The sequence below is a fragment of the Cohnella fermenti genome (assembly GCF_004801405.1).
In the GTDB taxonomy this organism is placed as follows: Bacteria; Bacillota; Bacilli; order Paenibacillales; family Paenibacillaceae; genus Cohnella; species Cohnella fermenti.
In genome coordinates, this window is the sequence record NZ_SSOB01000010.1 from 115344 (window position 1) to 173014 (window position 57671).

56 protein-coding genes and 1 pseudogene (2 of these 57 cut by a window edge) are annotated in these 57671 nt (G+C 50.8%); all 57 read right to left on the minus strand.

From position 1 onward, the window contains the following. Positions 1-240, minus strand: partial view of a CDP-glycerol glycerophosphotransferase family protein gene (locus E6C55_RS09930; protein WP_136369632.1) — the 5' portion only. 1269 nt of this gene lie to the left of the window's left edge; the window shows 240 of its 1509 coding nt (coding positions 1-240); it begins with the start codon at positions 238-240; its stop codon lies off the left edge, out of view. A 31-nt stretch (positions 241-271) separates the two neighbouring features. Beyond that, complete coding sequence (locus E6C55_RS09935) at positions 272-1414, minus strand: glycosyltransferase family 2 protein (RefSeq protein WP_136369633.1); 1143 nt, start codon at positions 1412-1414, stop codon at positions 272-274. Between the two features lie 14 nt (positions 1415-1428). Then, positions 1429-2844 (minus strand): CDP-glycerol glycerophosphotransferase family protein, encoded by a 1416-nt coding sequence (locus tag E6C55_RS09940; RefSeq protein ID WP_136369634.1) that lies wholly within the window; start codon positions 2842-2844, stop codon positions 1429-1431. Continuing rightward, positions 2816-3850, minus strand: a complete 1035-nt coding sequence (locus E6C55_RS09945) for a glycosyltransferase family 2 protein (RefSeq protein ID WP_168735559.1) — start codon at positions 3848-3850, stop codon at positions 2816-2818. The genes E6C55_RS09940 and E6C55_RS09945 overlap by 29 nt, the downstream gene beginning before the upstream one ends. A 15-nt stretch (positions 3851-3865) precedes the next feature. Next, the gene (locus E6C55_RS09950; protein ID WP_136369636.1) at positions 3866-4663 is read right to left on the minus strand and encodes a nucleoside-diphosphate sugar epimerase/dehydratase; all 798 of its coding nucleotides are present in this window, start codon (positions 4661-4663) and stop codon (positions 3866-3868) included. 29 nt (positions 4664-4692) lie between these two features. Further along, a complete protein-coding gene (locus tag E6C55_RS09955; protein WP_136369637.1) occupies positions 4693-5706 on the minus strand; it encodes an SDR family NAD(P)-dependent oxidoreductase in 1014 nt (337 codons plus the stop codon). 30 nt (positions 5707-5736) lie between these two features. Next, on the minus strand, positions 5737-7620 hold the full coding sequence (locus E6C55_RS09960; protein WP_136369638.1) for a motility associated factor glycosyltransferase family protein: 1884 nt from the start codon (positions 7618-7620) through the stop codon (positions 5737-5739). After that, the gene (locus E6C55_RS09965) at positions 7617-8216 is read right to left on the minus strand and encodes a hypothetical protein (RefSeq protein ID WP_136369639.1); all 600 of its coding nucleotides are present in this window, start codon (positions 8214-8216) and stop codon (positions 7617-7619) included. The genes E6C55_RS09960 and E6C55_RS09965 overlap by 4 nt, the downstream gene beginning before the upstream one ends. A gap of 128 nt (positions 8217-8344) precedes the next feature. Next, positions 8345-9166: a flagellin N-terminal helical domain-containing protein gene (locus E6C55_RS09970; protein ID WP_136369640.1), complete on the minus strand. Its 822-nt coding sequence runs from the start codon at positions 9164-9166 to the stop codon at positions 8345-8347. A 104-nt stretch (positions 9167-9270) separates the two neighbouring features. Next, positions 9271-9687, minus strand: coding sequence for a hypothetical protein (locus E6C55_RS09975; RefSeq protein ID WP_136369641.1), 417 nt, complete (start codon positions 9685-9687; stop codon positions 9271-9273). Beyond that, positions 9674-10063 carry a flagellar export chaperone FliS gene (fliS, locus tag E6C55_RS09980; RefSeq protein WP_136369642.1) on the minus strand — a complete coding sequence of 130 codons (390 nt, stop codon included), beginning with the start codon at positions 10061-10063 and terminating at the stop codon, positions 9674-9676. The genes E6C55_RS09975 and fliS overlap by 14 nt, the downstream gene beginning before the upstream one ends. Before the next feature lie 40 nt (positions 10064-10103). Further along, positions 10104-11591 carry a flagellar filament capping protein FliD gene (gene fliD / locus E6C55_RS09985; protein ID WP_136369643.1) on the minus strand — a complete coding sequence of 496 codons (1488 nt, stop codon included), beginning with the start codon at positions 11589-11591 and terminating at the stop codon, positions 10104-10106. Between the two features lie 20 nt (positions 11592-11611). Further along, positions 11612-12001 (minus strand): flagellar protein FlaG, encoded by a 390-nt coding sequence (locus E6C55_RS09990; protein WP_136369644.1) that lies wholly within the window; start codon positions 11999-12001, stop codon positions 11612-11614. A gap of 12 nt (positions 12002-12013) precedes the next feature. Continuing rightward, positions 12014-12262, minus strand: a complete 249-nt coding sequence (gene csrA / locus E6C55_RS09995) for a carbon storage regulator CsrA (protein ID WP_136369645.1) — start codon at positions 12260-12262, stop codon at positions 12014-12016. A gap of 3 nt (positions 12263-12265) precedes the next feature. Next, positions 12266-12712, minus strand: coding sequence for a flagellar assembly protein FliW (gene fliW / locus E6C55_RS10000; RefSeq protein ID WP_230986624.1), 447 nt, complete (start codon positions 12710-12712; stop codon positions 12266-12268). 26 nt (positions 12713-12738) lie between these two features. Beyond that, a complete protein-coding gene (locus E6C55_RS10005) occupies positions 12739-13215 on the minus strand; it encodes a DUF6470 family protein (protein WP_136369646.1) in 477 nt (158 codons plus the stop codon). A gap of 37 nt (positions 13216-13252) precedes the next feature. Next, positions 13253-14143, minus strand: coding sequence for a flagellar hook-associated protein FlgL (gene flgL / locus E6C55_RS10010; protein ID WP_136369647.1), 891 nt, complete (start codon positions 14141-14143; stop codon positions 13253-13255). Between the two features lie 14 nt (positions 14144-14157). Further along, a complete protein-coding gene (flgK, locus tag E6C55_RS10015; RefSeq protein WP_136369648.1) occupies positions 14158-15732 on the minus strand; it encodes a flagellar hook-associated protein FlgK in 1575 nt (524 codons plus the stop codon). A 43-nt stretch (positions 15733-15775) separates the two neighbouring features. Then, positions 15776-16276 carry a flagellar protein FlgN gene (locus E6C55_RS10020; protein WP_168735560.1) on the minus strand — a complete coding sequence of 167 codons (501 nt, stop codon included), beginning with the start codon at positions 16274-16276 and terminating at the stop codon, positions 15776-15778. A gap of 24 nt (positions 16277-16300) precedes the next feature. Beyond that, entirely contained in the window at positions 16301-16573 is a 273-nt protein-coding gene (flgM, locus tag E6C55_RS10025) for a flagellar biosynthesis anti-sigma factor FlgM (protein WP_136369650.1), read from the minus strand. Between the two features lie 116 nt (positions 16574-16689). Further along, positions 16690-17100, minus strand: a complete 411-nt coding sequence (locus E6C55_RS10030; protein WP_136369651.1) for a TIGR03826 family flagellar region protein — start codon at positions 17098-17100, stop codon at positions 16690-16692. A 105-nt stretch (positions 17101-17205) separates the two neighbouring features. Further along, entirely contained in the window at positions 17206-17994 is a 789-nt protein-coding gene (locus E6C55_RS10035) for a ComF family protein (protein WP_136369652.1), read from the minus strand. Next, entirely contained in the window at positions 17991-20012 is a 2022-nt protein-coding gene (locus E6C55_RS10040; protein ID WP_230986625.1) for a helicase-related protein, read from the minus strand. Before E6C55_RS10040 ends, E6C55_RS10035 begins: the two co-directional genes overlap by 4 nt. A gap of 119 nt (positions 20013-20131) precedes the next feature. Further along, positions 20132-20818 carry a hypothetical protein gene (locus tag E6C55_RS10045; protein WP_136369653.1) on the minus strand — a complete coding sequence of 229 codons (687 nt, stop codon included), beginning with the start codon at positions 20816-20818 and terminating at the stop codon, positions 20132-20134. A gap of 67 nt (positions 20819-20885) precedes the next feature. After that, positions 20886-21317, minus strand: coding sequence for a protein-export chaperone SecB (locus E6C55_RS10050; protein WP_136369654.1), 432 nt, complete (start codon positions 21315-21317; stop codon positions 20886-20888). Positions 21318-21355: 38 nt separating this feature from the next. Beyond that, the gene (locus E6C55_RS10055) at positions 21356-21868 is read right to left on the minus strand and encodes a hypothetical protein (protein ID WP_136369655.1); all 513 of its coding nucleotides are present in this window, start codon (positions 21866-21868) and stop codon (positions 21356-21358) included. A gap of 199 nt (positions 21869-22067) precedes the next feature. Further along, the gene (locus E6C55_RS10060) at positions 22068-22601 is read right to left on the minus strand and encodes a glycosyltransferase family A protein (RefSeq protein WP_136369656.1); all 534 of its coding nucleotides are present in this window, start codon (positions 22599-22601) and stop codon (positions 22068-22070) included. Positions 22602-23060: 459 nt separating this feature from the next. After that, entirely contained in the window at positions 23061-24395 is a 1335-nt protein-coding gene (locus tag E6C55_RS10065) for an AAA family ATPase (RefSeq protein ID WP_168735561.1), read from the minus strand. 224 nt (positions 24396-24619) lie between these two features. Next, complete coding sequence (locus E6C55_RS10070) at positions 24620-25342, minus strand: response regulator (protein WP_136369658.1); 723 nt, start codon at positions 25340-25342, stop codon at positions 24620-24622. Next, positions 25317-26510, minus strand: coding sequence for a sensor histidine kinase (locus E6C55_RS10075; RefSeq protein WP_136369659.1), 1194 nt, complete (start codon positions 26508-26510; stop codon positions 25317-25319). Before E6C55_RS10075 ends, E6C55_RS10070 begins: the two co-directional genes overlap by 26 nt. 173 nt (positions 26511-26683) lie before the next feature. Then, positions 26684-29371 (minus strand): stalk domain-containing protein, encoded by a 2688-nt coding sequence (locus E6C55_RS10080; RefSeq protein ID WP_136369660.1) that lies wholly within the window; start codon positions 29369-29371, stop codon positions 26684-26686. Between the two features lie 515 nt (positions 29372-29886). Next, complete coding sequence (locus E6C55_RS10085) at positions 29887-31239, minus strand: sugar phosphate nucleotidyltransferase (protein WP_136369661.1); 1353 nt, start codon at positions 31237-31239, stop codon at positions 29887-29889. Between the two features lie 365 nt (positions 31240-31604). Continuing rightward, entirely contained in the window at positions 31605-31985 is a 381-nt protein-coding gene (locus E6C55_RS10090) for a PIN domain-containing protein (protein WP_230986626.1), read from the minus strand. Next, on the minus strand, positions 31982-32215 hold the full coding sequence (locus E6C55_RS10095) for a hypothetical protein (RefSeq protein WP_136369663.1): 234 nt from the start codon (positions 32213-32215) through the stop codon (positions 31982-31984). Before E6C55_RS10095 ends, E6C55_RS10090 begins: the two co-directional genes overlap by 4 nt. A 364-nt stretch (positions 32216-32579) precedes the next feature. Then, positions 32580-32828, minus strand: coding sequence for a hypothetical protein (locus E6C55_RS10105; RefSeq protein WP_136369665.1), 249 nt, complete (start codon positions 32826-32828; stop codon positions 32580-32582). Positions 32829-32889: 61 nt separating this feature from the next. Then, the gene (locus E6C55_RS10110) at positions 32890-33417 is read right to left on the minus strand and encodes a hypothetical protein (protein WP_168735562.1); all 528 of its coding nucleotides are present in this window, start codon (positions 33415-33417) and stop codon (positions 32890-32892) included. A 428-nt stretch (positions 33418-33845) separates the two neighbouring features. Beyond that, on the minus strand, positions 33846-34844 hold the full coding sequence (locus tag E6C55_RS10120; protein WP_136369667.1) for a copper amine oxidase N-terminal domain-containing protein: 999 nt from the start codon (positions 34842-34844) through the stop codon (positions 33846-33848). Further along, positions 34841-35368, minus strand: coding sequence for a VanZ family protein (locus E6C55_RS10125; RefSeq protein WP_136369668.1), 528 nt, complete (start codon positions 35366-35368; stop codon positions 34841-34843). Before E6C55_RS10125 ends, E6C55_RS10120 begins: the two co-directional genes overlap by 4 nt. Further along, a complete protein-coding gene (locus E6C55_RS10130; RefSeq protein WP_136369669.1) occupies positions 35365-36069 on the minus strand; it encodes a hypothetical protein in 705 nt (234 codons plus the stop codon). The genes E6C55_RS10125 and E6C55_RS10130 overlap by 4 nt, the downstream gene beginning before the upstream one ends. A 13-nt stretch (positions 36070-36082) precedes the next feature. Beyond that, positions 36083-36793 carry a hypothetical protein gene (locus E6C55_RS10135; RefSeq protein WP_136369670.1) on the minus strand — a complete coding sequence of 237 codons (711 nt, stop codon included), beginning with the start codon at positions 36791-36793 and terminating at the stop codon, positions 36083-36085. Positions 36794-36814: 21 nt separating this feature from the next. Further along, positions 36815-37762, minus strand: a pseudogene (locus tag E6C55_RS10140) (nucleotide sugar dehydrogenase); the annotation flags it as partial. 54 nt (positions 37763-37816) lie between these two features. Beyond that, positions 37817-38971: an acyltransferase family protein gene (locus tag E6C55_RS10145; protein WP_136369671.1), complete on the minus strand. Its 1155-nt coding sequence runs from the start codon at positions 38969-38971 to the stop codon at positions 37817-37819. 780 nt (positions 38972-39751) lie between these two features. Next, on the minus strand, positions 39752-40915 hold the full coding sequence (locus tag E6C55_RS10150) for a nucleotide sugar dehydrogenase (protein WP_136369672.1): 1164 nt from the start codon (positions 40913-40915) through the stop codon (positions 39752-39754). Between the two features lie 389 nt (positions 40916-41304). Further along, positions 41305-42543, minus strand: a complete 1239-nt coding sequence (locus tag E6C55_RS10155) for a lipopolysaccharide biosynthesis protein (RefSeq protein WP_230986627.1) — start codon at positions 42541-42543, stop codon at positions 41305-41307. A gap of 23 nt (positions 42544-42566) precedes the next feature. Then, entirely contained in the window at positions 42567-43814 is a 1248-nt protein-coding gene (locus E6C55_RS10160; protein WP_136369673.1) for a hypothetical protein, read from the minus strand. A 24-nt stretch (positions 43815-43838) separates the two neighbouring features. Then, positions 43839-44888, minus strand: a complete 1050-nt coding sequence (locus E6C55_RS10165) for a glycosyltransferase family 4 protein (RefSeq protein ID WP_136369674.1) — start codon at positions 44886-44888, stop codon at positions 43839-43841. 84 nt (positions 44889-44972) lie between these two features. Beyond that, positions 44973-46115: a glycosyltransferase family 4 protein gene (locus tag E6C55_RS10170; RefSeq protein ID WP_136369675.1), complete on the minus strand. Its 1143-nt coding sequence runs from the start codon at positions 46113-46115 to the stop codon at positions 44973-44975. Positions 46116-46144: 29 nt separating this feature from the next. Continuing rightward, positions 46145-46882, minus strand: coding sequence for a glycosyltransferase family 2 protein (locus E6C55_RS10175; protein ID WP_136369710.1), 738 nt, complete (start codon positions 46880-46882; stop codon positions 46145-46147). Positions 46883-47156: 274 nt separating this feature from the next. Beyond that, positions 47157-47747 carry a sugar transferase gene (locus E6C55_RS10180; RefSeq protein WP_136369676.1) on the minus strand — a complete coding sequence of 197 codons (591 nt, stop codon included), beginning with the start codon at positions 47745-47747 and terminating at the stop codon, positions 47157-47159. A gap of 24 nt (positions 47748-47771) precedes the next feature. Beyond that, entirely contained in the window at positions 47772-49592 is a 1821-nt protein-coding gene (locus E6C55_RS10185) for a polysaccharide biosynthesis protein (protein WP_136369677.1), read from the minus strand. Between the two features lie 23 nt (positions 49593-49615). Beyond that, positions 49616-50308, minus strand: a complete 693-nt coding sequence (locus E6C55_RS10190; RefSeq protein WP_136369678.1) for a CpsD/CapB family tyrosine-protein kinase — start codon at positions 50306-50308, stop codon at positions 49616-49618. Then, positions 50289-51062, minus strand: a complete 774-nt coding sequence (locus E6C55_RS10195; RefSeq protein ID WP_136369679.1) for a YveK family protein — start codon at positions 51060-51062, stop codon at positions 50289-50291. Before E6C55_RS10195 ends, E6C55_RS10190 begins: the two co-directional genes overlap by 20 nt. Positions 51063-51235: 173 nt before the next feature. After that, a complete protein-coding gene (locus tag E6C55_RS10200) occupies positions 51236-53413 on the minus strand; it encodes an S-layer homology domain-containing protein (protein ID WP_168735563.1) in 2178 nt (725 codons plus the stop codon). 101 nt (positions 53414-53514) lie between these two features. Next, positions 53515-54291 (minus strand): tyrosine-protein phosphatase, encoded by a 777-nt coding sequence (locus E6C55_RS10205; protein ID WP_136369681.1) that lies wholly within the window; start codon positions 54289-54291, stop codon positions 53515-53517. A gap of 184 nt (positions 54292-54475) precedes the next feature. Further along, a complete protein-coding gene (metK, locus tag E6C55_RS10210) occupies positions 54476-55678 on the minus strand; it encodes a methionine adenosyltransferase (protein ID WP_136369682.1) in 1203 nt (400 codons plus the stop codon). A gap of 139 nt (positions 55679-55817) precedes the next feature. Further along, entirely contained in the window at positions 55818-56084 is a 267-nt protein-coding gene (locus tag E6C55_RS10215; protein ID WP_136369683.1) for an alpha/beta-type small acid-soluble spore protein, read from the minus strand. 109 nt (positions 56085-56193) lie between these two features. Next, positions 56194-57671 carry the 3' portion of a beta strand repeat-containing protein gene (locus tag E6C55_RS10220; RefSeq protein WP_136369684.1) on the minus strand. It continues 2539 nt past the right edge of the window, so 1478 of the gene's 4017 nt are visible here — the last part of the coding sequence; the start codon falls outside the window, past its right edge; it ends in the stop codon at positions 56194-56196.

The following is a 57671-nucleotide window of genomic DNA, read 5'->3' on the forward strand; positions in this document are numbered from 1 at the left end:
CCCCTTCAGGTTGTCTATCGTTGGTTGTTTAATCGGAGTACCTTCGATTTGCTTCCCCCACTTCTTTGTGTCATTATCAACGAAAAAACTTACCTTATATCTTTTTGCGAGAATATGCAGAGCCTCAGTCCCTACCTGTCCTGTTCCAAACAAAATAATTGGTCTTTTAAAGACTTCATTTTTAGCTGGTATTTGACGCAAGTAATAGGCGATCATTCGTCTGATCGTTTGTACCTTCAACGCTATCTCACTCCTTGCCCATCCACTTTGCTTAAGGAGCAACAATCATTGGTTGTCTCATCGATAGCTCCTGACAACGGCGCTTAATTGCTACGATGATTTCTTCCGCATAACTGTAAGAACCAATAATAATCGGATCCATATCCTCAGTCAGATAATGATCTAGTGATTGAATAGGATAGTTATTGAATGTCTTGCCCCACTTCGAAGAATTGCTATCTATTATCCCTTCGATATGAACTCCATTTAAGGCAAGCTCCAACATCAACTTCAGCGAATAATTTCCAGTTCCATAAATGACTACGCGCTTTATTTGATTATAGATTAGTTGCTTAACCATAAATTGAACAGAATAGTTAATTACCAAATCATTAATATCACTCTGTTGCGAATTAAGCACCCACCCGAGACCAAACTTTCCTTGCTCGATGTCGCTCCTGAGATATTTATTTTTTATTCTCGTTCTCACAGTATGAAACAACGTTGCCGCTGCTGCACTATTGCTGTACTCCCCCGTCTTTATGCTCAGTCTGTGATGATAATTGGCCAGCGCATCGTGCAACAAGAATACATCATACTTTAATAGAAAACGGATATTAAACTCCCAATCCCCTAGGACTGGAAGAGATTCGTCGTAATAACCAATTGCATCGTGTACCCTTTTTCGGTACAAGAACGAAATAGGCACCATCTGATTTCGATTTGCCATCTCGGCAAGAATAATCGTGCTAATCTCCGGTCTCCAGAATTCTTTGTGCTTAATCTCCACATTCTCACCTTTGATTTCTTCAACAACTTTAATAACCTTAGTTGCAACACCTTCATAACCCTGGCTTTGTTCAGATTCTAGAAACCCCACTGTCCTCTCTAAAAAAAGAGGGTCCCAACTGTCATCATCATCATGGATAACCACATAGTCAGACTCGACACTTCGAATTCCGATATTTGAGGCCGCTTCCATACCGACGGAAGCAGGATTATGGATGACCTTGATGCGCTCCTTGAGCTGGTCTTTATTTGCATTAATGAGACGATTTACTTCTTCCGGTCCGCCGCCATCGTTCACCACGATCAGTATCCAATTGGAATAGGTTTGTGCAATTACACTCTGCAGAGCACGTTTAAGTAATATCGCTCTGTTTTTCGTACGCATGATTACGGCAACTTTCCCCATGATAGTATACTCCTTTATTTTCTTACAATGTCACTGAGATAAGTATCTATCGCCTGCCAAGCCCTCGAAGAAGCGTTACTGTCCGCATAACGATGGGTGAGTTCCTTCACTTGTTGTCGATTCTTTTTGTATTCATCTTTTCCGTTCAAGTACTTCTGGCACTCTAACTCCAGTTCCCCTATCGATTTCACTGTCGGCCCTGGTGTCAGCACTTGGTAGGGTTCGAGCAAGAACCCTCTCCCCCCCTTATACTCCTCTTCGTCAACAGGGGCAAAGATCACTGGCAAATCTATTAGTAGAGTATCTATATAAATGGAAGAGTAGTCGGTTACTAATACTTTTGCGCTAGGGATCACCTCGTACAGGTGAACCTTCGCTAACTGTAACTGATCATCAGCCAGTAAGCAGATTTGGGGATGTGTAAAAACATCCAATTTCTTAAATTCGTTATATTCAAAAGGGTGTAGCTTAACGACCAAAAAAATGTTGTTTTTCTCAATAAAATTTATAATTTCCTTATCATTTTCCCCTTCGAATCCAAATATCCCCTTCCACTCTCTAGTGGTATCCACGTGGTTGTTTTTCCCTTTTCTCCAGGTCGGCAAATAAAAAATGATATTAAATTCACTTAAGTCTTTGTTGATCAGAGCCCCAAGCTTTTCAATAGAATTCCCCTCAAATAACAGATCATTTCTCGGCATCCCCGTGATTTTATATTTATTTGAATCATTGGGGTAGCAAGAGTTCATAAACGTTGTATATAGATGCGAATACGAAAGTATTAGATTGACATTGTTCGATCTATTTTGTTGATACTTTAAAAACTTCTCCGTTGCTAGCTCTTCATGCATGACTCCCATTCTTTTAATCGGGAATCCATGCCACATTTCAATATTTATATGCTTACCGTTGTAAATACCTGAATGATTAGAAGATATAATAACATTATATTGACTTAATTTTTCGATATCGCTTGTTCCCAACAAACTGATACTATGCCTGTCTCTAATATACTGGGGCATATTTTTATAAAGCGAACATCCATTTGAACTTGAATAATTTTCATTAACAATAGCTATTTTACAATCTTCCCGCATAATCGGGCTGTGCTCTTCTTTGAATATACTCGAAAATATTTCCTCAATTCTTTTTCCATAAATTTTATACTCGAAAGGAATTATTTTATCGTAATTAACCCCATAAGTTATAAGCTGTTGAGTTATCTCGACTATATATTGACTTGCAATAAAAATATATTGGTAATCTAATTCACAAATCCGTTCTGGCGAATAAACAGTTACCCCCAATATCTTAGTATTGTGAGTGTTTTTATTATTATCAATAAACCCCGCAATATTGACCTTGCCCAAGTCAAGTTTATCTAAAAATTTTGTAGAACTACTACCTGTTCCAAATATAACTATGTTCATTTATGTCACCTTTAATCGCAGATTCTAAAATGTTGATTTGACTTAAATATTGATTTTCAATTTCGATTCGTTTGTTGACGTAACCCTGAATACTTCTGAATTTTATATCTAAAATATCTTGCAAGCTACTTTCAATTCTCTCTTGATCGTTGCACTTCATCCATGAACCCAAAGCCAACGTGTTCAAATACTTTAAAAATATTCTTTTCACCAGTATTCCTTGATATTTATGCATCTCTGTTGTCCGAATGGTATCGATACACAGGAGAATACTTTCTAAAATCTTGTTATAATTATTTGATGTCATTAATGAGCTTCCTGTAAATCTTCTGTAATAAAAGGGGGCTGGAATATATTTTATTTTCGAAATTTGGCGAGATAGTTCATACAAAAAAATCAGATCTTCGTAGTAATTTATATTGGCTCTAAACCTAATACTATTTGTGGTTACTTGCTCACGCTTGAACATATATAAATAGCTATTGCATCTTAGCTTACTAATAGCAAAACAAGCCCTAAACCATTCATATGGTGTCACAATACTATTCGTGTCAACATCACTTCTATTATAGAAGTCATTCATATCCTCTAAATAGTTTTTATTAACTTCTTCTTTACTCAAAAATCTTTCTTCAAATATCGTTTGTGCATCGAACATAATCATATCTAGTTCTCGGTTATTTCGAAATTCAATCATACATTTTTCAAATGTCCCAACATCTATGTAATCATCACTGTCTAAGAAATATATATATTCACCTCCGGCAACATCCAACCCATAATTACGAGCAACTGAAGGCCCACTGTTTTTTTGGCTGTATAAATATATCCGATTATCATTCGAAGCGTATTGTTTAACGATATTCGCACACTCGTCAGTTGAACCATCATCTATTACTATAATCTCAAAATTCGTATATGTTTGTGATAATACCGAATCAATGCATTTTGCAACATATTCTTCTGTATTGTACATAGGAATAATTACAGATATTTTTCCTTCCACTGAACGATTCATCTCCTACGATACTAGATCTGATAATGATATAGTTTCAATTGAATTCCGTTCTGCAATTGCACTTGAAATTTTGTCAAAGTCATAAATGGGTGTAACGATAATAAAATCTACATTTCCAACCGGAAAGTCATCTAACGTATAGATCGGAGTTGATTCGATTGCTTTGCTTTTCGCAAAGTTATCAATAAAGTTCACTACATTAATCCCCTGTTTTTTCAATAAATGATATGTAATAACCCCCAATTTTCCTGCACCATAAATTGCGATTCTAGAAAATTCATTTAATTTAGAAGGAAATTTCTTTTTATTTTCAATAAACTCCAACAAAGCACTACTTAATTCCAAGTTAACTTTATTCCGATTTATCCGCTCGAACCTTGTTGTATATTGAGTAAACTCAATAATGTGATCTTCAAAATATTGAATAAGTTTGTCTTTTATCTTTACACTAAATTCATTCCACAACAGAAATAATTCTTGAATTTTTTTTGAGTAGGATTCTTCAAATAATTCATCTTCAATAGTAGATCCATAAAATAGTTCATATAAACTTTCAACAAGTAGAACATTGAGCACAAAGTAACACTCTTTGTCTTTTTTTTCAATTAATACATCTTCATTATTTAATCTCAAACTGAATTTGATGGAATCGCATTGCAAGAAAGATATTGCACTGCTCAAAGAAACGGAACTTACTCGTTCCAATTCACCTTCATAATTTATCCATCCATCTTGCATAATAACTGTATCCAGAGAAAAACGACTTACAAAGTCTGTATTATTTATTTTAAATAGCACCATTGTGTTCCTCCGCATAATTATAAATGAATTCACATTTCTCCAAGTATCTCTTCGTCTACAATCCAACGTCTAAGCTTCTCTTTATCGATAATCTCATCAGCATGGAATGGCATCTGGGAATGGGAGAATTGCGAAATCGTATATTTGGCTTTACTCGTCCCATAATTGGGCAAGAGTATATACATAAACTTTGTATCTATCATTTTCTCAAATTCATCTTCAGTCATTAGTTCTTCTTTCATTTTTTCGCCTGGACGCAAACCGATTTCGTCAATTTCCACAAACTTGTTATTTAAATATTTTTTTGAGACTTCTTCTATAATGACTTCTGCTAAGCTTTGCAATTTTACAATCGGCATCTTTAATACAAAAACCTCTCCGCCAAGAGAAAGTTCATTCGCCTCTAACATCAACTGGATAGCCTGCGAAGGGGTCATCATGTACCGAACCATATTCTTATCCGTTATGGTGATTCTGCCTTGTTCCATAATTTGCCGCTTAAACAGTGGAATCACGGACCCCCTCGAACCCATCACATTGCCGAAACGAACAGATGCAAAGGTCGTTGCCTTTGGTCCCTTCTGATACTCCGCTGCTGAGATAAGGCGCTCTCCCATTAGCTTCGTTGCACCATATGTATTCGTAGGCGATATAGCTTTGTCAGAGCTTGTAAAAAGCACCTTCTGAACGTTATTCGCAATTGCGGCCTGAATGACGTTCTGAGTGCCCACTACGTTCGTCTGAACCGCTTCGAACGGGTTATACTCGCAAGCGGGCACATGCTTCATTGCGGCCAGGTGGAAGACATAGTCGATGTCCTCCATCGCCCGGGTCAGGCGATTCACGTCACGTACATCGCCGATTAGGTAACGAATGTTGTGATAATCCCTAAGCGTCTGTTGCATCTCGAACTGCTTATATTCATCCCGGCTAAAGACGCGAATCACCGCAGGCTGGTCCTCCAGCAAGCGGCGAATCAAATGTTGCCCGATCGTTCCGGTTCCGCCGGTGACGAGTATTTTCTTGTTCTTGTAGAAGCTCATCGCATGGTCCCTCTCGGTTTAAATAATCACTTACGAAGATACGGGAGCTCCAACGGCGAACTCAGGAGTGTTCAAGACTTCTTCGAAATTCCCGATAAGGATCGGAGACAGTTCATTCCACTTGGCAATCACGGGCAGAAGTATCTCAAGCAACAAGAAAGTCTTGCGACTTAGATCATTCTCTTCTCTCATCTCCTGCCAATTGCGGTCCATATGATTAAGCTCAATCTGCAGGAAAAATCCGTAGAAGTTCTTAAACACTTCATCGTCAATAACGGGAGCCCAGATCGACTCGAATCGCAGCAGCCATTCCTGGAATTGTGCAGCACCCCACTCTTGCATTTTCCGTTGAGCAAGCTCAACATGCCCTTCAAGTTCTCGGAACGCCACTCTAAAGCTAATGGATTTCTCGTAAGATCGGCGTACTCGGTTGCGAATCGCCGCTTGTCTATCTTCCGGATAAGGCTTCAGCCTAGTCCGCAATTTGTCGATAAACCAGCTCTCGCCCATCGGCTTGAATAGGCCAAGCTCCGTCAACTCCTCGAACGTCTTATTCTCCGTATACTTAATCTGCGCTCCTACGCGAGAGGCATTGTAATAACGGAAGCCGGAGAACTTCTCAAGCATCTGTTCTATCCCTTCACGGGAGACCCCCATCTGCCGATTGCTTCGATTCTGTCCGCCTTGCACATTGGGAACCCATTCGGCAAGCTGATCCATCCTCTTACGGTTTACTGCATCCGACGCATGCTCGACACCGGCCGCATAGAACTGATCATTCGGGAAGGAATAATCCTGCCCGATCAGAATGATGTCGGTACACCCCATGTACAGAGCAGCCTGGATCGCCGTTCCGCTGACCGTCCCTGTGTTCATGAAGATCGGGTCGGAGTTGTTTAAACCCATTAGGTAAGCCGAAGGTGTATCCAATTGATAGAAGGCATGCATGAGATGATCGAACTCTCGCTTAAGTATCGCTGAATGAATGGTAGGAATATAAAGGAATGGAATGCGCTTAAGAACGACGGCCTGGAATGCCTTCCGGTTATATTCACCAGGGTCCATGGATACAACCAGATCTGGCTCAATTCCAAACTTCTGCAGAGCCATCATGCTTGTTCCAGCCGAGATCAACAGTGCCTGTCCCTTCAATCGGCGCAAGTGCTCTATTTCCATTCCAAGGGACGGACCAGAACCAATAATAATCGCTGGAATCCCAATGCATTCCCCTCTTAAACCTTGGAACGAGGGAGACTTAAGATTGGGCGATAGGTTCGACACCATGTTACGCGCCCAAGACTTAAGGAACATTTTAAGGGTGTTGGAGGACGCGATGACAGCATAGCTAGTCTGCGTGACAATCTCCTGATAGCTATCAATAACTCCTTTGAATGCCGTTCGATATGCAGGTACGGTAACGTTAGCGACCGTCTTCCCCGACTTCGCCATTGCTTCCTCAAGAAGATCAATCTGAGTTTGAAGCTCCGAGCCGATCCCGAACATCGCGATATTCTTATGTGAGAGGACGCTGCGAAGATCCACAGCCTCAATCGCGCACAATAGCATATCGACCTGTGGCTCGTACACATAAACCCTCTTATCCGGATTGGCCTCCAGGAAGGCCTTCAGGTGGTAGCCAAACCCCAACCCGCAGAAAAGAACGTCTTTGGCGCCTTGAACGTCCATCTCGATGGATTCCGTCCAACGTTGTGCTTCATGAGAAGGATTGTACTTGCTATACAGCGAATATTCGGTGCTTGCCCCAACGGCCCGATAAGAAACGATAGGCTCGCCGTTCCTGGCCTTATCGAAGGCGTATTGCGTCTGATCATAAGTCAAGCCTCTAACCAGTTTATAAATCTCAGGGTATTCCTCGCGAAGGAACATCAGGTTGTCGGCAGCGAACTTCTTCATGCCGTCACCTTCGATAAAATAGCTTGCTCCACCCCGCCGAATACATCGCCGAGCTCGTACTTGATCAGGTCGCCGACTGCCACCCTTTCTTCGCGTTCCATGCAAACCTCCATCTCCTGGATAACTTCCGGAATCCGGGCCGCAGCAACCCGCAGCACTTCCGCAAGCGGCTCAGACGATTGGGCTCGCTCATACTGCTCAACAAGGATGTGAATCCCCTGTTCCACCCAGTTAATTCCGACAAGCAATTGTGAGAAGGAATGCCAATCCTCCGGCGTCATCTCCCCGTAGAAGAGCTCCGAGATAGAACCGATCGCTTTGGTAAGACGCGGCATATAATCCTTCAGTTCTTGCAGAAGTTCATACGCTACGATCTCTCCGGAGACAGCCGTAATTCTGACTTCGGCGATATCGGACACTCGATCCAGAAGCTCATTCTCATATCCAGTCCGATAGGAATGGCCGTCTATCACAACTTCCTGAACAATTAAATTATCGGCGAACAGAGTTGCGAAGATTTGATTCAGTTCATCTATCCGCTTATTGGAATCCGCTTCAGCTAAATCAAGCACCTGGTCCTTATAGCATACCCTCATGTTATCCGCACCTTATTCTATTCCGACATTTTACCCATTATATCAATAAATATCGGCATTAGACGACAAGAATTGAATAGAGAAAACTCCCCGATCCAAGGATCGGGGAGTTCCATTTAATTCCGATATTAGCCGAGCAGCGACAGAACGTTCTGCGGCAGGGAGTTCGCTTGAGCCAGCATGGACGTACCAGCTTGCGTCAAGATTTGGTACTTCGTGAACTCCGTCATTTCCTTAGCGATGTCAGCGTCACGAATACGGGATTCGGAAGCGGACAGGTTCTCGGCGCTTACGCCAACGTTGTTGATCGTGTGCTCGAGACGGTTTTGCACGGCACCGAACGTTGCGCGTTGGCTGGATACCGTCGTAATAGCCGTTTGCAAGGAAGTCAGTGCAGCTTGAGCGCCCTGGCTCGAGGACAGGCTCAAGTCGTTCAGACCAAGCGCCGTCAGGTTAAGACCGCTACCCAGGCTAGCGTTGATCGTCGTACCATTCTCCCAGCCCACTTGGAACGTTACGGAAGCTACGGAACCGCTCAGCAGCGAGATGCCGTTAAACTTCGTCTTCGCAACGATGTTGCTGATTTCGGACTTCAGTTGGTCAACTTCGAGTTGAATTTGATCGCGGTCCTCATCCTTCAGCGTTCCGTTGGAAGCTTGCGTTGCCAGCGTGTTCAGACGTTGCAGCATCGAGTGAACTTCCGTCAGGGCGCCTTCAGCCGTTTGAATCAGCGAGATGCCGTCTTGAGCATTAGCGGAAGCTTGGTTGTAGCCATTGATTTGGTAACGAAGCTTCTCGGAGATTGCCAGACCTGCAGCATCGTCAGCAGCGCGGTTGATGCGATAGCCGGAAGACAGCTTCTCAGCGGTCTTGCTCAGTTGGTTCGTGTTGTAGCTCAGGTTACGGTGCGTGTTCATTGCACTTACATTAGTATTAATGTAACTTGCCATGATTGTCATCCTCCATGATAAGAAATAGTGCCACATCCTTGCGGCCTATACCATATATCGGCAACACTCAGATAATTATTTATAGTGATTCCGACCTATTGCCATTATTTTTTTCTGTCGAAATAATAGGAAGTGTCGTTCTGTCGATCCATTCCATAATAAGCATTCATAACCTTGCGATGATCTCTTGTATTCTTCAGATCGCCGCCTACGGCCGCCATTTCGTTCCTCATTCTTACTATCGACTGATCCGTGAGTTCGTTTATTTTTACCACAAGAGGAAGAGCCTCGATACGGAATAGCTCCTCATAGCGTTCATCTCCGAGTTCCGCACGAAGCTCCTCATCCATCCGTTTGGTCTCCGCCGTCCCTTCCGCCCACTTGGACGTAAGTGCCGGGAAGCCCGCCCAGTCTTCGTCTAACTGTTCCAAATAAGCGGCGTGCTCTGCGGCCACATTCAGGAGATTCTCATAGCATCCTCTCCAAGCGCGGATACGTGAAGGCAGATTATCCTTGGCCAATCGAGACCTCCTTGCCAATCTGGTCCCAAGCGGACTTGATCTCCCGGAGCAAACCGTCGCACTCCATAAGAATAGTCTTGTCTTTCTTAACATTGGCCTGCACAAGGCGATCCAGGATGTACAGATAGATATTCTTAAGGTTGGCGGCAAGCTCCCCTCCCTTCTCTTCGTTAAGGGAGAACAACAGCTCGGAGACGATCTTATGTGTCTTCTGAATAAACATATTCGAATCCGATATCTGCTTCTTGTCCAGCGCCTGCGAAGCTCTTCCAATGTTCGTCAGAGCCGCTTCGAAGAGCATTTGAACAAGCCGATGAGGAGATGCGGTCGTGTATTTGCTCTTGACATAGTTCTGATATCCGGCTTGGTTAAACAATGGGCATGTCTCCTATTACTAAGAATTAGATGAGTCCTGTCTAGCTGTTCGTCATAGAAGCAACCACGCTGGTTAACCAAGATTGCGTGCTCTGAAGCTCTGATAGAGAGGTCTCCATGTTGGCGTACTTCTGCTTCAGAGCCGCCTCCTTGATATCCAATCTAAGCTTCATCTGTTCCATCTGATCCGAGATGAAGGAAATCTCGGAATCGAAGCCGTCCAACTTGGTCTTAATGGTCCCGTTGATGGTACTTGTCCAGGAATTCAAATCGGAGTTCATCGTCTTGAAGATACCGCTTGTCTTCGTCGTTCCTCCGTTATAGGCGAACAGTTGATAAACTCCATCCGGATCGGATTCTAGCGCGGATTGGAACTTCTCGGTATCGAAGCTCAGCTTGCCTGTCATATCGGATGCCGACGTGGCACCTTTATCGACTTCAAGACCAACATCCAGCAAATATTTGAGGCTTAACGAAGACGATCCTGCTTTGCCTCCTGCTGTTTGGCCAACCTGAGCGTTAACCCAATCGTATAGTTGGTCCTTCAGACTGATGAGAGTCGAATCCGACTTCAGAACGGTTCGTCCGTCCGAGTTGGTGTACGCTTGTGCCGCCGCGATCGAGTCGATGACCGCGTTGTACGCGTCGACGAAGGATTGCACATTAGCCGTTACCGCTTCGGTATCCGTGCCGACGGTGACGGAAGCGGAGCCTTTCGAAGCGAGAGTCAACGTGACGCCTTCGATCGGATTCTTGATCGTATTCGTACTGGAAGTGATCGCAATGCCGTTCACGGTCAGGCTTGCATCCTGCCCCTTCTGGACAACATAATCGTAGTTGCCATCGGAGTCCGGCGCGCTATCCCAGCCCAATTTGTTAATTGCCGTAGCGCTATCTACATCGTCATCTACTGCCTTTACCGTAAAAGAGCCATTTTCTCCAGAAGTGTTGGAGGTGAGAACCAAGGCTGAGGAACTATCGCCCGTCTGAACGATCGATGCCGTAACCCCAATACCGCTTGTATTATTGATCGTCTTCTTGATAAAGGAGAGATAATCGGAGTCCCCCCAATCTGTCGTGCTCGTTCCGCTGGGAATCGTGAAGTCAACCGTCTGGTCGTTGATCTCGACTTTCTTGCCGATAATGTCAGCGATAGCATCGCTATCCAGATTAGCGCTCTTGATTGTATGACTCTGCGCCAGCTCATTGACGACGACGCTGTACGTCCCCGTCTTCGCCCCTGAGCTGCTTGCCACGCTGAACTTCGTCGTATCCGAGCTCGTAGCTGTCGTCTGATTCAAGCTGGTGCTGAGCGTCAAGTTAAACGCCGCGGATTTGAGAGAGCTCATGTTGGTATTGATCGTACGGAACAACTCTTGCTGGGCTTCATAATCCGTCTGTCTGGTCTGGAGACGGGTATAGCCTTGCGTCTCGTACGCCATCAAGGCGGATACGATCGAATCCGTATCCAGGTCGGAGAACAGCCCCGTCATCGCGATGCTGCTGCTGCTCACACTGCTTACTGCCATAGCATTGGCCTCCTTCGATGTTAGACTTTCTCGTCGATAAACATGCCAATCATATCGTTCATCTTCTCGGACAATTCGACAAGGAATTCCGGCGGAAGATTAGCCACAACCTCGTTGGTACGCCTATCGATGACGCTCACTTGCATCATTTCAGCCTCTTCGTTATACTCGAACTTCAATTCCTTGTTATACGGCTTCAACGCCTCGTTGGCCTCTTCCATATCTTCGGCGAGCTTGTCTTTCTGCTCTTCCGTAAGACTCTCGTACGAAGGAGGTGCGCCCTCCTCCGTCCCGGCAGGAAGCACCGGCTTTGTTATGCTTTCGAACTCTTTGAGTGTGTCCGACGTTACGTATCTTGGTGTTTGTTGTTCGATAGCAGAAGCAGCTCGAGTGGACTGAATTCCGCTCATTGTACATCCCGCCTATTCTTTATCGGATTTGATCTTCACTTCTCTAAGAAGATTGACCAGCGTCTGGCCGACCGTCTCCGGCTTGCCCGCGTGGATGTTCTCCTGCCGGATCATCTCGAAGAGTTCTTTACGGAGAATTTGAACGGAGGACGGGGCGTTAAACCCAAGCTTGACCGTTTCCCCTTCGACCGACAGCACTTGAACCTCGATTCCATCGCCGATCATAATTGTCTCTCCGACCTTGCGCTTCAGCACCAGCATCGTTCAGCCCTCCCTATCGTCGCTTAGGAGAGGGTGACGGATCGGATAATCGCGATCATGAATGACATATTGGATTCCGGATCGTTGCTTCTGCGACAGCAGAACCGGCGCTTTAAGGTTGACGTACAGCTTGTCCTCGATCACATTCACGATCAACATCGTCGTCAATTGCTCCTGTTCGTTCGTCCCCAGCAGAGCGAACGATTCCGAATCGATGTCGAACTCGTACGCACTGACGGCCACTTGCGCAGGCAGCAGGATGAAGCTGATCGAATTATCCAACGCATGCAATATATAAAAAGGAGCCTCCTCCAATCCGAACAAGGCGTATTGCCGAATGTCCTGCACACCGACAATTCCTTTCTCGAAGCGGTACACCTGCTCTGCCGACACTTCAACTTCCCCGTATGTCTCACTGACTATCCGATGCACCGGCTGCTCCTTCGACACTCTGCTTACTTCCTTTCTAGAACCGCTTATTTGCCTTCGGGAAGACCAACGGACTGAGTATTGGCCTTAATGTGAATCTCCGGCGGATAGACCCGGATATCGATGTTCGCCGTATGCCTCGGCAACGCCTTGACGGTGACATCCGTCGCTCCCTCTCGCATATATGTCTGGAAGTTGATCTGGCCGTATACGCCGATGTTCCCTTTGGCCAAGTTATCCCGAATTCGATCGCCGTTGTTCACGGTCGTCGAGATATCCTGCAGCCCTTCCGCCTCCGCCTTGCCCGCTTGATTCTCGGCGAGAGAGATCGGCTTCAGGAGACCGAGATCCTTCCACACCTGAGTCCAATCGCCGGAGATCTCGGGAGCCTTCAGCTTGACCTGGAGGTCAGCCGGCTTGTACGAAGCATCCACGCTTCCGGACGGCGATACCTGCGACATATTCGGAGTCGACCTGCTCCACAAGCTTGATGGCAATGGAGGCGAATTGATTGATAATCCCATAGCTTCCTCTCCTTCCCCGATCTCTAGCCCGACCGCCTTATCTCATGAAGTCGATAAGGGATACCGACATGATCTGCGACCCCGTCGACAACGCGGCCTGATAAACGTTCTGCTTCAGCTTAAGGGAAGTGATTGCCTCCGCATAATCCACGTCCGTCGTCTCCGACCTCAATGACTTCAAGTTCACGATGTTGTCCGAGATTCTATCTTCCATTAATGTGAAGCGATTCGTCCGCGCTCCGATCTCCGCCCGCTGCAGCGAGAAATTATCCGACGCGCTAAGAATCTTCGTGACGTCATCTCCCAACGATTCGCTCTCGCCATTCTCGAGGTGGCCGATAAGATCGTCGAGCACCTTGAACACGTTGCTGTCCGAGCCGGCTTCGCCGAATATCTTCTCGCCGCTGATGCTGACCGGCACCTGAACGAGCGAGCTGACATTCAGTTGATACACGCCACTATCCGTTGTCTCGTTAGCCGCATTCTCGTTCGAATAGGGCTTCTGATCGGTCTTCTGGCCATTGAAGAGGTAACGCCCATTGTATGTGCTGTTCCCGAGCAGCACCATCTGCTCCCGAATCTGCTTGATCTCGGCCGCAATCGTCTTGCGCTCTTCATCCGTCATCGTATCGTTCTGCGCTTGGAGCGTCAGGGTATGGGTGCGCTTCAGCAGATCGTCCGCCTGCTGCATCACGGAATCCATCGTATTCAGAATCCCGCTTCCCGTCTGAGCGTTCGTCAGATAACGATCACTCCGGCTAAGCTCCGTATCGTAACGCATTACATAAGAAATACCGACTGGATCGTCGCTCGGCTTGTTGATTTTCTGCCCGCTTGACAGCTTGTTCTGCCAATCGTAGATGTCCGTCGTCGTGCTTCGCAAATTCGATAATAATGAGGTGTATTGCATGTTCCCGGTAACGCGCATCCCTCAAGCCCTCCTTACAAGCCTACCCGGCCCATAGAATTAATAACCCGATCCAGCATCTCGTCGACCGTCGTCATCATCCGCGCCGCGGCATTGTACGTGTGCTGGAACTTGATGATATCCGTCATCTCTTCATCCAAAGACACGCCACTCACTTCTTGTCTCCGCGAATCGGCTGCATCTACCAGGTTCTGCTGGTTATCCATATTGCGAGTGGCCTCGGATGCCGTAATGCCTAGCTCGCTAGTTACAGCGCGGAAGTAATCGTCAATAGTACCGGATGTCAGATTCGTCGCCGACTCCGAGTAGGAGAACGTTTTATCCCGTAACGAAGAGAGCGCGAAGGCGATATCGCTGTTGCCCTTAATAGTCGTATTCGTACCGCTGACGTTCTCGTACTTGGCGGACGCGGCCACCTTGCTCGTATCGCTCGCGACCGTCGGATTCACCTGAATATTCGCCATCGTGATTGCCCCGCCGTCTGTCGACGTGAAGAACGGCACGCCTGCGGTCGCCGGAGTTCCCGTCCCATAACCCAAACTGTGCAGGCCATTGAAGCCCTGAACCGTGAAGGTGACGGAAGAAGTAATCTCCGAGCCTGCCGGGATCGTCGTTCCGGCGGTAATCGTAGAGCCATTCGCCAGCGTAACGTCATTCTTCGCCACCATATCTTGAGCAGCGACATAACCGTTCTCCAGCGTTACATCGACATCGCCGCTGACGAATGAGGTGACCAGCGCATTCAACTGGGTCCGAATATGCTCGATGTCAGCCTTCGCCTGAACGTATCCCGCCAATTCGCCCGCAGTCGCGGTATTCGCGGCGTCCTCCGTCAGCAAGGTAGCATCCCGATTGTTGACAACCTCGACCCCGGCCACGCTAAGCGTGAAGTCCCCTTCGGGTGTCTCAGCATACTCGATATTTGCAATCTGTGACAGCTTGTCAAGAGCCAGATCCCTCTGATCGCGATAATCGTTCGCGTTGCCTCCAAGCCCTTCGGCTTTGCGAATGTAATCGTTCAACTGGGCAATGCTCGTAATCAGCGTATTGGCTTCGGAGACTTTGGATGTAATATTGCCGTCCAAGTCCGAGCTGAGTTTCGTTAAAGAAGCGTCCGCTTGGTTGAACGTATCCACCATATTGGTGGCGGTCGATATGACATTGACCCGTGCGCTCAGAAGCGTCGGGTCGCTGTTCAGAACCTCGAGGGAATCCCAGAACTCATCCATGACGCCGCGAATCCCGTTCTCCGTCGGTTCGTTCATGATCGACTGGATCGACTCCAGATTCGAGTTGCGCACCGACCAGTACCCAAGGTTCTGATTCTCTCGGCGATACTGCGTATCCAGATAACTCTCGCGGATTCGCGTGATGCTGTCCGCCTGCACGCCCGTACCGATCTGCGATGCCGTCGTGCTCGTATACAACCCCACCGCTTCCTGCGGACGGGACGCAGATACGTTAACTTTCTGCCGCGTGTAACCCTCCGTGCTCGCATTCGCGACATTCTGACCGACCGTCTGCAATGCAAGCGAAGTCGTCAGAAGCGCACGCTTGCTAGTCTCGATGCCAAGAAACGACGATGTCATCCCTGCTCATCCTCTCTTCTCCATAGTATCCCAAGTCATGCTCTCAAGCTCTGAAGTCGTACAATCCGGGCCGATTGGGCGTATATGTCGTCTGAGCCGTCGGATCTTGATACACCGCTTCGTCCTGAACTCCGACCAGCAAGTCAACCGACAAATTCGCGAAGTCGAGCGCTTGCTGGACCAGCATCTGATTCGTCTCATTCAACTTGCGTATCTCTTCCGCCCTGCTCGTCAGCTTCTCCATCCATTCCAGAACGGCAGACTTGTCGGCGAAGCTCGTCAGCGTCTGCGCCACGCCGGCCAGGGTAAGCGGCTCCCGCGAGAAGTGCTTGATCGTGAATTGATACGCCTTGACCGCTTCGGCACGAGTCCGTTCCTCTTCCGCGATCCGCTTCAGCAGCCTGGACTCCTTGCTCAGGGCATGAGTCAATTCCGTCAGCTTGTCCTGAACGACGAATTCTTTCTTATCGACGAGGAGGTCAAGCAATTGTCCGAACAATTCGTAGGTCCGTTCCAGCGAGTCGACGATAGGTTGATGAGACACTCGTATTCCTCCTAAGGATTCTGACTATTTCAAGTATGGGAGGAGTTTCTCGGCGATCTTGCCGGAATCCACGAAGTAGGCCCCCGAAGCGACCTCCGTCTTCAAGGATTGAATCTTGTCCGCCCGCTCCGAGCCGGCCAGTCCTTGAGCACCCGCCAACTCCTTCGCCTCGCTCGAGATCTGAACCTCGTCCTTCTTCTTGGGAGAAGAAACTCCGCGATTCTTCAGATCCACCGTTTGGTTATAGCTTCGATAGGCGCCAATGCCTTGCGATTCGTTTATCTTCAAATCAGTCACCTCGATCGAAAGTCCGGCCAAATAAAAAAACCGATAATCTATAAAAGTATTATCGGTCGTAATCTAAAATTTGTTTATAGAATTTGAAGTTGCCCATACGAAATAGAGGGTTCTTGTCAATCCTTGTCCCTGAGACGTTCGCCCAGATAGGCCCCGCGCCGCGATCCATCGCGTTCATTCGACGAGCCGCTTCGCGATGTCGCATTGTTCACATCCGTCCGAAGCCGGCTGCGGCAATTGTCGCACATGTTCCCGTCCCGAATCAGCACCCCGCACACCTCGCACGGATAAGACAGGTTCGGAGCGTTATAGAGCGAGATTCGCCCTTCCCGGATGAAGCGCGTAATCTGCTTGATGGACACGCCGGTCTCCTCGGACAGGATCGTAATGGTCGCGCCCTTGTTCTTCCTCAAAAATTCGGTGCAGGTCTCGTATTCCTTCTCCAGATCGCCATGGCAATTGGGGCAGATGTCACGGAAGTGACGAGCGAATAGTCGGCCGCAACGCGGGCAATTGGCCAGATCCACGCACGATTCCTCCATTCCACACAACAAAATCGATAAGAAACAACTATATACGCTACTATCATACTAAATTTTACAAGAAAAATATAGAGCAATATGGACTAGACGCTACGACCTCGCCCACAACGCCCCGTACACTTCCGCATTCGGATAAGCCGCGAGCAGCGCCCTCGAGCATTCCGTCATCGTCGCCCCAGTCGTATAAATATCGTCCACAAGCATAATTCGAACCGGATCGGTTGGGGAAAAAAGTGCTTCCGACACGTGCCCGAGGGCCAGCGGAGGCGAGAGTGCGGCGAACGTCCCCTTCATATCCTCGATTCGATCCTTCCGGCCCTTAAAGCTCTGCTTCCCCGTATGACGAATACGCCGCAGCATCGGCCGATAAGGGAGACGATACAGCACCGCCATTCCCCGGGCGACCCGCTCCGCCTGGTCGAAGCCCCTGTCCGCAAGCCGCAGCGGAGCGATCGGAACAGAGGTGACGACATCGAACCTCGTCTCCCCGAGCAGCGGCTCCACCGCCGCGGCCAGCATCGCCGCGAACGCCGCCTCCAGCCTCTCCAGTCCCCGGTACTTATAGAGCGCAAGCCATTCCTTCATCGCATCGTCGTAGCGCACGGCCCCGCGGCACTTCACGAAGGGCCGCTCCCTCCGGCGCAAGCAATCCCCGCACCGCTCCGGCCTCCCGCAGATCGGGCAGGCGATCGTCACAATCCAGGGAATCCGGCTTATGCAGCCCGCGCAGAAGCCTTCGTCCAGAACCTTCCGGGCGGCCGGATTGCGAATCGGGATCGGCGCCCGCCTCCCGCCTCCGACCTGGAACGTCTGCCCGCAGAGCAGACAATTCCGCCCCTGCGGTCGCAGCAGCGCCAATAGCTTCGAGGCGCCGATCATGCCCGTTCCCCCTTGCGCCGCAGATACCCCCGTTTGCCCGCGAGCCGGTTCATCGCGCGAATCTGGCCGACCGCCGACCGCTGCGCCCGCGTCAAGTACGGCGAACAGAAGCGCACCCGGCCGAACGGATCGTCCGCCGATCGCCCGGCCCTCCCCGCCATCTGAACAAGCGAAGCCTCGTCGAACATCGCCTGGTGCGCCCCGAGAATAAATACATCGCTTCGCGGAATCGTCACCCCCCGCTCCAGAATTGTCGTCGTCACCAGAAGCCGGAGCGACACCTGCCGGAACTGCTGCACCTTGACCGTGCGCTCCGGATCGCTCGAATACGTCCCCTCAATCTGCACCTTCTCAAGCCCCAAGCTCGCCGCCCGCTTCTTCAGAAGCCGAACAAGCGGAACGACATGCTTGATGTAAGGCACGAACACGAATACCTGCGCTCCTCGGGAGACCGAGGCCGCCAGTTCCCGCACCAGCGCGCGCGGCAGCTCCGCCCGGGCGAGCAGCCCGGCCATCGCCGGAACGCGCAGCCGCGCCGGCACCGGAAGCGGATGCCGATGGTACCGCACCGGCACCCGCGCACACGGCGTCCGCCCGCTCCGCACCTCGCGGCGGAGCCCGGCGGGCGGCGTCGCGCTGAGCAGCACCGTCGCGCCGTTCGCGCTCCGCGCCTTCGCTGCCGCGTAATGCAGCACGGGGTCGTTATGGTAGGGGAACGCATCGAGCTCGTCCAGAAGCACGAGATCGAACGCCCCCTGGAAGCGGAGCAACTGATGCGTGGTCGCAAGCGTCAGCTCGGCGTTCGCCCAGCGATCCTCGCTTCCGCCGTACAGCACCGCCAACGCCGCCTCGGGGAACGCCTTCCGCAGCCGCGGAGCCAGCTCCAGCACCACATCCCGCCTCGGCGTTGCGATCAACACCCGCCCTCCCGCCTCCAGCACGGCCGCCACCAGCGGGAAAATCATCTCCGTCTTCCCGGCGCCCGTCACCGCCCACAGAAGAAAACTCCTCTCCGGCGCGGCGAGCTCGGCGGATCGCAGCCGTGCGTGCAGCCCTCGCAGCGCGGCAACAAGCGGCCGCAGCGGCCCCCGCAGGCCCGCGCCGCCCCATGCTCCCGCGCGCCGTGCCCCCGCCTCGCCGCGCAGGAAGCGCAAGGCCTCCTCGGCCGCGCTGCGCTGCGCGGCACTGAGCCCCCAGCGATCCGTGAGCGCTGGGGACAGCGCGGCCAGCGCCGCGCCCGGCTGCTCGGCGCCCAGCGCGAGCAGCTCGCATTCGCGGCTGCGTCCCAGCGTGGCGCACGCCTCGCAGACGGCGCAGCCGCTTCGCCCGCACGAGGCGCACCGCGTGCGGCGCATGCGCTCTTCCCCGCTGCCGCAGCGTCGGCAGCGGAGCCCTTGGCGGCGCGGCCCCGCGTCCGCCGCCCGGGGCGCAATCGCGGCTGCGAGGCGCACAGCGCCGAGCCCCGCGGCAAGCTCAAGCACTCGCAGCGGCTCGGCTCCATACGGAGGCGGCAGCATCTCCTCCAGCAAGGCTGCCGCCTCCTCCCGCAGCAGCGAGCGGCCTCGCAGGCAAGCTGCCGCTTGCTCCGCAGCCGCAAGCCACGGCTCCATCTCCTCCGTGTTCGCCGCCCTCGCTTCCGCCTTATCCGCCAATCGTCCCCCTCCAGCATCGCCCATCGCCCGCTCCCGCTCCGCAGCGTTTATCGTCCTCTCTCTTCGGCCCTCATCGCTCAGCCCCCCTCTCTCCCCTGCCACATCGAACGCCCTGCCCTTCGCCCCCGCCGCCGTCCAAGCCGCCTCCGCCGCGCCGCTCAATGCCCGATCCGGCCCTCCGGGTGCCCCACGATCTTGCCTTCCGTTAAACAATTGGCAGCATTCCTCCGCTATCCCGAGAGGCAGCGGCTCCTTCAGCCGGCAGACGACCCTCCGCCCTGTCAGACATTGCGCCTCCCAGTCCACCGATAGACACGCCTCCCCCTTGCCGCTCTCATCGAGCCTGACGTAGACAATCGCCCTCATCCGTCTCTCCTCCTCTTAGCCTTCTTCTCCCCATCGCACAGGCCGACACAAAAAAGCACAGCCGAAACCGTCCGTCGACGATCCCGAGTGTGCTTCACCCGCTCTACACATGATCTCTCTTACGCCGGCATCATAGCCGCCAGTTCGCGCGCTCCCAATGCCTTGAACAACGGACCAAGTCCCAAATCCTCCAGACGCGCCTCGATGGATTCCCGACTATCCGCACATACGAAGAACAACTCATGACTTATGTCCAACGCGGACATCTCGGATTTGACATACTGCATATATTTGACTTCCTTGCATCCGATACGCGCAGGTTGAGCCTTGCATTCATACAATTGAGCATGCTTGCCATTCCAGGAACCGAAGTCGACCGTCGAACGATTCCTGCATACCTCTCCCGATTCCGTTCGACTCGATTCCGCATGCGTGGGGGCAACGCATATGTACTTTAATTCCTTGGCAGCCACACGAGTCTTTACCGTGATCCTGGCTCCCCATCCGAATGCGGGCAGATCAAGAATATCGGAGCCGCCGCGACTCGCGATGACAAGCGATTCCACCATGGCTCCTCGAAGCCCCGCTATCTCCTTGTCATCGCTGCACGAACGGAAGGCTTTTATAACAAGATCAATGATTCCCTTCCGACCACTGACGCTGCCGAAGCCCTTCGCCCAAACAGCTAACTTCGCTTCCAGATTGAGCGTATTCCACCACTTCGAAGTCTGAATCAACCGGCAGAAGTCCGGAATGTAGCTTCTTCGAACTTTAAAGTGGTCTGCGAACTCCTTGGCGATGGCCACAAGGTGATCAGGGAGGGAGTAGTCCGTTCTCTCGAAGCTTAATTCCGTTCGCTCCGAATGCATGACCTCACCCCGCTTCGCCTTCGCTGCTCGCGGCCAAGGATTGCAATACATCCATCGTTGGCAAGGTATAAGGCGGGACTTGCATTCTCGCCAAGGTGGAAGCAATGCACTCTCTCGCATAAGGCAGAAGCAGCGGGACGATCTGATCTTCAAGATATTCCTCGAGGTCCTCTTCCGGCAATTCATTCGAAGCCGCGACAATCCCTTCGTGCGTGCAGGAGATTCGGAACATGCCCAATTCCTCGAAGTCGATAGATACCTTGAGGTAAATACTAATTTTCTCCCTATCCGTCAATCTGCCAAACCGATGCTCGAACTGTGCAGTCAGATGCGTGTGACTTCCCTGTTCCCGAGAGCATGTCAATTCACTCAGAGAGACATTAAGCAGTTGGATATGGTTCTTCACGAATACAAACTTCTTAAATAAGTCAGACATAGACAGCCCTCCGTCGCCGATGTACACCTCCCTCTATTTTACCATTTGTCGGAAAATAAAGAAACCTGCCGGATCGGCAGGTTCGAGTGAATATCCATCCCATAGCTCATGGTATATTGCCCCACTTGGTAGATATCCATTATGACTTCCACGGAAGCGGCCGATTCTATTCTGGCCGGCAAATCAATCACGATGTTGATAAGGGACGCTCTGACGTCCTCGGGGTATTCGAAGCCCATCTCTTCTTCGAGAATAAACTTCTCATAATCGAATTGTGCGATCAGTTCCTCATTCTCGGGAATCTTCCCTTGGAGGATTCGCATAATGCTCGGCTGGCCGACTTCCTCGAACCAGTCAAGGAACATCCGTTGGCCTCCCGCAAGTTCCCGTGTTCTCGCCGCCAGGATGAGCTCACTGGAGCTCTTCGCCTCTTCGCATGAGAAGTACCGAGTAATGGCCTTAACATAAAGCGCCAACAAGGAATCCAGGCTCTGTCCCGTTCGACCTTGAGCAGCTTGATGCACTCCGAACCACTCTCTAATATCCCTCATTCCAAGGCCCCCTGCGATTAACTAAGACTGGATATTATTGTACAACACCGAACAACACAATGACAAGCATCGGCTCACTTGAGAATCTCGCCTCCCAAGCCATTGCCCAAATATACGTTTCTTATACATGGAATATGCCGAACATCCGAATAACCTTCCCGGAATCCCCGCTCCATTCTTCCTTGCCGCTCCCGCCCCTTCACAGCGGCAGCCGGGCCACATCCTCATCCCGCATCAGGTCCACCCACACGAGACCCTCGCCGCATCGCGCATATTCACCTTTACGACAATTCCCATTTTCCCCGATGCCCGCGACGCTCCCACGACAATTCCCATTCTCGCTAGCCGCGTCGACTCCATCGCGACAGTTCCCGCTCCCCGCGCCATCAGCATCGGCTTCAACAAGCCCGGCTTCCGAGCCGCCGCCATCCCCGGTCCTGCGAGACCGGTCGCGCCGCCACTCGACCCCGCCATCGTCCCGGGCGAACTGCCTCACAATCGCTTCCGTATCGTCCGCCGAGTCGTCGAGCACAACCGTAATATGAACGTCCATCCCCATTCTCCGGGAATAACTTCTGAGCGACCTCATATACCATTCGATCCGGCTCCCGTGATCGCCCGCAACAAGCACGTAGTGCCGCCCGCTCCTTCGACGGCGGCGCCGCACCGCCCCATGGACGGCAAGGACGCCAAGCGCATAGACGACGAGTATCCCGCATAGCACAGCCAGCATAGGAACCCCTCCTTCGTCGTGTCCCACCAGGTCTTCCGGATAGCCCCCGCTAGACCTCGTATGACACTATATGCGAAGATTCGGGCGTTCGTGCCGGTATCCGCCTGTCCGCAGCGAATCCTCTTCCTGCTCCTGAGCCAACGGGAGAAGAGGCATAATCATCTCCGCCCCCTTGAACCTGAGTCGCCCCCTCCTGAGCCAATGGGAGAAGCAGCATAATGCACCGCCACCCGCCGCCTTCTAACCGCCCTCTCCATCGCCCTCCACCCTTCACCCTTCCACTTCCACCTCCTGCAAACCGCATAAAAAAAACCTTGAAGACATAGCTCCAAGGGCCCGCTTGCTATCTTATAATAAGGGAAGCTTCTGAAGTAATCATCTTCGGTCACGCTCCCCTCGCAGACGATAAGGAAGAACGGGGTCGGCCTTAGAAATTTGGACTTACGTTTATAGCTCGCGTCACTCCGTCTGTTCTTCAATGCCCGCAACCTCATCTTCCTTAAAGTTAAGGCTAAACTCCCCAAGATAAGGAATAGCTCCGAACCTGCCGGCCAGATAATTGTTCAAGTAGTTGAAGTTGTTCCGAACGTCAATCGCAATATCATAGAGGCTGTACAGGGAACTGACTCCGTATTTGTTCTTCTCCGTGAAGAAGATCTGGTCTCTTCTAAGAATACGAGGATGCATAAGCAGCGTATTGTGCGTTGTGAAAATAAGTTGCGCATGATGAGGATTGGTCGCCGTGTTGTTGAATAAAGCGATAATTCGCTCGCACAGCAAGGGATGCAACGAGCTCTCGATTTCGTCTACGAGCAGAACTCCGCCCCTCTTCAGGACGTTCAGAATCGGGTACTGAAGCGCATACAGTTTGATAGTTCCTCTCGACTCGTAGCGGATTGGGAATTTTTCTTCTCCCATTTCTTTTCTGGCCGCATCATATTTCATATGGTGCATAAAGGTCTCATAACTATCCGTTTGGATATCTCCGGACACTCCTTGTTGCTGAAGGAACTCCGTGAATTGTCTCGCCATCTCCTGTTCTTCGGAGCTCTTCGTTTCCTTCTCCACGGACAAATCGCTGATTCCGATATCCGCATCCCTCAAGATGGATAACACGGCCGATTTGGTAACAACGGATTGTTCCGATTGCTCAAGAAGCTCCTCTTCCACCATACGCCTGAAGATGACATCCGGGATGTTGCTCGATTTGATCTGTATCCGAAGGTAACGAATAATGTCTTTGGCCCAACCGAATTGTTTAACCGAATCCTGTCCTAATGTATAAATAAAAGGTCTGTACGAGTCTGGCCTGATATAATCCAGAGCCTTCTTATCCTCAAAGTATGTACCGATCTGGGTAAGTTCATTGCGTTCGCGAACGAAATAACAGGCTTCTTGTCTCTTCGGAACAAAATACAGCCATTCCGACACGATTCCCTTCCTGTCTATAGTCAGACCATACCGATGACGAACTTCCCCGAGGAAAAAAGAGAGTTCAAATTCAACAGGTTGATTCCTGCTGACATCGTCCAGCTTAAAGACCGGCGGTTCAGCAAACTCGTCTTTCTTGCTTGACGAAGGATGCATTAAGCGACATAGATAATTCATCGACTCGATCAGGTTGGATTTGCCGCTTGCGTTGGCTCCGAATATGGCAGCCGTCTTCAACAGGGATAACTTCCCATGCGTAAATACGTTCGTCTCCGACAATTCCCTGTTCTTATCGGCCACCATGGACAATACGACTTCATCCTTGTAGGACATAAAGTTCTTAACTCTATATTCAATTAACATGCAGATCACCTCCTTCTGAATTGAATGATAGCAATTATCCGAACTGTTATCAATAATTTTGCGAGATTCCTGCATAAATTGCACCTCCACTTCAAATTTACTTATTAGTATGCCCTCAAGAGGATCGATTATTCGCAATCGCGCACCGCCGCCCCCGCACGCCAAAACAGCCCCCGGGGACTCTTCCCCGGAGGCTGCTGCCGCTGCCGAATATGTATGGCTGTCTACAGAACGACCCAGCCGTTCTTGATCGAATTGATGACGGCTTGGGTGCGGTCGTCGACCTCCATCTTCTGGAGGATGCTGCTGACGTGGTTCTTGACGGTCTTCTCGCTGATGAACAGGTTCTCGCCGATCGTCTTGTTGCTCTTGCCCTCGGCCATCAGGCGCAGCACCTCGGCCTCGCGGCGGGTGAGAGGGTTGTTGCCGTTCGGGATGAGCTTGGTCACCGTCTCGCGGCTCGCGGCGGCCCCGGAGGCGGCTCCGATCTCGTCGAGGTAGGTCATGCGGCGCAACTGGTTGATCAGCTTGCCGGTCACCTTCGGATGAATATAGGCTTGTCCGAGCGCCACGGTGCGGATTGCGTTCACGAGCGCCTCCGCTTCCATATCCTTGAGCAGGTAGCCCGAAGCTCCCTTGCGCAGCGTCTCGAACACATAGCTCTCGTCGTCGTGGATGGAGAGGATGATCACCTTAATCTCCGGGAAAATATCGCGGAGACGCTCGGTAGCGATAACGCCGTTCTCCGTCGGCATGTTGATGTCGAGCAGCACAACGTCCGGCCTGATGCGGTTGCAGAATTCGAGAACTTGAATGCCGTCGCCGCATTCTCCGATCACTTCCAGGTCGGACTCCATATTGAGAATTCTTTTGAGACCCTCGCGGAAGAGCTGATGATCGTCGGCCAGAAGCACTTTGATCTTACGATTCGCTGCTTTGTTCTCCATAATGTCCCAACTCCTTTCGCGGCTGTGCATTAATTGGTACTTGAATGGTGATGGTTGTGCCCAGACCGACAGCCGATTCGAACTCGATCGCTCCCTGCAGCAGGTCCACCCGTTCCTTCATTCCGATCAAGCCGTACTTGGCGTACGATCTTGCGTGCGACTCGATCGCATGGACCTGGAAGCCCACACCGTTGTCCTTGATCACGAGCTTGATCGTCGCTTCCCCGAACGTGATGTCGAGGGACACGAAGGTCGGCCGCGCATGCTTGTGCGCGTTCTGGAACGCTTCCTGGACCAAGCGGAACATCGCCGCCTCGAGCGCGGACGACATCCGCTTCTCCTTGCCCGACACCTCGAACATGGTATGGATCGTCGTCCGCTCCTCGAAGTCCTGAACGAACTTCCTCAGTGTAGGAACAAGGCCCAGGTCGTCGAGCGCCATCGGCCTCAGATTAAAGATAATCTTGCGGATCTCGCCGAGATCCTGCCGAATCTGAGTCTTCAAGTCGATTAGTTCGGTTCTTACGACCTCCAATTCCTGCGTCCCCAGCATCCGTTCCGCGATCTCCGTGCGCAGGATCAGATTGGCGAGCGACTGGGCCGGGCCGTCGTGAATCTCCCGGGCGATGCGCTTCCTCTCGTCTTCCTGGGCCAGGATGATCTTCAGACCGATCATCTGCCGGTTCTTCGTCGATTCTAGAATTCGAGTCACTTGCGTCAGATCGCCCGAGAGGTAATCGAGCACGACATTCATCTGGGACCCTATCGTCTCCGCCCTCTCGATGGATCTCTCGACGTTCCGGGCGCGCCCTTGCAACTCGTCCCGTCGAGCTTTGAGATAGCCTTCTTTCTCCCGGTACACCATTAAATCAAGCTGGATGTTCGTCGCTTTCTCGTAGGCGGCCTTGATATCCTTCTCGCTGTACTTGACGAAGTCACGGCTTACTTCCGTAAGGCGAATTCTCGCGAGGCGGTAATCCCGCTCCAACCGATCCACGCGCTCGATCGTCTCTCCCGTCTCTTGGAGAACCTTCTCCAGTTCCTGGCTGAGAGACTCCAGCTCCCGGCGTGCCGATTCGCATATCTCGAATACTTGCATCTTGCTGTCTTCCATGACCTTGACGGCATTCTGGATGACACGATCGATCTGCTCCACACGATACTCCATGTGTCCCGATTCCCCTCTTTATCTTCGGTTCCTCGCGCACTCGTGTCCCAGGCCGCTGAGTCCCGTTCCAATCCCCTGCCGAGCCGGCGGAATCCGATAACAGCAGGGTCTTGTACCCATCATACCACATTTGGGTCCAGATTGTATCCGTGGTCGTGAGAGTATAAGTTACATTAATAAATTGTAATAGATTTCTTAGTCTGCTCCCAGACGACCGTGAGACCTAATTGTTCGGAGACGACCCGCAGCGGCACGAGCACGCGTCCGTTCTGCACCATCGGGGAGGCCGGGGCCGTCACGCGAACGCCCGTGGCGATCATATCGGCGCGGTCCGGCCAGAGCTCGATCATCTTGGAGCCTCTCAGCACCGTGACTCTCTTAAGCGTCTGCTCCCAGTCCGCTTGTCCCCCCAGAGCCTCGGAGATGAAGCGAAGCGGGACATAAGTCGTATTGGCCTGAATGTAGGGAGCCGTGTCCATGGCCACAGCGTTCCCGCCGACCGACGCCTCCTTGCTTCCTACCGTGAGAATAACGGTTCGGCCGGTTGTAGTGCTCGCCGTCGGCGGATACTGCAGCGCCAGGTTGTCGAACGCCACCGTGCCCGTCGTCGCCCGCTCGTCCTGATCCTCGGCCAAGTTCACGACATAGAGCTTCGTCAGCTTCGCGGGAGCCTTGATGCCTGCGGACGACAGATCGACGCGCACCGTCTTCCAGCCCGTCCAGTTCACCTTGTCGGCGATCGTCAGGTAAGAGATCGAGCCGTCCGAATTCGTCACCTCGCCGCGAAGCCAACTGTTGCTGTTGTCGCCCATCACGTCCAGCGTCAGCGCGCTCGGGCTGCCGTCAAGCGACAAGCCGGAGCCCAGAACCGCATAGGCCCGCCGATCCCCGCTTCCGAGCGTGAAGTCGTAATCGAGCTCCAGCGCCTTCGTCGTCTCGCGGCCGGTCAGGCCGTCCGTGATAAACGCCGCGCCCCCCGTCTCGGCAGGCAATGCCGTGAAGCTGACCGTATACCCCGCGTTCTCGAAGTCCTCCAGCTTCTTCTCCGTCCCCGGAGCGAGCACGATCATCGTCGAGAAGCCGTCGTACCGCGCAATCGCATACGCGTTCGCCGCGTTCTCGTTGACCGACTTGATGACCAGTTGGCCGCCCGTATAATCGGCCGTGAAGCCCTTGAACTCCCACGTGATCGCGGAGGACGGAACGCTGAGCGCACGGCCGTCCTTCAGCGTAGCCGTCACCGGAACCGTGATTGCTTGCCCGACTTGCAGCAGCGTCGTGCTCGGATTCACCGACAGTTGGCTCAACTGCTCGCCGCCGATCACTTCGATATCCACCGTGTTCTTCGCGCTTCCCGCCGCCACCGTCAGCTTGGCCGTTCCGGCCTTGGTCGCCGTGAACACGCCGCTGGCGAACGTCCCGACCGCCCCGTCGACGCTCCATGCCGGCGTCAGCGTGCTTGCGTCGATCGGGTTGTAGTACGTATCGTACGCCTTGAGCGAATATGTCGCCTGCTGCCCGATGAACAGCGTCTTCGTGCCGCTGGCGACGATGCCCTTGACCGCGCCCTGCGGAGCGGTCGTGTACACGCCGATGCCATTCGCGACCAGCCGCTGGTACGTGCCGGACGACGTCGGATGCGTCAGCGTCGCCGCCGTCTCGCCGAGCGGCCGCGTCACCATCGTCGTCGAGCCGCCGCCGTCCATGTTGACGGCCTTGTAGACGCCGAGCTTAAGCAGAATCTGCTGCAGCTCCTTCAGCGTCACGCCCTTGCGGTCGCCGCTCTCCTCGACCGTGATCAGGTACACCGTCTTGCCGTCCTTCGAATAGCCGACCGCCGTGCGCGGGCGGTCGCTCGAGCCGCTCAGCCCGCTGATATCGCGCGAGAACGTCGCCGCCGCCCCGTTATTGATCAGGATCGTATGGCCGCCGACCATCATCTGGAAGGAGCTCGGGTCGTAAGAGGTGCCCGTCGTCTGCGAGACGAGCTGATAATTGGCGTTCACCGTCTGGCCGACGGCCAGATGGTTCGCGATGAAGTCCGCCGCTTCCTTGTGCCCGCGCAGAATGTAGCCGTTCGCCGGAATCGCGGTCGCGATCTGCGAGCCCTTCGCGATCTCCGTCACCACGCCGTTCACAATGAGCGCCTCCGTCGGCGTCGTCCCGCTGTTCATCGGCCGCTGCGAAGCCGTCCAATTGTCGGTATAGATGTACAGCTTGTTCACATGGCTGTAGCCGTTGTCCGGCTCCGTCCGGTAAGCGCTCTGGTTGAGCCCGCTGAGCGCGAACGACGTTCCGTCCTCCGCCGTCACCATCCCCGTGAAGTTGAACAGGTCGATCAGCGGCTGCTTGTCCTTCGTCACCGCGAACGCGTACATGCCGGTGAGCTGCGAGGTGCTCGTAAGCAGCTCGCCCGACCGGATGACCGCGCCCATCGCGACGCCCTCGCTCGTCGTCGTCGACGTATTGAACACGTCGCCGTTGATGCCGGCTACCGCGCCCGTCTCCTTCGCCATTCCGCCGACCGACTGCCTTGTCGTCACCGTGGAGGCTTTGCCCGACATGGCGTTAAGCTGAACGTAAGGGTTCGTCAGATCGATCTGAAGCACATGAACCAATTGCGTCGTCTCCGAAGCGTTCGAGGAGACCCACTGATAATCGACTTGCTTCGCACCGGACGTCACCATCGTCTCGGCTTGCTGCACGAGCTTGTACGTCGCAGCCGTCGTTGCGGCGGACGCCGTCTTCAGCGCGCCGTGCGGCAGCCCGACTCCGCTGATCGAGGCGAACACGAGCGTTCCCGCGAGGACGGGTGCGAGACATTTTCGGCAGAGGGTTAGAATTGGCAGGTTATGAGGCATTCGAGTTCTCCCATGCTGATAGTAGGTAGTAGGTTGAAGGACGGAGCAGCATACAGCTTCTCTCCTAAATTCCCCTAATATAAGTAGACTCCGGATTCCGCGAAAAGTTACATTAAAATTGTCTAACGAGCATTTTGCTGGTTGGAGGCACTACGCACTCGGGGGACTGAATGCTTAATTTTTGACTGAGTTCCGCTTAGTTGTCGGCAAGGAACGTTCGTTCTGATATTCGGTCGTGATCGCATCCACCACCTTAAGGATCTAGCCGAGGAAATGCTTGAGGACTTCGAACGATTCGCATCGGAACGCCCCAAAGCCCCATTTTATTTGCTTCAGCTCGTTGAAGTGGAATCGGATCAGGTTAGCAAACAGGTCGCTGTCACGGTGGGACGGACGCCGTACGGGAAATAAAGCGGCCCCAACCGGGAGCCGCTTTTGTTTATGCTTCGGATGACGTTTCGAATTCCATCCAGTATACCATTACCGCTCCGTTCCATAGATGAGGCTGTGAGGCCTCACCCCGCCCCGTTCCCGAGCTCCACATAGTCCTCGTCGGTCAGCTCCGGGCCGCGCTGCACCTCCATGACCTCCATCCTCGTGTGCGCCAGCAGGGCGTGCTCCGTTCCGGGCGGAATCAGCAGCGTATCCCCTTCCCGCACCGTTCTCCGATCCCCGTCCACGAGCGCTTCGCCTTCGCCGTACAACACCAGCCAGAGCTCCTCCCGCAGCCGGTGCGCGTGCGCGGGAATTCGCTGTCCGGCGTGAATGTTCATCCGTCTCGTCAGCATCTCGGACTGCGAATCGTAGCGGTTGTAGTCGATGACCCGGTACCATCCCCACGGACACTCCTCGTACATCGGCCGCTGCTCGGCCTCGGCCCTCAGAACCTCCTTCAGCCGCGGGCTCGCCGCCTTGTCGGACACAAGAATCCCGTCCGGGCTGACCGCCACGACCGCGTCCGAGATGCCGAGCACCGCCACCGGAATGTCCAGCTCGTTGATCAGGTGCGTGTTGCGGCTGTCCTCCGAGATCGTCCCGCGGCCGATCAGCGCCCGATCCATCTCCTCCGTCAGCGTATTCCACGTGCCGAGGTCCTTCCAGCTCCCCTGATACGGAAGCACCGAGATGCTGCGCGTCCGCTCCGCCACCTGGTGATCGAAGCTGATCTTCGGAAGCTGCGCATAGCTGTTCCGCAGCTCCTCGTAATCCGCGGGCAGGCCGAGGCTCTCGATATGATCGAGCATCCAGCCGAGCCGGAAGGCGAAGACGCCGCAATTCCAGAACGCTCCTTGCTTCAGCAGCCGCGCAGCCTGGTCCTCCGCCGGCTTCTCCTGGAAGCGGCTGACGCGCAGATGGGGGCCGATCGCTTGCTCGGGGACGATCTCGGGGATAATGTAACCGTACTTGGAGGAAGGAAGCGTCGGCTCGACCCCGATCAGAGCCAGCTCGACCAGGCCGCTTAGAATAACCGTCCGCAGCTCCATCACCCGGCTGAAGAACTCGTCTTCCACATGCGAGTCGACCGGCAGCACGGCAACCGCCTCATGGCGGCCAACCCCTTCGATGCTGGACAGATAAGAGGACGACAAGGCGATAGCGGGAAAAGTATCCCTGCGTTCAGGTTCGATCACAAGAGGAACGGAGGAGCCTATCTGGCTATAGAGAATGTCCGCTTGGGCGCGGCTTGTCGCCACAACGGCCTGGGCTTGGAGATCCGCCTGCTGCAGTTGTCTCCACACTCGCTGGATCATCGATTCCGGTTGCCCCTCCGGACTCGAGAGCACCTTCAGGAACTGCTTCGATCTGGAATCGTTGGACAGCGGCCACAGCCTCCTGCCCGATCCTCCAGACAACAGAATGATTCTCATCTCTTCACCTCGCGGATCGGTATCGAACAGGGCCAACAACCATCTATTATTCATACCGCCGCCGCTGGCCCAATATGAGCATCCAAGCCCAACTTTAAACCACAATAAAAAAATAAACGCCCGAAATGGGCGCTCACTTGTGACGCTGCGGAACTTTCTTTCCAGTAAATCCTGGACCAGGCTGGTCCTTTAAACTTCGAGGGTCTTTGAAAGCCAACCCGGTACCAGAGGGTGGTACAGGGTTGCCCAAAGGAATCGCTTCCGGATCGTCTTGTTCGGCTAATGCAGCCCACTCGTCCAGTTGCAGAATCTCATCATCCGCGAAAGCGCCAGCATTGGGTTCAATACCAGAATGGACATCACATTCATAACCTTAAGAAGTCCTCGACGAAGTTCATGTCAGAATCTCTAGAAACTAATGTAAGTTCATGAACCGACGCTGTTGCAATAATAAGAGCATCCGGAGTCTTTAATTTACGTCCCTTACGTTTAAGATCCCTGCGAAGCGTTCCAGCCAATTTTGCAATTTCTGATGTAACATCTATGCATCTTTTTGATGTAAACAACTTTTCTGCACGAAGTTGCTCATCGTGCCTTAACCCGGCAAACACCTCGGAAACCGTGATTGTAGAAAAATAAATCGGCATTTTATCACGGGAGGCCTGTCGAAGAAAATCGATAACATTACTCTCGTTAATAAGAATCGCAATCGCAATATTCGTGTCCAGAAGATACCCTTTATTCATGTATTCCATTCCTCACGCGATTGGTTGACTTCTTCAAGAAGCTCTTTCCCTCGTTCAGGCGTTAAAGCACCAGCTGCTTCCAGAAGATCGTCAATGGAATAATCATCCTCTTGCGCTTCCACAGTTTGCTTGTCAAGGTCAATCAATACACGAGGATTATTTATATTGAGTTTTTGAAGGATGGATTTTATCGTACCCGTGGCGTGTGAATCCATTTTTTTGGAGATCATCGTTATCCCTCCATCGTCACCTGATAACTCATTATAACATAAGTTCTGTATTAAATTCAGACGAAACCGCCCGGAGTTCAGCACCGGCTTCATATAGCCCAGCCCCAGCTTCACACCGTTCAAAAGTGAGTTTGCCAATTTCATCGAACAGATAAGTCGCGCCATAAAAGCATCGTTTCATCTGTGTGATCGGGATTGGGCCGGGTTTCGGATGGTCGGCAATCAAAAAACCTCATGCACTTTCACCATGAGGTTCACCTACTGCACCTTAAATTCATACTCTTCCTTGATCCGATCCTGTACGCCCAAAATAAACTCGATATCCAGCTCGTCGAACTCTGTTAACTGCTCCATAGTTAGGTTGCTAAAAAAGCTCTCTATACTGAGTATCCGAAGATAATTTACCTGCTCTCATGTCATCTGCCAGAAAAGAAACATTGAGTTGCACACTGGATGGGATTATTTCTTCACAACAAGCTTTATTGTTGCAGTGCCAAATGGGGACGTTACGAATGGAATATGTCGTGCCTGATTCAGCCCATACAACATCCGTCAATTGGCGTTGAGCATGATTGCCACATCTGCAACGAGTAGTATCTGCCACCATAACCATCGCAATCCCTCCTTACACTTGATTATAGTATACCACGGATTCCATAATTGATACATAAAGTTCACTCAGATCGGAGAAGCCTCTTCTTAAACTCCTCAAGCTTTCTTTTAATTTCAGGCTCGTCCATCAATGAAGTGGTCAACTCCTGAATATGGTCGTTACTTACTGTAATGACGCGGATTCTCTCCTGATCCATCATTTCGAATGAAACTGCTACTTTGAACCGTTCATTGTATATGCTGTGATACAGTGTATAAGTTAGCAAGCTTTCAATTGAGGGTGGACCGTGCTTGGAAACATGATTTACCCTGACTGCAATTCGTTCTCTGGAATGTCGAGTAAACATAATCGTATCACTTTTCATAAGATCACGCTTATCCTTACCAGACACCAGACCATTTTTTAATGTTATTATTTCCAACTGCTGAGCAGAATCAACAGGAATTTTCAGTCCCTTTTCTAATGCAAACCAATCAGATTGGGTACGAGTTTGCGACACATCATGAATCAAGTTTTGCTGTTCCACACTTAATTGAATTACATCTTCAAATTCAATCATGCAGTCAGCCAAATGAATTTGAAACCTCACATCAAACACCCTTTCGAGAACGCCCTTGACATCCAACTCTATACAAATTATACAACAATCAACCTAAAAATTCTCGCTTTCTCTCAATTATATTGATGCTGTCTTTAGCTTGCAGTCACAGTAGACAAAACGTCTACGAATTCGGACATAACAAAAGCCCAGGCCTCATGCGGTCGGGCTTCTCGGGGTGGAGCCTGCATTCCCGAAATCTATAACGATGGAGGTCGAGCCCCCAGAGATTCATAGATTTCGTTTTGCTTCTTGGTAACCTCACCAAGGATGCGACCGTGCTCTGGCGCTTCAAACCCGTTCCTCGTTCAGCACCGGCTTCACATAGCCCAGTCCCAGCTTCACACCGATCAAAAGTGAGTTTGCCAATTTCATCGAACAGTAAAGGACCCTTGACTAGCGTCAAGGGCCCCTAACAATCAGATCCCGATGCCGAGGTATTGCTCCGCCAGCTTGCGGTAGGTCTCCTTCGTGGTCTCGTACGTGCCGCGGTAACCGGCGATCGTCGCCGTAATGTCCGCGTCGTCCGCTCCGGCCGCCTTCAGCTGCGCCGTCGCGGTCGTCATCGCCGCCTCGAAGCTCGCATCGCAGCTCGCAAGCTGCACGTTCGCCTTCGCGACCAGGTCGGCATCGTCCGTCGCGGTCAGCACCAGCCCCGATATCGAGGCGATGCAGCTCGCCTTGAGGCTCTCCAGCTTCGTCTGCGTCGCCGCCTTCACCTGGTCGACCGTCAGCGTCGCGCCGCCCGAGCCGCCCGAGCCGCCGCCTGTCGTATTCTCCCCGCCCGAAGAAGCCTCTTCTCCGCTGCCGGACGAAGTACCGGAGCCGCCCCCGGAGCCCGCGTTCGCGAGCGCTTCGAGGTACGCCTTCGACTTGCCGATGACGCTGCCCGTCTTCGCATCCCAGTCAATCGTTGTGCCGATCGCCTCCGACATGAAGCGAACGGGAACATAGATCGTTCCGTTCAGATTGAATGCCTGCTGGCCTTCCGGCAGCTTCTTCTCCGCACCGTCGAACACCAGCTTCACGCTGATCGGGGTCACCGTCACCGACTTCAGCTCGACCGCCTTGCCCGCATTCGCCTTGGCGGACGCGGCGGCGTTCATCAGATACTCCTTCAGCACAACCGTCTGCGAGCTCGTCGGATCGGATACCGTCACGGTACCGGTCTTGCTGTTCCAATCGACGTTCTTCTGCAGGGCGTAGGAAGCGAATCTCAACGGAATATAGACGCGAGATTGATAAGCGAAGGAGAATTGCCCCGTCGGCAGCGCGAGCGCCTGCCCGTCGAAGTTCATCTGCACGTTCTGCTGAGCCACCGTAACGCCGCTCGCCGCAGACGCCCCGCCCGCCAGCGGAGTCAGCGCCAGGAACAGCGCCAGCGCGAGGCCGGACAGCCGAATTTTGTTCATCTTCATGTCGTCGTTGTCCCTTCTTTGCGTCCATTGGACTTTTTATCCATTCTGCTTAATCGAACCCGACAGATCAATAGAATGAGGCCAATCGCCAGAATTGCGCCCAGCAGATCGACCCCGACATCGAGCAGAGTCGATGTGCGGTTCGCCACATGCGACTGGTTCCACTCGTCCGTCAGCGCCGCGGCCCCCGTCAACGTCAGCGCCGCCAGCGCGCGCCAGCCTCTCCCGCGAATGAAGAAGAGCGACAGGAACAGCAGCGCGGCGAGCAGGCCGTACTCGAACATATGGGCACCCTTCCGGAGGAAAAACTCAATAAACGAGTAAGGAGCGTCACCGGAGACGATGCCGTGGTGGTAGCGGAAGCTCACATTCGGCACGATCCGCTCGGCCGTCTCCTCCGGAATCCATCTCTGGAGCTGCGGCTTGATGTCCTGCTTCTGATACGGCTGCGAGGAGAAGCCGAAGATCACGAACAGCCATCCTGCGAGGACAAGCGGCGGAATCGCTCTCCAATACCTTCTCATTCCGCCCCCGCTCCCCACGCCGCCAGGATCGCCGCCATCGCCGTCATCCGCGCCTTGCCCTTGGACGCCGAATACCCCGACCTCCACTCCGTCAACTGCTTCTCTCCCGCCTCCGAACCGCCGTATTCCTTCTCCGCGTCCGCAACAATCGCGTCGAACTGCCGGTCGCACTCCGCCTCCGATGCGGCGATCTCCTCCATGAACTGCTCCTGAAGCTCATCGGCCGACACCTTGCCTCCCGACTGTCTCGCCTGCTTGATATAGGCGACCACTTCCCCGGACAACTGCCCCGCCTTCGCTTGGCAGCCTGTCCGCAGCTTCGCGAAGCGGGCCTCGTACTCGGCCCGCACCGGATCTTCGGCGGCGCCGCCAGCTTCGGCCGCCGCCGGCTCTGCCTCCTTCGCCGCGGGGGGCGACGCCGTCGGCCCGTTCGGCTCGGCGCGCTCTGCCTCGCCGCCACCGGCCTCCTCCGCGGCGGGCGGCGGCGAGGCCTCCCCGGCCGCCGTCGGCTCCGTCGCCTCTTCCCTCGGCTCAGGGGATGGCGACTGCGTCGCTTCCGGCACCGGCGCCTGAACCAGCCGGTCCGTCACCTGCCCGATGCGATACCCGATCGCCACCGCGGCAATGGTCAACACGAGCATCGCCGCGGCTCCGATTGCGATCCAGGTTCGCGGCTTCACTCGCTTGTTCGAATTGTCCATGCCCGCTCCTTCCCTAATTCTTCAGATCTTCCTTCTGAGAAGCGTCATAGCTCTTCCCTTGGCTGAGGCCATACTTCTTCGCGATCTCGATCAGCTCGTCGTATTCCTCTTCCGTCAGCTTCTCGAGAATAAGCGCCTTCGCTTCCTTCTTCTTCTCGAGCGTCAGTCCGCCGTTCGCGAGCTGCTGCAGCGTCTTGATGTCGTCCACGCTGAGCCGCTTCAGCATAACGGTCATCACCTTCGTCTTCTCGGAGAACGAGATGTCCTCCTTCACCTGCTCCGCCTTGTCCGTCGAGATCTCCGCGCTGTACGTCGGCGCAGCTTCTGTGGACGGCGAGGCCGAGGCTTCGGGCAGCTTGCCACCCTCCCCGTCCTTACCCGATTGCGCGTCTGGCGACTTGTCCGGCGAATTCGTTCCCGTATCCGTTGGAGACGCCGAAGGCGACGAAGCTTCCTCCGACGGGCTTGCCGCCTCGTCCGAAGCCGAAGGCTCCGCAGCCCCCCCGTCGGAAGCGGATGGCGACGAGCTTGGCGTGTCCTCCCCCTTCACCGCGGACTCGAACATGGCGTCAAGCACCTTGTCGGCCGTGTAATTGATAGCGAAGTACCCGCCCACGCACGCAATAATGATAAGTCCTCCGAGGATGGAGGCCAGCCAGATCCATATTTTCCGCCGGGACTTCTTCTTCCTCCACTTCCTCTTCCTTACCAGTTCCTCGCTCATGGCTCCGCTCCCCGCCTCCGCTTAATCTCTGCTGAACAGGTCCCTCGTGTACACCTTGTCCGCCACATCCGCCAGCTCTCCCGACATCCGGTTCGCCACGATCACATCCGCCCGCCGCTTAAACGCCGCGAAGTCGTTCACGACCTTGGAATTGAAGAAGTCCTCCGAGAGCGCCGGCTCGTAAATAATGACCTCGATGCCCTTCGCCTTAAGCCGCTTCATAACCCCCTGGATCGCCGACTGGCGGAAGTTGTCCGAATCCATCTTCATCGTCAGCCGATAGATGCCGACCGTCTTCGGATTCCGCTTCAGAATCATCTCCGCGACGTGATCCTTGCGCGTCCGATTCGCATCGACGATCGCCGACATAATGTTCTGCGGCACGTCCGAATAATTCGCAAGCAGTTGCTTCGTGTCCTTCGGCAAGCAATAGCCGCCATAGCCGAACGAGGGATTGTTGTAGTGATCTCCAATCCGCGGGTCCAGACTGACACCGGCAATGATCTGCTCCGTGCTCAGACCTCTCACCTCGGCATACGAATCCAGCTCGTTGAAGAAGGCCACCCGCATCGCCAGATACGTATTCGCGAACAGCTTGATCGCCTCGGCCTCCGTCGAGTCCGTGAACAGAACCGGAATGTCCTCCTTGATCGCCCCTTGAACGAGCAGATCCGCGAACACCTTCGCCCTCTCCGACCGCTCCCCGACCACGACCCGGGACGGATAGAGATTGTCGTACAGCGCCTTGCCCTCCCGCAGGAACTCCGGCGAGAAAATAATATTGTCCGTCTCGAACTTCTCCCGAACCGACTGCGTGTACCCGACCGGCACCGTCGACTTAATGACCATTACCGCATCCGGGTTAATCGATAACACGGCGGCAATGACCGCTTCCACGCTCCGGGTATTGAAGTAATTTTTGTCCGGGTCGTAATTCGTCGGCGTCGAGATGATGACATAATCTGCCTCTTAGATATTTTATTTAAAAAGCTTACTTCAGAAAGAATAAGCTCGTCAACATGATTACCTCGTTACACCAAATGTATTGCTACTTTGAACGTACCGATTTGTAAATCTTTTTCCTAGGTTAATTAGTGGAACTTCAATATACTTATAAGCAATTGCTGATACCACAATACTAACAAGAAGAACTAGAATGTATATGATCCAAATTGGCAAATTGTCATGGAACAAATAGATTAAGCTATAAAGAACAATCCAATGGTATAAATACAGGCTATACGATATCCTCCCTAGGAACACAATCGGCTTTAACAACAATAACGAGGCGAAATTAGGAGAACAAATGGCAAGAATCATAAAGAAACCGGCTGCTACTGCAATCATATAATCACCGATCATATGACCAAAATGAAGATCGAAAGTCTTTAGCACTTTGTTGAAAATCCCCGAGTAGTTATAGAGTAATAATGCGATAACGACCAACATCCACTTATATTTATTTTGGACTTCTGCATACATAATTTTCAATTGACTAGCATGCTTCGCTATTAAAGAACCTAGTAAAAACATAGAGGAATAATGAAGCGAATCGAAATAGCTAGTGTTATTCCCGTTTCCTAGATGCCATTCGAATATTGAATTCAAGATCCCACTAAAAGATAAAATGATACAGAGACCAATAATATATCTCCAATTTAGCCTGATCACTAGAAAGACTAGAAATGGGAAAATTAATGATATTCGCATTTCATGTACTAATGACCATATTACACTGTTTACCGCGTTAGTATGAGGATCACCAATGAGGATAACATGTTCAACAATCAAATTTGCCGTTATTGGCTCATTCCATGATTTATTGAACCAACTTGATACACTGTCTATCCCTTGAGTAGAAAGCATATTACATAGTACAAAGGCAAAGAACATTGCAATTATGTAAGGAATGTATATCCGCAGAATCCGTTTCAAATAAAATACAAGAAAAGTATTATTTTTACCATTAAGATATGGCAATGTTAAAACGAATCCACTCAGTACAAAGAACAAAATTACAGCCGGCATCCCGTTTACAAAAACTCTTAAAGGAGATATCCCACCCAATAGTGCAACCGATAATGGGGTATCGACCACCTGGGCAATGTGGCCGAATACAACAGTCAGCGCAGCAATCCCTCGTAACGAATCCAATTGCAAAATTCGGCCACTCTCCATACATTACCTCCAAGACTGATATTAAGTTAGGTCTGCTGAATGATTCTTTAACAGGAAATCAGAGCGAGGGTATTTTCATTCGTCGCTTGTTAAAACGAGGCATTTTCAAAACTACGTTGAATTGCAAAGCAACTCATTCAATTCATTGCGTACTTTATCGCGACTATGGCTAAATCTTTTAGGTGAACCTATAAAGGCAAAACTCATTTCGCTTAATAATTGATGCATCAGATAGCCTTAAGCTAAATTTCTTCAATTTATATATGCTTTTGCAAATCCTCACAACTTTCCCCTTCACTAAAGCCATACCTCTTCGTGATCTGGATCAACTTACTGCACTTCTCCAATCAGTTTCTGAGGAAAATTAGTCTTCGCTTTTCTTTTTCGAGCGTCACCCCGTCGCTCACCAGTGTCTTGATTTGATGCTATCATGCTGTGCCAACGTCCGCTCCCCTCGTTTTCCCCAAGAACGGGATTACCCATCAGCGCATCTCCTGACTTGTCCGGCAAATTCGTTTCCGTATCCGCAAAGGCAACAAAGCCTCTGGAGGGGCTCCATTGAAAGCTGATGAAGCATGGGAAGCAGACTACGACAGGCTTTGTGTGATCTCTCACTACATCACGGACTCGAACACGACGTCAACACCGTGACGGCCGCGTAATTAATGGCGAAGTTTCCACGCGCACAATGATGAGCGCCCTGAGGATGGAGACCAGCCAAATCTATATTTTCTGACGGAACTCCGCCTTCCATATACGATCCGCTCTTATCGTTTCTGCTTAATCTCTGCTGAACAGGTCCCTCGTGTACACCTTGTCCGCCACATCCGCCAGCTCTCCCGACATCCGGTTCGCCACGATCACATCCGCCCGCCGCTTAAACTCCTCGAAGTCGTTCACGACCTTGGAATTGAAGAAGTCCTCCGAGAGCGCCGGCTCGTAAATAATGACCTCGATGCCCTTCGCCTTGAGCCGCTTCATAACCCCCTGGATCGCCGACTGACGGAAGTTGTCCGAATCCATCTTCATCGTCAACCGGTAGATGCCGACCACCCTCGGATTCCGCTTCAGAATCATCTCCGCGACGTGATCCTTGCGCGTCCGATTCGCATCGACGATCGCCGACATAATGTTCTGCGGCACGTCCGAATAGTTCGCGAGCAGTTGCTTCGTGTCCTTCGGCAAGCAATAACCGCCATAGCCGAACGAAGGATTGTTGTAGTGATCTCCAATCCGCGGGTCCAGGCTGACACCGGCAATGATCTGCTCCGTGCTCAGCCCTCTCACCTCGGCGTACGAATCCAGCTCATTGAAGAAAGCCACCCGCATCGCCAGATATGTATTCGCGAACAGCTTGATCGCCTCGGCCTCCGTCGAGTCCGTGAACAGAACCGGAATGTCTTCCTTGATCGCCCCTTGAACGAGCAGATCCGCGAACACCTTCGCCCTCTCCGACCGCTCCCCGACCACGACCCGGGACGGATAGAGATTGTCGTACAGCGCCTTGCCCTCCCGCAGGAACTCCGGCGAGAAAATAATATTGTCCGTCTCGAACTTCTCCCGAACCGACTGCGTGTACCCGACCGGCACCGTCGACTTAATGACCATTACCGCACCGGGGTTAATCGACAACACGGCAGCAATGACCGCTTCCACGCTCCGGGTATTGAAGTAGTTTTTGTCCGGGTCGTAATTCGTCGGCGTCGAGATGATGACATAATCTGCCTCTTTATACGCAACATAATTGTCGGTTGTTGCAGTCAGCTTGAGATTTCCTGTCGCAAGATACTCCTCAATCTCCCGATCGATGATCGGCGACTGCCCCGAATTGATCAGATCGACCTTCTCCTGAATGATGTCGAGAGCGATGACCTCGTTGTGCTGAGCCAGCAGCACCGCGTTGGAGAGGCCGACGTAGCCTGTCCCGGCTATGGTGATTTTCATACATTGTCTCCTCGTAATATCTATCATCTTAACTATAAACTAGGGCTTACTGAATGCTTTTCAACAGGAAATTCAAGACGATTCGGCGGCGGGACAGTAACGTTGCAAGGCCTGCTCTACAGATTCATTACCAATACTTGTAGCTTAGTCGCCAATCCACTTATCTTGGCAAAACGTATATGAATCCCCCTCACTATATTTACGTCTAAGTTTCGAATCACTTAGCCAAATCCTTTCAACCTGCAGAATAGAGGGTTCCTATCAAGTGTGGTAAATCTGATCTGCATAAAACAGCAGGATACTTGTAGTAGTTCTCTGATATGAAAGCCACAGTGTTGGGCCCTCATCAAGCCCTAATTATTCTCACAATATCTTTTACGATGAAATATCTAACTTTGTAGCTTTAACCTATTTCTTTTTTCATTATCAAGTATAAATAAACCTATCATCATTAAAAGTTTAACGATACTCGAAATTAACATAGCCCAACAAAATCCTATTAGTCCATATTCCCTATAAAACAAAATAGTACAAATCACATACAATAGTACATTCACTAGATTTATTATAAATTGCCATTTTATATCATTAAATCTAAGTTGAAATGGTTGGATTATTGAAGAGATTACACCTATTAATGCTGTAGCTGTTGTAATATAAATCAGTTCCAATGATCTATCGGCCCACTTTGGATACAGCAATGTTAGTATTGGTTCACTTATTAATATTACTATAAAGTATCCAAATGTAGCGACGATTGTAGTGATTGTAATTATAGCAACGAAATCCCTTGTCCTGATTCTTTCCATTTTAGTAAGATAGCTAAGCAAGACCCCACTTATCGGAGTTGTGACCATTGATATGAATTTCCCTACAATTGTTGCAGAGTAGTAATAAGAAACAGCGGCTGGTCCTATTAGAGGAAACAATAGCAGTTTATCTGCATACGTTATTATTGTCTTCATAAAGACCGAGAAAAACAAAATTATCGATTTATACAAAGTTCCTTTAAATAAATGCGTCATTGCAAACTTCTCATTTATCAAATTATTCTTGTTGATAATGTATAACAAACTGAAACTAGCTCCAAAAATAAAAATTAGTTGCCAGTAACCAGTTACAATAAACATCACTAAACCAACTAGGTATCCAATAGCCAATATGAGATTATTAATTAGGATTGCCTTATAATTAATTATGATTCTAAAGCTTACTATTAAGTACTCTCTTATGATGTTCAAGCAAGAAAATAATGCGACAAATATGATATTTAGTATAGAAAAGTGTTCCTCATAATATATAGTGCCTACTACCATAAGTATTGAATTGATTATAATACTTGCTGCTAATAGAATATTAAAATCGCCAATACTCTTATTAATTTGATATTCATCATTTAATAGCAATCTAATGTTATTTAGTACACTGCCAAAGGGTAAACTAAATAATGTGGATAAACTGATTATTGTTACAGCCAGACCGTAGTCTTGCTCCCCCAGTTGGCGACCAACAATTGGTAGCACTATAAACTGAAGAAATAATATCGGAACAGAAGATGCAATAATATTTAAAATTGAATCAGAAACCAATTTTCGGGATATCTTCCCCCGTACCATTTTAAGTTTCATTTTTATCTAACCAATCTTTTGATTTATTGTATTTGTGATTCGATGTGACGGCTTCTAAGGAAGAGCATACAAAATGCTAAAAAGAATAATAAACCATGAGTCATTAATAATGTCGATAAAAAGGCCGTATTTAAATAGTAGATATACACAAATACTATACCGAAATATTTAGGAGACATGTTAAGCATTTTTATTATTAAAAATATGCTACATATTATCAATGAGAAAAATATACTTCCAGCGATACCAAACGAAATATATCCTTCGGTAAATACGCCTACATTGGCATTAAGCCCCTCAAGCCCCATTACTACTTCCCCAACATACATCGATAGACTACGATCTAAATCACTTTTGACTAATCCTAACCCCAATGGAGAATGGGACAAATACGTATAATTATCTGTAAAATAGTTTATATAAATATTATTTAAATATGGTGGGACAAAAAACACTCTTCTCACGAACCCATCTAATAAGAAAATATTCCCGGATAGCCCCTCAATAAGAATTCCGAATAACGTTAAAAAACTTACGACCTTTAGAAAATTGATTGTCTTTCGATGGTAATCTCCTCTATAAAACAATAACAAGGCAAACAGTCCAATAAATACACTTTTAAGCGCCCCACAAAGGTAAACATAAACAATCATTAAAAAGAATATTGCGACTTTGATCCATTTCTTTCTTTCAATATTGTTAACAATTAATATGGGCAAAATTATTCTAACCAATGGTGCCGCTAAATACCCCGTTAATGTAGTACTAATATTCCTGAATGTTGCCCGAGTTTGATAGACATCTATTAATAACAAGTTTTTGAAATTAATGTAGCGGTAGTATTGAATAAAAAAGGGAACTATTAATATAAAACTTAGTGGCACCAACACCTTATCAATATTTAGTTGTTTCTGACTGTTACTAAATGTTTTTTTTATCCTAGAAACAAAAACCAATAACAATAAAGTTATCGCAATCGTGACTACCTGAACAGCTCGTGCTCCTTCTGTGTACTGATAATAGATCATTTCTCCCACAAACAAGTAAATAAACATTATGTTCCATACAACAAAAATAAATTTATCACTGATAAAAAAAATTAAAAACAACATTAGGAATATAATTAGTGATCCCAGAAATAATTTTGTTGCATTAAATGTATACGAAAAGCCCATATAACTAAACCTTTCAGAAATCACAAATACATATGCAAGATTCAAACCAATGGCTGAAATAATTTGCCACATGAACACTCTACTAATAGTTTTCATAAACCACTTTCCTTTAATTATTTATTACCCTTTTATCTCTTTGTAGATTTTTATATATTCATTTGATATGTCAGACCAGTTATACTTTTCAGAAAGATGTGAGCAATTCCTTGAAATTTCTTTATAATTTTCAATAACATCTAGTATTCTTATTGCTATTTCTTTAACGTTCTTACTTCTCACATGATAACCAACCATTCCCTCCTCGAACTGATTATCAAACCCCTGTCCCTTTGAGTAAATAACCGGAAGCCCCTGGCTCATAGCTTCTACATAAGTAAGCCCAAATGTCTCTGTTAATGATGGCATTACATAAATATCCGCTTGGCGATACTCATGAATCAATTCCTTTTGATTCAAAAACGGAATATAATTCACAAAAGAGTATTTATTTATTTTTTTCATGACTTTCCCATCCAAAACTTTGCCCACAATAGTATACTTTGCATTTATTCCATACTCATTTTGTAGCAGTTGTATAGCTTTACAAACAGCCAATTGATTTTTTCTTTTAGTTATATATCCTACAGTTAGGATGCTTAAGCTATCTAAATTTATGTTCCTCTCCTTTGAATAACTATTATTTAAATAAAAATCGTTTATTCCATTAGGGATAATAACGCACTTCTCTCTAATCTGTTCTTGCACTTTTATTGGTATATAGTTTGAGAAGAGTTGGCTTTGATATGTAGATGATAAAAAAACTATCTTTTGTGCTCTCTCCAGTATTTTCAATCCTAATTCCCTTAAAGTATACCTATACTTAAAAAAAACATTTAGGTCAACATCACGAACAGCAACAATATAGGGAGTTCCCCAACGCTTATTAGCTTTATATGCAATATACCCATTTGAAAATAGTGTATGGGCATGTAGAATATCAAATGAATGGCTGCTGTACAGATCATAAAAGTCTTTAAGCACATGCTTTTCTTTCAAATAGAATAATATTCTAGTCCAATTCTTGTAGTTCAATCTTACATCAAGATACGGAGCCTCAATATCTGGTTTTCCTCTTTCAATTGCTCTAAAATAAAAAACCCTCAGATCAACTTTAGAAAGTTGCTTTTCCATTAGGTTCTCAAAGAACGGATCATAATTAGAACATATATGACATATCCTCACTATTTCATCCTCCAAAAAACTCACCTTGAATCATTATGTTAATATTTCAAGCCATTCTTTAATTATGTATTTTTCATTAAATCCATGTTGATCAGATCGTTCAAGTGACCTCAAAGCCATATTGAACAGGGCGATCCGATCACTATTTAAATAGATAAGCTTATCAGTTAGAAATTCCACTACACTCGTATCAATGAAATCCAAATATATAGTATTTTTCCTATCGTTCCACACTTGTTTATTAGGCATATTATCGTAATTGAAAAACCTATACTTGGGGCTTGTCAAAAATCCATTGTCATTATGTTGGACCATTTCAGGAATAGCATATAAATCGGTCGATATAATTACATTTCCTGATTTCATAGCTTCTAAAACTACAAGTGAAAAACTATCTTGCCTCGTTGGATTTAGTAATATACACGAATCATTATATAATTGACTTAATTCTTCTTTATTAAATCTAAAATCAAAAAGACTGATATTCTTGTTACTTTGTATATTTAACATTAACCCAGCAGAGACTGATTCCAACTTAGTAACAATTTGGAGCTTTATATTGTCTAACCCTATCTTTTTAAGTTTATCAAATGCCGCTAGAATTTCCCGACCTCCCTTTAAATTAAAGTTTGATGAAATATATAAGCATTTCACTCTTTCATCATTACATTTTTCCTTTATACTCCCCCTAGATGTTAAACTGTTTTTATTAACAAGAGGATAAATCTGCGTTATCTTTATTCTACTAGGAATATCATAATACTTACCCAGTGTTTCATAACATGCCTTTGAAAGGCAAACAATTGCTTTTAAATGAGGATCATTAAAATACTTTTTTAGTTTCAACGAACCCAATATAGTATTTGATCTGTCAATAGAATAGTGAACTAGGGCTACTGGATTTTCCAGATAAATCACATAATCAACATTTGAATTTAAGAATCGATTGTAACTAAAAGCAATATCACTGGAATTCGTATTAACTTTGATTCTTTGAATCACTCCCAATTGATCCGCTAATTTTGATTTAATTAATTTTGATAACATCATTTTTTTTCTTGAGTTGGTTTCATACATCTTTTTATTTTCATATATAAATTCTATCTCAGAATTTTCACTATCAAACAACTCACTTAAAAACCCTCGCGTCTTAGTAGCTACATACACACTCTTCACATAGCACCAACTTTCTCTCAGTTCTTATTTTAATTTCGTTGTAAGTAGTATTTTTTTATGTTGTTAACAACATATAATGTATAATAAAACAAACATTTATGTAGCGGTAGTTTGATAATTGTTCTGTAATTAGTCCATTGCCTCTTTAGTGCTTTAAATTTATTATTAGATAATGAACCTTCTACCCTTCTATATTCAGCCAAAGATTCATTTAGACCGTATGCTAAATGACCTTTCTTTAATATCATCAACCACGTCAAATTATCTTGTCCGCGTCTTACTAAAGGCATACGGAAGTCACCAATTATTTCTTTGTCCACTATCACTGTTAAACATCCAATACACGTATTTTTCAATGCTTGATAATAGTTTATTTTAACTGGAACTTTAAATCGTTTCTCTTCTTTATTATATTCGTCGATAATATATTCATATGAAGTGAAAGTAAAACCAAAACCGTTTTTAAGCATATATGGAATTTGGATGTTAAGTTTATCATTTTTCCATTTGTCATCAGCATCAAGGAATGCAATAAACCTGCCCTTTGCATGTTCTAACGCAGTGTTTCGTGCGTAAGCCGCACCTTTATTCTCTTCCAAGTTTATTAATTTAATTCTAGAATCAATCATTTGATAAGCTTCTATAGTTCTTTTAGTATTATCAGTAGAGTTGTCATTAACTATTATCAATTCCCAGTCTATATATGTTTGACCGATGACGCTTTCTATAGATTCTGAAATGTATTTATCGGAATTATATACGGGCATGATTATAGAAACCAACCCCTCTTTTACCACCTTAAGCCCTCCCACAACCAATTATTATTGAAAACTACGCACTGATACCATCTCAATAAGTGGTTTGAATTTCGAATGTGTAAGGTGCAGAAACCGACTAAGCGTTCCATCATACTCCTAGTGTTTCATTGGAGTTTTACGGAAGTAAGTAATTATTTAACACTCAAACACGTTCGGACATGTCCCATCTCCGCCCATGCATTATTAATGCATAACTTTGAGGCAATTATTAAATTGATACTCCTTAAGGATGCTCCCCTTCGACTACACCATCTCGCTTTATGACAGCCAATATCGTTAATTTAAAGCATTTAGAATCAGTTGAATAACTAATGTTTGTAACATATTCACCGTCCAACAAAGCTTTTTTTTCAATTGATAGCTCGTCCCGCCCATTAACCTGAGCCCACCCGGTCAATCCCGGCCTTATATCATTCGCCCCATACTTATCACGTTCAGCAATTAAATCATATTGATTCCACAAAGCTGGGCGAGGCCCAACAATGCTCATTTCGCCTTTGAATATATTGATAAGCTGCGGAAGTTCATCGAGGCTGGACTTGCGCAGGAATCTTCCAACTTTAGTGATTAACGCATCCGGGTTCTGCAGAAGATGGGTTGGCATTTCTTTAGGTGCATCTGTATACATTGTTCTGAATTTAAGAATGAGAAACTCTTTTTTTTCTTTGCCGACCCTTCTCTGTTTAAACAGCACATTCCCTTTGCTATCCAGCTTAATAATTAGTGCAATTAGAAGAAGAATCGGCCATAACACTAGCAGGCCGATTCCCGAGAGGACAACGTCAGTTATTCGTTTCCAGAAGATATAGTTCATGGCTACTCACCTTATCCAGAGATTCTAAGACACAAACTCCAATATCGGAACAAAACTCTCAATCGCATCCTTGACCGCGCTGGAGTCTTCACCCAACACTCTCTCCAAGCGGGTGAACTCAAGATCGAGCTGGCGTTGGCTAATCTCGCTAGCCTTGCCGATAAAGATGCGCTCGTTCGGAGTCGGGAGGATTCCCTCTTCGTCCATGAGGAGCTCTTCGTACAGCTTCTCGCCTTCGCGCATACCGGTGAACTGAATGTCGATCTCGCTGTATGGTTCGAAGCCGGACAGGCGGATGAGATCCTCGGCCAGCTTGAGGATGCTGACCGGTTCTCCCATGTCGAGGAGGAACGTCTCGCCGCCCTTGGCATAGGACCCGGCCTGGATGACGAGCTGAACGGCCTCGGGGATGGTCATGAAGTACCGAACCATCTCGGGGTGAGTGACGGTGACCGGCCCCCCGCTTGCGATCTGGCGCTTGAAGAGCGGAATGACGCTGCCCCGGCTGCCCAGAACATTGCCGAACCGGACGGCCGCGAACTTGGTTGCGCTCTGAATATTCAGATTCTGTATGTACATCTCGGCGATCCGCTTCGTCGCTCCCATGATGCTCGTCGGGTTGACGGCCTTGTCCGAGGAGATGAGCACGAATCTCTCCGTGCCGTACTTATCCGCGCAATCGGCGACATTCTGCGTGCCGAACACGTTGTTCTTGACGGCCTCCGACGGGTTCTTCTCCATGAGCGGAACGTGCTTGTGCGCGGCGGCATGGAAGACGACGTTCGGCCGATAATCGGAGAACACTTGCTCCATCCGGATACGGTCTTGAACGTCCGCAATAATCGGCTCGATCTCAAGACCCGGGAACCTCGTTCGCATCTCCATCTCAATCGTATAGATGCTGTTCTCCCCGTGTCCGAGAAGCAGCAGCTTGGAAGGGCGGAACGGAGCGATCTGCCGGCATAGCTCGGAACCGATCGATCCGCCGGCTCCCGTCACGAGAACTACCTTCTCCTGAACATATTCGGCAATGCCCACCAGATCCGTCTTCACCGGCTCGCGGCCCAGAAGATCCTCGACGTCCACCTCGCGGATGGAATTGAAGCTGATCTTATCCTTGATCGTAGCGTCGATGCCGGGGATAATCTTGGGCTTCACCCCGACGGCAAGGCACAGGTTGATGATCTGGGAGATTGTTCGGCGCGGCGCCGACGGGATCGCGATGATGATCTCCTTGATGAAGTGCGACTCGACCATACGCAGCAGCTCCGAACGGCCCCCGAACACCTTCAGTCCATGCACCGTCAGATTGCGCTTGGAGGGATCGTCGTCGAGGAAGCCGACCAGCTTGTAGCCGCTCATCGCCGGATTCATGAACTCCCGTGCAACGAGATCTCCGCAGTCTCCGGCTCCGAAGATCAGCGTCGGCAACCGTGTCTCTGCCTTCTTGACACCACGTCCGCCATACAATCTCCAGAGAACACGCACCCCTCCTAGCAGAAGAAGACCGGTCTCCAGCGTGCGCACAGCTACTGACAAAGGCACCCTCTCTTCCGAGAGCAACGAGGTAATCATATAAGCTAACGCCCAGCTAGCGACAACGGCCTCGCACATTCTCACGAGATCCTTGATGCTGGCGTATTGCCACATTCGACGATACATCCCGAATAGGACCATGAATCCCATGCAGAGAACGGTAGAGATCAGGCTATATTCGAGCATTTGGTCAATATATCGTCCCGGAATGCCGCTTGGGAATCGGAACCAATATGCCGTATACGTGCTGAACCAGACAATGATCAGATCCAGCACGGACAGCAGCACCAAACTTCTCTTCAAGACCATGCCTCTACGCCTCCGCTTATTGCTTATGTGTTCGCTGTTCCATAATAGTAGTAATAATAGCCGTCGTTCTTCTTCCGCTTCACGTTGTTCAGAACGACTCCCAGCACCTTGGCGCCTACCTTGTCCAGCAAGGACTTCGACTTCAGCGCCACATCCTTCTTCACCTTGCCATAGTCCATGACGAGGATGACGCCGTCGCAGCGAGTGGCCAGCAATTGGGCATCCGTTACGGCGAGCACCGGCGGAGTGTCGATAAGAATAACATCGAACTGCTCCTTCAGCTCCTCGAGCAGCTTCGACATCCTCTGGGAAGCGAGCATCTCGGACGGATTCGGCGGAATCGGCCCCGACGGAAGCAGAGCAAGATTCGGAATGTGTGTCGCTTGAATCGCTTGCCCCAGGTCGGCTTGATTGGACAGCACCGACGACAGCCCGACCCGGTTGGTGACTTGGAACGTATAATGCTCGGTAGGCTTGCGAAGGTCGGCATCGATCAGAATAACTCTTCTCTCCGTCTGGGCGTAAGCGACAGCCAGATTGCCGATCGTCGTCGACTTCCCTTCCCCGGCCCCTGCCGAAGTAACCATCACCACCTGCATCTGACCGTCGATTGAAGAGAAGTCGATGTTCGTTCTAAGCGTCCGGTACGATTCCGAGACGTGAGACTTCGGGTCGGCATCGGTGACAAGATAGCGCTTATTTGCTGGAGCGGACACGGGAGAGCTCACCTACTTTCGGTACGTTGGCAGACGGCACGGCCTTATCGGCGGCGGCAGGAATCTCATCGACTTGGAGCTTGGCGATCGTCGCCAGCGTCGGCAGTCCCAAGATCGCCTCCACATCCTCTTCGGTCTTGATCGTATCGTCCAGATACTCGAGCAGGAAGGCAGCCCCGACCGCAATCATCAGCGAGACGACGAAGGCGATAATTACGTTAAGCGGAACGTTCGGCGCCACCGGTCCGGGGGAGATGTCCAGCTTCGCTTCATTCAGAATCGAGACATTCTCGACATTGAAGATCTCCGGAATCTCTTCCTTGAAGATAGCGGACACCGCGTTGACCATCCGAGCAGCCGCTTCGTACGAGCCGTCGCGGACGATCAGCGTCATAACCTGCGTGTTGTTGACGGAGCTGACACTGATCTTCCCCTTCAACTGATCCGCCGTCACGCCGAACTCCGGATGCTGCTCGACAACCTTGTCCAGAATGGCCGGCGTCTTGATGATCTCCTTGTAGGTGTCAATCATCTTGATGTTCGTGTTCACTTCATTCAGATCAAGGCCCTGCGACGAGACGGCAGACGAAGAACGATTCACGATAATCTTCGTCGAAGCCTCGTAGACAGGGCTCTTGACAAACTTGCTGTACGCCCCCGCGGCGATCGTGACGATCAGCACGAAGCTGACAATCCACCAGATCCTCTTGCGAACGATGAGGAAGTAGTCGCGGAGATCGAGTTCATTGGACACGTCATATTCCCTCCAAGCCATTACCAATCGGTGTAGTCGGCGCCATTCCCAGGCAAGCTGTCATATGACAGTTGTCACGTGACATTCCAACATTTATTACCAAAACAAGGGACGAGGTAGAAAATCCCCCACCCAGCAAAGAGTGGAGGATACTTCTTGATCGGCCGACTATCTTATTTAGCACCCAGTGTACGGTAGACGATAACAGCCGCTTCGGCGCGAGTTGCGTTGTCGTTCGGCTTGAACTCGCCTGCCGATCCGAGGATGATGTTCTTCGAGGCAGCGAACGCCACGCCATCCTTCAGGCTCGGGTTGATCTCGTTCGCATCGCTGAACGCGGACAGAGCTGCGTTCGCATTGTCGGTGCCTTCGATTCCCTTCACGGACTTCAGCGCGCGGGCAATCATCGTTGCCATCTCAGCGCGTGTGATCGTCGCCGTCGGATCGAACGTCGTCGCCGAACGTCCGTTAATGATGCCCTTCTCTACCGCTACCGCGACGTATGGAGCGTACCAAGCGCTGGAGCTTACGTCCGTGAACTTGCTCGTCGTTGCGCTCTCGTTGTCGATATCAAGAGCGAGGGCAAGAATCTTGGCGAACTCGGCGCGAGTGATGCTGTCGGTCGGAGCGAACTGGCCTGCCGCCTTGCCTTCGATCGCGCCTCTGGCGGCGACGACCTCGATCTGGCGTCCTGCCCACGCTTGGACGGAAGCGATATCGTTGAACGTCACCTTGTTCTCGACCAGAACGTAGGAGGTACCTTGCTTGCCGCTCGTGGACACGTTCCAACCGTCGACCGTACCGCCCTCGATCTTCAAGCTTCCGTCCGCTCCGACGCTGGCAATCGTCAGAAGCTCGGGATCAAGGCCGCCCGAGGCGGCAAGCGCGGACTTCCATTCGTCGCCCGCGTCGACCAGTCTGGAACCGAGCACCGCTGCCTGTCCGTCGCTGGCCAGGTTGGCGCCCGCGCCGTTCTCGCCGGTGACAGTAAAGCGGACGCCGTCGGTAGGATCAAAGCCGGTGAAAGCAAAGGTGAAGACGCCCGATCCGGGAGTAATCGTGCTCGTCGGAGCGAAGATGGCAGGCGGAGGAGTGTCGATGCCCACCTCGAAGTCGATTCCGTTCGAGAGATCGCCGTCGAACGGAATCTCTACCGTCAACTCGTTCACGCTGACGTTCGCCGACGGAACGCCGGCTTCCGCCAATTGCTTCAGAACGTCCGCAGGCAAGCTGGTCGTCACGGAAGAGGCATCCACATCGCCGAGCGAGATCGCGAGCGGAGGAATGACGAGCCCGCTCGTCGAGCCGATCGCATCCGCCAGCGCTTCCTTGATGGCCTTGATGTCATTAAGAAGGCCGGCAACCGCAGCGGTGTCGACCTTGACGGTCGCCTTGCCGTCGCTGACCGCGACGGACTTCGACAGATCCAAGCTTACAGATGATGCAATAGCCGCGGAAGCGGCGGATACGGCTTGCTTGATCAAGTCGGCCTTCTCGGCATCTGTAGCGTTAGCCAGCTTGTCCTTGATGTCGCCAAGGCTCTTGATCGCCGCCGCAGCGGAATCGGAAGTTGTCGTGGTCGTCGTGGTGTCGTTGCCGCCGGAATACACCGTATTGGCGCTGATGAAGGCCGCAACGATCGAAGGCAGGGCACTATCGAATGCCGTCTTCACCGAAGTGTCATCCATATAGTTGTAGAACGTCTCGAGCACCGCCGCCTTGAAGGCCGCATTGTCGCCGAAGTAATACGTAATCAGGGCCGCTGCATCAGCAGCGCCGGCAGTGCTTGTTGCAAGCGCGGATTCCGCGATGGACTCGACGATTGCGGTCTTGCTTCCCGTGAGCGTCTGATTGCCGAGAACCGTGTTATAAGCGATACTGTTGACAACAACGAAGAATGCGGCGAAGTCTTCTACCGTGATGTCGATTCCCGAAACGGATTCCAGCTTGTCAACCAAGCTCTGGACCGCTTCTTCCTGCAGCAATGCCGCAACATCGACGGCGCTCGCGATCGGAAGGGAGATCGACGTCAGAAGCTCGATCAAGGCATCCTTCTCGTCATCGGTCAGGCTCAGACCGCTGAATGCAGCCAGCAGCGGAGCTACCGCCGTCTCGTGATCGGCACCGGCAAGCGCAGTCTTGAGCGCAGTCACAGACGTATTGCCAGCCAACAAAGCGTCGATCTTCGTCTGAAACGAGATCAGCTTCAAGAGATTCGCATCCGTCACAACCGCTGCCGAAGCAACGCTCGCGCCAATCGGACTCCCTACGACGAGCCCCGTTCCCGACAGTGCCGTTACCGCCAAACTAGTAGCTACGAACCCTGCTAGTGCTTTTTTCCTCAATTTCATGTATGAATCCTCCTGACTTGTACGTGATATAGGAATTGAAGGGATTTTTTCGGTAAACAGTAGTCCCTTAATCTTACTGCACAATAGTATACCGGTCAACATTATTGGAAGAGATTTGATAACTTTCTCCACCATTTTACATTAACTTTAGAGAATGTTTCTACAATAATAGCCTCGTCGCCGACAATGTTCGACGAATTCCGTACCATGGTCTCTTGCATTCTATCTTCCACATTGCGCGCCAGACTCTCCAAGGCCTCCTTCATTCGGAATCCACGATGCTCCAGGTGATGCGCGTCGGAGGCGAGGAACTGAATCATCCCGCTCCGGCACAGCGTCCAGGCGCATTCCTCGATCTTCCTGCCGAAGCCCCCGAGCAACGAATGGGTCGTGACCTGCCCGTAACAGCCGGCTTCGATAAGCTCGCCCAGCCTTCGCGGCTCCTTGACGATCGCGGCATTCCTCTCCGGATGAGCAATGATCGGATGCAGCCCCAAGAGGCGCAGCTCGTGAACCCATTCGAACATCTTCGACGGAATGCGCGAGGACGGCATCTCCAGCAGAATGTACGGCGAATCGGCCAAGGTCAGCAGTTCTCCCCGCGCCCACGCGTCGAGCATCTCGTTATGTACCCGGATCTCCTGGCCCGGCAGAACCTCCAGCGGAATCCCTTCCCGCTCCAAGAGAGCGTTCAGCTCGGCCACGGCCTCTCTTACCCGCCCAGCCGGATTCGTGTAGACGCCGTTCGCGTGATGCGGCGTGGCGATGATCTTGCGAATCCCTTCCGCCGCAGCCGCTCTCGCCATCGCAAGCGAATGCTCGGCATCCGGCGCACCGTCATCGATTCCCGGGAGAATGTGGGCGTGAATGTCGATCAATAGGCAATACCCCCTTACCAAATCCTTCATTCTTCTACGTCATTCTTCCTTACAAGTTGCGGCACTCTCTCTACTTTCTTCGGTATAAATGGCAAGACAAGTTAGTTATGTAGTCCTTATTCGTCGAAAATAGGCAAAATGCCCCACGCCGACAGGCCGGCGTAGGGCATTCTTAGTAGTTCTCTTAGAGTGCCGCTCCCTGCTTGAGGGCGTCGGCCTTGTCGAGGCGTTCCCACGGCAGATCGAGATCGCTGCGGCCGAAGTGGCCGTAAGCGGCCGTCTGCTTGTAGATCGGACGGCGAAGATTGAGCATGCGGATGATGCCTGCCGGGCGAAGATCGAAGTTGCCGCGGATCAGCTCGACCAGTTTCTCCTCGTCGACCTTGCCCGTTCCGTACGTGTCGACGTTGATGGATACCGGATTGGCTACGCCGATGGCGTAAGCCAATTGAATCTCGCACTTGTCGGCGAGGCCGGCGGCGACGATGTTCTTGGCGACGTAGCGCGCGGCGTACGCGGCGGAACGGTCGACCTTCGTCGGGTCCTTGCCGGAGAAGGCGCCGCCGCCGTGGCGGGCATATCCTCCGTACGTGTCGACGATGATCTTGCGGCCGGTCAAGCCGGCATCGCCTTGAGGACCGCCGATGACGAAGCGACCGGTCGGGTTGATGAAGAATTTGGTCTCGGCGTCCAGCCACTGCTCCGGAACGACGGCCTTAATGACATGATTGCGAATATCCTGCTGAATCTGCTCAAGCGGAATCTCTTCCGAGTGCTGAGTCGAGACGACGATCGTATCGACGCGGGTCGGCTTGCCGTCCGCATATTCGATGGTGACCTGCGTCTTGCCGTCGGGGCGCAGATAGCCGAGCGTACCGTTCTTCCGCACCTCGGACAGGCGGCGGGACAGCCGGTGAGCGAGCGCGATCGGAAGCGGCATGAATTCCGGCGTCTCGTTCGTCGCGAAGCCGAACATCAGACCTTGGTCGCCGGCTCCGATGTCCGCGTTCTCCTGAAGCACGTCCTTGCCGTCGCGGTTCTCGAGCGCAGCGTTAACGCCTTGCGCAATGTCCGCGGATTGTTCGTTAAGCGAAGTGAGCACCGCGCAAGTGCTGGCATCGAAGCCGTACTTGGCACGGGTATACCCGATTTCCCGAATCGTGCTGCGTACGATTGCGGAGATATCTACATAATCGGCCTTGCTGCTGATCTCGCCGATAACCAGAACAAGCCCGGTTGCAACGGATACTTCGCAGGCAACGCGCGCATATGGATCTGCTTGCAAGAAGGCATCAAGCACCGCGTCGGAGATTTGATCGCAGATTTTGTCCGGGTGGCCTTCCGTAACCGATTCAGACGTGAAGAGATGCCGTCCTTTGATCGACAATATCCTCAACCTCCCCTACACAAAAAATGAACCTTTTCCGGTAGGAAAAGGTTGTCAGACAGACCTTCAGATGATAATGATACCGGAATTGTCTAGGGGTGTCAATAAACCAACGCCCATCCTTCGCCTATCGGGCTTCCTATAGAAGCGTCTGCTGCGCTTGCTGAACGAGCCGCTTCGTGACTCCCCCGCCGACCGCTCCGGCCTCTCTTGCCGTCAGGTTCCCCAGGTAGGACGAACCGCCTCCGGACGAGGAGAAGCTGCCCAGTTCTCCCGCGAATTCCGTGTCCGCCCCGGCCGCTCCGCCGTTCCCGAAGGCGACTCCGAGCTCGGCGGCTACCTCGTACTTCAGTTGCTTCAGCGCACTCGCGCATTCCGGCACCAGCTTCTTGTTGCGGCTTGCCATTCGTTACGCACCTCCTTGGAAGTTGACGGTCATAGTATGGATCGGGACCGGACTCCGTAGGCGTATAACCTCATGGGCATAGGGGAAAATATAGGCGTATCTGCCGGAATTACGCCTGCAGGAAGCCGACGTACTTCAGCATTCTCTCGATCATGACGGCCGCTTCGGCTCTTGTCGCATTGCTCTGCGGCTTAAATTGGTAGCTCGACACGCCGTTCATGATGCCGGCCGCAACATTCTGCAGCACCGCCGTCTTGGCGTAGGAGCTGATCTTCCCGCTGTCCGTGAAGGCGTTAAGCTCCGTTCCCTTCGTGCTCACCGACTGGCCGACATACGCAATCGCCCGCTGCATCATCGTCGCCATCTCCTCGCGGGTGATGTAGGCGTTCGGGAGGAAGCGCCCATCGGTCCCCCCTTGAACGATCCCCGCCTCGCTCGCGGCTCCGATGTAACCCGAATAAGTACCGTTCGTCCCTACATCGGAGAATCGGGTTGCGGCGCTCTTCTTGCTCGTCAGCCCCAGACCGCGAGCGATGTACTTGGCGAAGTCCGCCCGAGTGATGTTCTGATTCGGCTGGAAAACCACCGCACTCGTGCGATCGATAACGAACTTGGAGGCGAGAATATTTACGCTGTCCTTGGCCCACGCTGCGGTCACATCGCTGAATGTCTTCGAGAAGGATACGGCCGCATAAGCACTGTTGCCCTTGCGCTCGAAGCTCAGCTTCACGCTTGTCCCGTCGCGCGTGATCGTCGTCGGAGTATAGCTCAGATCGTTCGAATCATAGTCGTAACGAACGACGGACAACTGCGAATCCGTCAAGGACGATGCATTCGACAGCGTAATGGAGCGAGTGACATAGTTATCGTAAGCAGCCACTTCGGTCTTGACTCCGTTCGTTACCGTATAAGCAGTAAAATCCACCATCGATCCGAGCAGCGTCCCCCCTTGCGTCGTAATCGCCGACAACAAGGTTGCGTTGGACGTCCTGGCGATCTGCAGCAACAGATAGGCGGAGGCGTCCTTCGCCGTATACGAACTTAACGTGCTGCTGCTGATGGCGAGCAGCGGATAGTCGAATTCGTAATCGCCGTATTCGATCCGCAGCACCGCGTTCGGGTTCCTTGCCGTTCCGCTGACGAGCGACTTGATCGGAATCGCCACCAAGGCCCCCGTCTCGCTGGACGGAACAATGAAGCTTAGTTGAAGCTTCGTAATATTGCTGCCCAATTGGAGCATAGAGAATGCGCTCGTCAAGTAATCGGCATTGAGATTGTAGCGCGTGGCCGCCGTTCCCGTGGACAGCGTGTCCGTTGTCGTCGTCGCCCCCGCCGAGTTGAAGGTCAGCCCGCCTTCGGAGTTATAGTCCAAGTAACTCGTCAGGCTGCCCAAGGAAGTCGTTCCGTTGCTCAACGTCACAGGGCCGAACGCAGCGACCGTAAGTCCCAACGAATCCCTCAGCGCGTTGCCCGCGGTACTGTACGTTACCGTCACGGCTTGGCCGGAAGCGATACTGGACGAGAGGGTCAACGTGACTGCCGCACCCGATACCTGAACGCTGGTGACGGCCGCTATCCCGGTGCCAA

Coding starts and splice junctions, on each gene's coding strand:
- E6C55_RS09935 (WP_136369633.1), bottom strand. CDS start 1,414: ATGGGGAAAGTTGCCGTAATCATGCGTACGAAAAACAGAGCGATATTA.
- E6C55_RS09940 (WP_136369634.1), bottom strand. CDS start 2,844: ATGAACATAGTTATATTTGGAACAGGTAGTAGTTCTACAAAATTTTTA.
- E6C55_RS09950 (WP_136369636.1), bottom strand. CDS start 4,663: ATGGTGCTATTTAAAATAAATAATACAGACTTTGTAAGTCGTTTTTCT.
- E6C55_RS09955 (WP_136369637.1), bottom strand. CDS start 5,706: ATGAGCTTCTACAAGAACAAGAAAATACTCGTCACCGGCGGAACCGGA.
- E6C55_RS09960 (WP_136369638.1), bottom strand. CDS start 7,620: ATGAAGAAGTTCGCTGCCGACAACCTGATGTTCCTTCGCGAGGAATAC.
- E6C55_RS09965 (WP_136369639.1), bottom strand. CDS start 8,216: ATGAGGGTATGCTATAAGGACCAGGTGCTTGATTTAGCTGAAGCGGAT.
- E6C55_RS09970 (WP_136369640.1), bottom strand. CDS start 9,166: ATGGCAAGTTACATTAATACTAATGTAAGTGCAATGAACACGCACCGT.
- fliD (WP_136369643.1), bottom strand. CDS start 11,591: ATGGCAGTAAGCAGTGTGAGCAGCAGCAGCATCGCGATGACGGGGCTG.
- E6C55_RS09990 (WP_136369644.1), bottom strand. CDS start 12,001: ATGAGCGGAATTCAGTCCACTCGAGCTGCTTCTGCTATCGAACAACAA.
- csrA (WP_136369645.1), bottom strand. CDS start 12,262: ATGCTGGTGCTGAAGCGCAAGGTCGGAGAGACAATTATGATCGGCGAT.
- E6C55_RS10005 (WP_136369646.1), bottom strand. CDS start 13,215: ATGGGATTATCAATCAATTCGCCTCCATTGCCATCAAGCTTGTGGAGC.
- flgL (WP_136369647.1), bottom strand. CDS start 14,143: ATGCGCGTTACCGGGAACATGCAATACACCTCATTATTATCGAATTTG.
- flgK (WP_136369648.1), bottom strand. CDS start 15,732: ATGACATCGTCGTTTCTTGGCATCGAGACTAGCAAGCGTGCGCTTCTG.
- E6C55_RS10035 (WP_136369652.1), bottom strand. CDS start 17,994: ATGATCGGCGCCTCGAAGCTATTGGCGCTGCTGCGACCGCAGGGGCGG.
- E6C55_RS10040 (WP_230986625.1), bottom strand. CDS start 20,012: ATGAGGGCGATTGTCTACGTCAGGCTCGATGAGAGCGGCAAGGGGGAG.
- E6C55_RS10050 (WP_136369654.1), bottom strand. CDS start 21,317: ATGTCTGACTTATTTAAGAAGTTTGTATTCGTGAAGAACCATATCCAA.
- E6C55_RS10055 (WP_136369655.1), bottom strand. CDS start 21,868: ATGAGGGATATTAGAGAGTGGTTCGGAGTGCATCAAGCTGCTCAAGGT.
- E6C55_RS10060 (WP_136369656.1), bottom strand. CDS start 22,601: ATGCTGGCTGTGCTATGCGGGATACTCGTCGTCTATGCGCTTGGCGTC.
- E6C55_RS10065 (WP_168735561.1), bottom strand. CDS start 24,395: ATGTTAATTGAATATAGAGTTAAGAACTTTATGTCCTACAAGGATGAA.
- E6C55_RS10070 (WP_136369658.1), bottom strand. CDS start 25,342: ATGGAGAACAAAGCAGCGAATCGTAAGATCAAAGTGCTTCTGGCCGAC.
- E6C55_RS10075 (WP_136369659.1), bottom strand. CDS start 26,510: ATGGAGTATCGTGTGGAGCAGATCGATCGTGTCATCCAGAATGCCGTC.
- E6C55_RS10080 (WP_136369660.1), bottom strand. CDS start 29,371: ATGCCTCATAACCTGCCAATTCTAACCCTCTGCCGAAAATGTCTCGCA.
- E6C55_RS10085 (WP_136369661.1), bottom strand. CDS start 31,239: ATGAGAATCATTCTGTTGTCTGGAGGATCGGGCAGGAGGCTGTGGCCG.
- E6C55_RS10090 (WP_230986626.1), bottom strand. CDS start 31,985: ATGAATAAAGGGTATCTTCTGGACACGAATATTGCGATTGCGATTCTT.
- E6C55_RS10095 (WP_136369663.1), bottom strand. CDS start 32,215: ATGATCTCCAAAAAAATGGATTCACACGCCACGGGTACGATAAAATCC.
- E6C55_RS10105 (WP_136369665.1), bottom strand. CDS start 32,828: ATGGTTATGGTGGCAGATACTACTCGTTGCAGATGTGGCAATCATGCT.
- E6C55_RS10120 (WP_136369667.1), bottom strand. CDS start 34,844: ATGAAGATGAACAAAATTCGGCTGTCCGGCCTCGCGCTGGCGCTGTTC.
- E6C55_RS10125 (WP_136369668.1), bottom strand. CDS start 35,368: ATGAGAAGGTATTGGAGAGCGATTCCGCCGCTTGTCCTCGCAGGATGG.
- E6C55_RS10130 (WP_136369669.1), bottom strand. CDS start 36,069: ATGGACAATTCGAACAAGCGAGTGAAGCCGCGAACCTGGATCGCAATC.
- E6C55_RS10135 (WP_136369670.1), bottom strand. CDS start 36,793: ATGAGCGAGGAACTGGTAAGGAAGAGGAAGTGGAGGAAGAAGAAGTCC.
- E6C55_RS10145 (WP_136369671.1), bottom strand. CDS start 38,971: ATGGAGAGTGGCCGAATTTTGCAATTGGATTCGTTACGAGGGATTGCT.
- E6C55_RS10150 (WP_136369672.1), bottom strand. CDS start 40,915: ATGAAAATCACCATAGCCGGGACAGGCTACGTCGGCCTCTCCAACGCG.
- E6C55_RS10155 (WP_230986627.1), bottom strand. CDS start 42,543: ATGAAACTTAAAATGGTACGGGGGAAGATATCCCGAAAATTGGTTTCT.
- E6C55_RS10160 (WP_136369673.1), bottom strand. CDS start 43,814: ATGAAAACTATTAGTAGAGTGTTCATGTGGCAAATTATTTCAGCCATT.
- E6C55_RS10165 (WP_136369674.1), bottom strand. CDS start 44,888: ATGGAAAAGCAACTTTCTAAAGTTGATCTGAGGGTTTTTTATTTTAGA.
- E6C55_RS10175 (WP_136369710.1), bottom strand. CDS start 46,882: ATGCCCGTATATAATTCCGATAAATACATTTCAGAATCTATAGAAAGC.
- E6C55_RS10180 (WP_136369676.1), bottom strand. CDS start 47,747: ATGAACTATATCTTCTGGAAACGAATAACTGACGTTGTCCTCTCGGGA.
- E6C55_RS10185 (WP_136369677.1), bottom strand. CDS start 49,592: ATGGTCTTGAAGAGAAGTTTGGTGCTGCTGTCCGTGCTGGATCTGATC.
- E6C55_RS10200 (WP_168735563.1), bottom strand. CDS start 53,413: ATGAAATTGAGGAAAAAAGCACTAGCAGGGTTCGTAGCTACTAGTTTG.
- E6C55_RS10215 (WP_136369683.1), bottom strand. CDS start 56,084: ATGGCAAGCCGCAACAAGAAGCTGGTGCCGGAATGCGCGAGTGCGCTG.